This is a genomic window from Pseudomonas sp. TE3786, assembly GCF_054057335.1.
Genome location: NZ_JBSRZF010000002.1, coordinates 56,234 through 111,001, shown reverse-complemented (window position 1 = coordinate 111,001; position 54,768 = coordinate 56,234). Strand labels below are relative to the sequence as shown.

Annotated in this window: 57 protein-coding genes (2 of these 57 only partly in view); 33 read left to right on the top strand and 24 right to left on the bottom strand. The window is 62.0% G+C overall.

The annotated features are described in order from the left end of the window. Positions 1-14, top strand: the 3' portion of a protein-coding gene (locus ACVW0Y_RS02955; protein ID WP_457436314.1) for a Fic family protein. Its footprint begins 1,114 nt before the window's first position; the window shows 14 of its 1,128 coding nt (coding positions 1,115-1,128); its start codon lies off the left edge, out of view; its stop codon occupies positions 12-14. Between the two features lie 158 nt (positions 15-172). After that, positions 173-538, top strand: a complete 366-nt coding sequence (locus ACVW0Y_RS02950) for a hypothetical protein (protein ID WP_457435955.1) — start codon at positions 173-175, stop codon at positions 536-538. A gap of 69 nt (positions 539-607) precedes the next feature. Here ACVW0Y_RS02950 and ACVW0Y_RS02945 read toward each other — a convergent pair whose 3' ends face one another. Then, positions 608-982, bottom strand: coding sequence for a hypothetical protein (locus ACVW0Y_RS02945; RefSeq protein WP_457435953.1), 375 nt, complete (start codon positions 980-982; stop codon positions 608-610). Between the two features lie 181 nt (positions 983-1,163). Here ACVW0Y_RS02945 and trhP point away from each other — a divergent pair, with 181 nt between their 5' ends. From trhP to ACVW0Y_RS02905, 8 genes are all read left to right on the top strand, one after another. Then, on the top strand, positions 1,164-2,489 hold the full coding sequence (gene trhP, locus ACVW0Y_RS02940) for a prephenate-dependent tRNA uridine(34) hydroxylase TrhP (RefSeq protein ID WP_457435952.1): 1,326 nt from the start codon (positions 1,164-1,166) through the stop codon (positions 2,487-2,489). Between the two features lie 291 nt (positions 2,490-2,780). Next, a complete protein-coding gene (locus ACVW0Y_RS02935) occupies positions 2,781-4,052 on the top strand; it encodes a hypothetical protein (protein WP_457435950.1) in 1,272 nt (423 codons plus the stop codon). 166 nt (positions 4,053-4,218) lie between these two features. Then, a complete protein-coding gene (gene rfbB / locus ACVW0Y_RS02930) occupies positions 4,219-5,286 on the top strand; it encodes a dTDP-glucose 4,6-dehydratase (RefSeq protein WP_457435949.1) in 1,068 nt (355 codons plus the stop codon). Between the two features lie 7 nt (positions 5,287-5,293). Continuing rightward, on the top strand, positions 5,294-6,166 hold the full coding sequence (rfbA, locus tag ACVW0Y_RS02925; protein ID WP_457435948.1) for a glucose-1-phosphate thymidylyltransferase RfbA: 873 nt from the start codon (positions 5,294-5,296) through the stop codon (positions 6,164-6,166). Continuing rightward, a complete protein-coding gene (gene rfbC, locus ACVW0Y_RS02920; RefSeq protein ID WP_457435947.1) occupies positions 6,163-6,708 on the top strand; it encodes a dTDP-4-dehydrorhamnose 3,5-epimerase in 546 nt (181 codons plus the stop codon). The genes rfbA and rfbC overlap by 4 nt, the downstream gene beginning before the upstream one ends. Beyond that, positions 6,705-7,586: a dTDP-4-dehydrorhamnose reductase gene (gene rfbD, locus ACVW0Y_RS02915; protein WP_457435946.1), complete on the top strand. Its 882-nt coding sequence runs from the start codon at positions 6,705-6,707 to the stop codon at positions 7,584-7,586. The genes rfbC and rfbD overlap by 4 nt, the downstream gene beginning before the upstream one ends. Beyond that, positions 7,576-9,387 carry a sensor histidine kinase gene (locus ACVW0Y_RS02910; RefSeq protein WP_457435944.1) on the top strand — a complete coding sequence of 604 codons (1,812 nt, stop codon included), beginning with the start codon at positions 7,576-7,578 and terminating at the stop codon, positions 9,385-9,387. Before rfbD ends, ACVW0Y_RS02910 begins: the two co-directional genes overlap by 11 nt. Then, complete coding sequence (locus ACVW0Y_RS02905; RefSeq protein WP_457435942.1) at positions 9,384-10,760, top strand: sigma-54-dependent transcriptional regulator; 1,377 nt, start codon at positions 9,384-9,386, stop codon at positions 10,758-10,760. Before ACVW0Y_RS02910 ends, ACVW0Y_RS02905 begins: the two co-directional genes overlap by 4 nt. 204 nt (positions 10,761-10,964) lie before the next feature. Here ACVW0Y_RS02905 and ACVW0Y_RS02900 read toward each other — a convergent pair whose 3' ends face one another. After that, complete coding sequence (locus ACVW0Y_RS02900) at positions 10,965-11,216, bottom strand: DUF3077 domain-containing protein (RefSeq protein WP_457435940.1); 252 nt, start codon at positions 11,214-11,216, stop codon at positions 10,965-10,967. A 566-nt stretch (positions 11,217-11,782) separates the two neighbouring features. Between ACVW0Y_RS02900 and ACVW0Y_RS02895 the strand changes: the two genes are divergently transcribed. The 6 genes from ACVW0Y_RS02895 (at position 11,783) to ACVW0Y_RS02870 (ending at position 21,278) form a co-directional block, all read left to right on the top strand. Further along, positions 11,783-13,792 (top strand): autotransporter domain-containing protein, encoded by a 2,010-nt coding sequence (locus tag ACVW0Y_RS02895; RefSeq protein ID WP_457435939.1) that lies wholly within the window; start codon positions 11,783-11,785, stop codon positions 13,790-13,792. Positions 13,793-14,242: 450 nt separating this feature from the next. After that, positions 14,243-15,670 carry an arginine-ornithine antiporter gene (gene arcD, locus ACVW0Y_RS02890; RefSeq protein ID WP_457435938.1) on the top strand — a complete coding sequence of 476 codons (1,428 nt, stop codon included), beginning with the start codon at positions 14,243-14,245 and terminating at the stop codon, positions 15,668-15,670. A gap of 28 nt (positions 15,671-15,698) precedes the next feature. Beyond that, on the top strand, positions 15,699-16,949 hold the full coding sequence (gene arcA / locus ACVW0Y_RS02885) for an arginine deiminase (RefSeq protein WP_457435937.1): 1,251 nt from the start codon (positions 15,699-15,701) through the stop codon (positions 16,947-16,949). A 73-nt stretch (positions 16,950-17,022) separates the two neighbouring features. After that, entirely contained in the window at positions 17,023-18,033 is a 1,011-nt protein-coding gene (locus ACVW0Y_RS02880; RefSeq protein ID WP_457435935.1) for an ornithine carbamoyltransferase, read from the top strand. A 78-nt stretch (positions 18,034-18,111) separates the two neighbouring features. Further along, positions 18,112-19,041 carry a carbamate kinase gene (arcC, locus tag ACVW0Y_RS02875; RefSeq protein WP_457435934.1) on the top strand — a complete coding sequence of 310 codons (930 nt, stop codon included), beginning with the start codon at positions 18,112-18,114 and terminating at the stop codon, positions 19,039-19,041. A gap of 332 nt (positions 19,042-19,373) precedes the next feature. Then, a complete protein-coding gene (locus ACVW0Y_RS02870) occupies positions 19,374-21,278 on the top strand; it encodes a beta-ketoacyl synthase (RefSeq protein ID WP_457435933.1) in 1,905 nt (634 codons plus the stop codon). Between the two features lie 51 nt (positions 21,279-21,329). Here the strand turns inward: ACVW0Y_RS02870 and cysQ are convergent, their stop codons facing one another. Both cysQ and nudE read right to left on the bottom strand, forming a co-directional pair. After that, entirely contained in the window at positions 21,330-22,154 is an 825-nt protein-coding gene (cysQ, locus tag ACVW0Y_RS02865) for a 3'(2'),5'-bisphosphate nucleotidase CysQ (RefSeq protein WP_457435932.1), read from the bottom strand. Further along, the gene (nudE, locus tag ACVW0Y_RS02860; protein WP_457435931.1) at positions 22,151-22,729 is read right to left on the bottom strand and encodes an ADP compounds hydrolase NudE; all 579 of its coding nucleotides are present in this window, start codon (positions 22,727-22,729) and stop codon (positions 22,151-22,153) included. The genes cysQ and nudE overlap by 4 nt, the downstream gene beginning before the upstream one ends. 150 nt (positions 22,730-22,879) lie before the next feature. Between nudE and yrfG the strand changes: the two genes are divergently transcribed. The 4 genes from yrfG (at position 22,880) to ACVW0Y_RS02840 (ending at position 27,838) form a co-directional block, all read left to right on the top strand. Continuing rightward, positions 22,880-23,545: a GMP/IMP nucleotidase gene (gene yrfG / locus ACVW0Y_RS02855; protein WP_457435929.1), complete on the top strand. Its 666-nt coding sequence runs from the start codon at positions 22,880-22,882 to the stop codon at positions 23,543-23,545. 26 nt (positions 23,546-23,571) lie between these two features. Then, positions 23,572-24,459, top strand: coding sequence for a LysR family transcriptional regulator (locus tag ACVW0Y_RS02850; RefSeq protein ID WP_457435927.1), 888 nt, complete (start codon positions 23,572-23,574; stop codon positions 24,457-24,459). A gap of 209 nt (positions 24,460-24,668) precedes the next feature. Beyond that, positions 24,669-25,511, top strand: coding sequence for a formate dehydrogenase accessory sulfurtransferase FdhD (gene fdhD, locus ACVW0Y_RS02845; RefSeq protein WP_457435924.1), 843 nt, complete (start codon positions 24,669-24,671; stop codon positions 25,509-25,511). Continuing rightward, on the top strand, positions 25,508-27,838 hold the full coding sequence (locus tag ACVW0Y_RS02840; RefSeq protein WP_457435922.1) for an FdhF/YdeP family oxidoreductase: 2,331 nt from the start codon (positions 25,508-25,510) through the stop codon (positions 27,836-27,838). The genes fdhD and ACVW0Y_RS02840 overlap by 4 nt, the downstream gene beginning before the upstream one ends. Positions 27,839-27,980: 142 nt before the next feature. Here ACVW0Y_RS02840 and ACVW0Y_RS02835 read toward each other — a convergent pair whose 3' ends face one another. Together ACVW0Y_RS02835 and ACVW0Y_RS02830 are read right to left on the bottom strand one after the other, a co-directional pair. Continuing rightward, entirely contained in the window at positions 27,981-28,766 is a 786-nt protein-coding gene (locus ACVW0Y_RS02835; RefSeq protein WP_457435920.1) for a DUF4824 family protein, read from the bottom strand. Further along, on the bottom strand, positions 28,763-29,830 hold the full coding sequence (locus tag ACVW0Y_RS02830) for a DUF2157 domain-containing protein (protein WP_457435918.1): 1,068 nt from the start codon (positions 29,828-29,830) through the stop codon (positions 28,763-28,765). The genes ACVW0Y_RS02835 and ACVW0Y_RS02830 overlap by 4 nt, the downstream gene beginning before the upstream one ends. A 310-nt stretch (positions 29,831-30,140) precedes the next feature. Here ACVW0Y_RS02830 and ACVW0Y_RS02825 point away from each other — a divergent pair, with 310 nt between their 5' ends. After that, positions 30,141-30,608, top strand: a complete 468-nt coding sequence (locus tag ACVW0Y_RS02825; RefSeq protein ID WP_457435917.1) for a glycine zipper domain-containing protein — start codon at positions 30,141-30,143, stop codon at positions 30,606-30,608. A gap of 182 nt (positions 30,609-30,790) precedes the next feature. Here ACVW0Y_RS02825 and ACVW0Y_RS02820 read toward each other — a convergent pair whose 3' ends face one another. From ACVW0Y_RS02820 to ACVW0Y_RS02800, 5 genes are all read right to left on the bottom strand, one after another. Beyond that, positions 30,791-31,225 carry an acyl-CoA thioesterase gene (locus tag ACVW0Y_RS02820; protein ID WP_457435916.1) on the bottom strand — a complete coding sequence of 145 codons (435 nt, stop codon included), beginning with the start codon at positions 31,223-31,225 and terminating at the stop codon, positions 30,791-30,793. Positions 31,226-31,236: 11 nt separating this feature from the next. Further along, complete coding sequence (locus ACVW0Y_RS02815; RefSeq protein WP_457435915.1) at positions 31,237-32,400, bottom strand: iron-containing alcohol dehydrogenase; 1,164 nt, start codon at positions 32,398-32,400, stop codon at positions 31,237-31,239. 10 nt (positions 32,401-32,410) lie between these two features. Further along, a complete protein-coding gene (locus ACVW0Y_RS02810; RefSeq protein WP_457435913.1) occupies positions 32,411-33,379 on the bottom strand; it encodes an alpha/beta hydrolase family esterase in 969 nt (322 codons plus the stop codon). A 90-nt stretch (positions 33,380-33,469) separates the two neighbouring features. Further along, a complete protein-coding gene (locus ACVW0Y_RS02805; RefSeq protein ID WP_457435912.1) occupies positions 33,470-35,260 on the bottom strand; it encodes an acyl-CoA dehydrogenase C-terminal domain-containing protein in 1,791 nt (596 codons plus the stop codon). Continuing rightward, positions 35,257-36,498, bottom strand: a complete 1,242-nt coding sequence (locus ACVW0Y_RS02800) for a 3-hydroxyacyl-CoA dehydrogenase NAD-binding domain-containing protein (protein ID WP_457435911.1) — start codon at positions 36,496-36,498, stop codon at positions 35,257-35,259. The genes ACVW0Y_RS02805 and ACVW0Y_RS02800 overlap by 4 nt, the downstream gene beginning before the upstream one ends. A 120-nt stretch (positions 36,499-36,618) precedes the next feature. Here ACVW0Y_RS02800 and ACVW0Y_RS02795 point away from each other — a divergent pair, with 120 nt between their 5' ends. The 3 genes from ACVW0Y_RS02795 (at position 36,619) to ACVW0Y_RS02785 (ending at position 38,614) form a co-directional block, all read left to right on the top strand. Beyond that, positions 36,619-37,530: a LysR family transcriptional regulator gene (locus ACVW0Y_RS02795; RefSeq protein ID WP_457435909.1), complete on the top strand. Its 912-nt coding sequence runs from the start codon at positions 36,619-36,621 to the stop codon at positions 37,528-37,530. Positions 37,531-37,810: 280 nt separating this feature from the next. Next, on the top strand, positions 37,811-38,305 hold the full coding sequence (locus tag ACVW0Y_RS02790) for a hypothetical protein (RefSeq protein WP_457435907.1): 495 nt from the start codon (positions 37,811-37,813) through the stop codon (positions 38,303-38,305). A gap of 99 nt (positions 38,306-38,404) precedes the next feature. After that, a complete protein-coding gene (locus ACVW0Y_RS02785) occupies positions 38,405-38,614 on the top strand; it encodes a YgdI/YgdR family lipoprotein (protein WP_457435905.1) in 210 nt (69 codons plus the stop codon). A 62-nt stretch (positions 38,615-38,676) separates the two neighbouring features. On the opposite strand, the gene ACVW0Y_RS02780 is transcribed toward ACVW0Y_RS02785, so the two are convergent. From ACVW0Y_RS02780 to ACVW0Y_RS02765, 4 genes are all read right to left on the bottom strand, one after another. Next, positions 38,677-39,099: an HPF/RaiA family ribosome-associated protein gene (locus tag ACVW0Y_RS02780; RefSeq protein ID WP_457435903.1), complete on the bottom strand. Its 423-nt coding sequence runs from the start codon at positions 39,097-39,099 to the stop codon at positions 38,677-38,679. A gap of 208 nt (positions 39,100-39,307) precedes the next feature. Next, positions 39,308-40,852: a phosphoenolpyruvate carboxykinase gene (locus tag ACVW0Y_RS02775; protein ID WP_457435902.1), complete on the bottom strand. Its 1,545-nt coding sequence runs from the start codon at positions 40,850-40,852 to the stop codon at positions 39,308-39,310. 155 nt (positions 40,853-41,007) lie between these two features. Continuing rightward, positions 41,008-41,895 carry an Hsp33 family molecular chaperone HslO gene (gene hslO, locus ACVW0Y_RS02770; RefSeq protein ID WP_457435900.1) on the bottom strand — a complete coding sequence of 296 codons (888 nt, stop codon included), beginning with the start codon at positions 41,893-41,895 and terminating at the stop codon, positions 41,008-41,010. A 94-nt stretch (positions 41,896-41,989) separates the two neighbouring features. After that, positions 41,990-42,391 (bottom strand): RNA-binding S4 domain-containing protein, encoded by a 402-nt coding sequence (locus ACVW0Y_RS02765; protein ID WP_457435898.1) that lies wholly within the window; start codon positions 42,389-42,391, stop codon positions 41,990-41,992. 106 nt (positions 42,392-42,497) lie between these two features. Here ACVW0Y_RS02765 and rimB point away from each other — a divergent pair, with 106 nt between their 5' ends. Both rimB and rimK read left to right on the top strand, forming a co-directional pair. Beyond that, positions 42,498-42,980 carry a retropepsin-like aspartic endopeptidase RimB gene (gene rimB / locus ACVW0Y_RS02760; RefSeq protein WP_457435897.1) on the top strand — a complete coding sequence of 161 codons (483 nt, stop codon included), beginning with the start codon at positions 42,498-42,500 and terminating at the stop codon, positions 42,978-42,980. Then, complete coding sequence (gene rimK / locus ACVW0Y_RS02755; RefSeq protein WP_108096487.1) at positions 42,977-43,882, top strand: 30S ribosomal protein S6--L-glutamate ligase; 906 nt, start codon at positions 42,977-42,979, stop codon at positions 43,880-43,882. Before rimB ends, rimK begins: the two co-directional genes overlap by 4 nt. Positions 43,883-43,975: 93 nt before the next feature. Here the strand turns inward: rimK and ACVW0Y_RS02750 are convergent, their stop codons facing one another. Further along, the gene (locus tag ACVW0Y_RS02750) at positions 43,976-44,530 is read right to left on the bottom strand and encodes a methyltransferase family protein (RefSeq protein ID WP_457435895.1); all 555 of its coding nucleotides are present in this window, start codon (positions 44,528-44,530) and stop codon (positions 43,976-43,978) included. 108 nt (positions 44,531-44,638) lie between these two features. Between ACVW0Y_RS02750 and ACVW0Y_RS02745 the strand changes: the two genes are divergently transcribed. Genes ACVW0Y_RS02745 through ACVW0Y_RS02720 form a run of 6 tightly spaced genes read left to right on the top strand, consistent with a single transcriptional unit; the run spans position 44,639 to position 49,018 of the window. Further along, on the top strand, positions 44,639-45,046 hold the full coding sequence (locus ACVW0Y_RS02745; RefSeq protein WP_457435894.1) for a beta-hydroxyacyl-ACP dehydratase: 408 nt from the start codon (positions 44,639-44,641) through the stop codon (positions 45,044-45,046). Beyond that, positions 45,039-45,923, top strand: a complete 885-nt coding sequence (locus ACVW0Y_RS02740) for an ABC transporter ATP-binding protein (protein WP_457435893.1) — start codon at positions 45,039-45,041, stop codon at positions 45,921-45,923. The genes ACVW0Y_RS02745 and ACVW0Y_RS02740 overlap by 8 nt, the downstream gene beginning before the upstream one ends. After that, positions 45,920-47,107 carry an ABC transporter permease gene (locus ACVW0Y_RS02735; RefSeq protein WP_457435891.1) on the top strand — a complete coding sequence of 396 codons (1,188 nt, stop codon included), beginning with the start codon at positions 45,920-45,922 and terminating at the stop codon, positions 47,105-47,107. Before ACVW0Y_RS02740 ends, ACVW0Y_RS02735 begins: the two co-directional genes overlap by 4 nt. Next, positions 47,089-47,355 carry an acyl carrier protein gene (locus ACVW0Y_RS02730; protein WP_108096492.1) on the top strand — a complete coding sequence of 89 codons (267 nt, stop codon included), beginning with the start codon at positions 47,089-47,091 and terminating at the stop codon, positions 47,353-47,355. Before ACVW0Y_RS02735 ends, ACVW0Y_RS02730 begins: the two co-directional genes overlap by 19 nt. After that, entirely contained in the window at positions 47,352-48,464 is a 1,113-nt protein-coding gene (locus tag ACVW0Y_RS02725) for a beta-ketoacyl synthase N-terminal-like domain-containing protein (RefSeq protein ID WP_457435890.1), read from the top strand. Before ACVW0Y_RS02730 ends, ACVW0Y_RS02725 begins: the two co-directional genes overlap by 4 nt. Next, positions 48,461-49,018, top strand: a complete 558-nt coding sequence (locus ACVW0Y_RS02720; RefSeq protein WP_457435888.1) for a hypothetical protein — start codon at positions 48,461-48,463, stop codon at positions 49,016-49,018. The genes ACVW0Y_RS02725 and ACVW0Y_RS02720 overlap by 4 nt, the downstream gene beginning before the upstream one ends. A gap of 79 nt (positions 49,019-49,097) precedes the next feature. Here the strand turns inward: ACVW0Y_RS02720 and ACVW0Y_RS02715 are convergent, their stop codons facing one another. The 4 genes from ACVW0Y_RS02715 to ACVW0Y_RS02700 all read right to left on the bottom strand — a co-directional run bounded on the left by ACVW0Y_RS02715 (position 49,098) and on the right by ACVW0Y_RS02700 (position 52,637). Continuing rightward, complete coding sequence (locus ACVW0Y_RS02715) at positions 49,098-50,099, bottom strand: BtrH N-terminal domain-containing protein (protein WP_457435887.1); 1,002 nt, start codon at positions 50,097-50,099, stop codon at positions 49,098-49,100. Next, positions 50,096-50,506 (bottom strand): hypothetical protein, encoded by a 411-nt coding sequence (locus tag ACVW0Y_RS02710; protein ID WP_457435886.1) that lies wholly within the window; start codon positions 50,504-50,506, stop codon positions 50,096-50,098. The genes ACVW0Y_RS02715 and ACVW0Y_RS02710 overlap by 4 nt, the downstream gene beginning before the upstream one ends. After that, positions 50,496-51,653 carry a beta-ketoacyl-ACP synthase III gene (locus tag ACVW0Y_RS02705; RefSeq protein WP_457435885.1) on the bottom strand — a complete coding sequence of 386 codons (1,158 nt, stop codon included), beginning with the start codon at positions 51,651-51,653 and terminating at the stop codon, positions 50,496-50,498. Before ACVW0Y_RS02705 ends, ACVW0Y_RS02710 begins: the two co-directional genes overlap by 11 nt. Positions 51,654-51,719: 66 nt before the next feature. Beyond that, entirely contained in the window at positions 51,720-52,637 is a 918-nt protein-coding gene (locus ACVW0Y_RS02700) for a dialkylrecorsinol condensing enzyme (protein ID WP_457435884.1), read from the bottom strand. A gap of 65 nt (positions 52,638-52,702) precedes the next feature. Here ACVW0Y_RS02700 and ACVW0Y_RS02695 point away from each other — a divergent pair, with 65 nt between their 5' ends. Then, positions 52,703-53,119 (top strand): DUF2141 domain-containing protein, encoded by a 417-nt coding sequence (locus tag ACVW0Y_RS02695; protein WP_457435882.1) that lies wholly within the window; start codon positions 52,703-52,705, stop codon positions 53,117-53,119. 99 nt (positions 53,120-53,218) lie between these two features. On the opposite strand, the gene ACVW0Y_RS02690 is transcribed toward ACVW0Y_RS02695, so the two are convergent. The 4 genes from ACVW0Y_RS02690 to ACVW0Y_RS02675 all read right to left on the bottom strand — a co-directional run. Then, a complete protein-coding gene (locus ACVW0Y_RS02690; protein WP_457435881.1) occupies positions 53,219-53,776 on the bottom strand; it encodes a lipocalin family protein in 558 nt (185 codons plus the stop codon). A 12-nt stretch (positions 53,777-53,788) separates the two neighbouring features. Continuing rightward, positions 53,789-54,043 carry an outer membrane protein assembly factor BamE domain-containing protein gene (bamE, locus tag ACVW0Y_RS02685; RefSeq protein ID WP_457435880.1) on the bottom strand — a complete coding sequence of 85 codons (255 nt, stop codon included), beginning with the start codon at positions 54,041-54,043 and terminating at the stop codon, positions 53,789-53,791. Positions 54,044-54,108: 65 nt separating this feature from the next. Continuing rightward, the gene (locus tag ACVW0Y_RS02680) at positions 54,109-54,711 is read right to left on the bottom strand and encodes a DUF924 family protein (protein ID WP_457435879.1); all 603 of its coding nucleotides are present in this window, start codon (positions 54,709-54,711) and stop codon (positions 54,109-54,111) included. A 3-nt stretch (positions 54,712-54,714) separates the two neighbouring features. Beyond that, positions 54,715-54,768, bottom strand: the final stretch of a protein-coding gene (locus ACVW0Y_RS02675; RefSeq protein ID WP_457435878.1) for a class 1 fructose-bisphosphatase. Its footprint extends 957 nt past the window's final position; 54 of the gene's 1,011 nt are visible here — the last part of the coding sequence; the start codon falls outside the window, past its right edge — the gene reads right to left on this strand; its stop codon occupies positions 54,715-54,717.

Here is a 54,768-nt window from a genome sequence, read left to right as displayed (position 1 = left end):
TGAACGCGCATTGATCGGCCTCAGCCACCTCCCTAGTCCGACAGGATCATTTCGATATGACTTGAGCAGTTCCCGACTCACTCATAGCCAAGAGTCGCCTCCCCGAAGCATCACAGTAGTTATTGGCCATACTGAGGGGCAAACCCTTGGCTACCAGCCCGAAGGCCGCCCCATGAAACTGCTAATTGCCACACTGATGGTTGCTACAGCATTGCTCTCTGGATGCGCCCTTTATGCGAGTACGACCTTTCAACCGTACGAAACGAAAGACGGCACCTATGTAGGGCGGGGTGGCGCAAGGGAGACTATCGATGGCATCGATTTTTGGTCCAGCGGCGAACCACCTCGGAAATACAAAGTGATCGGGGTTATCACCGATAAGCGCGTAAACAATCCGATAACCATGGACGGCTTGAAAGGGGCCGTAGCGAGCAAGGCAAGGGAAGCTGGAGGCAATGCGGTCATCTGGGATGGCGAGTCTGTTCCTCAGGGTGACCATGCCAACTCTAAATTCGCCGTAATCAAATACCTTGATTAAACGTTTGCTCGCCAAGCCCTGTCAGTGAGGGCGCACATCGAGCACCAGAGGTGGCGCGTTCGCCCAAACTCATCCGCCGTTCTGGCGATTTTGCCCCAACAACTGATTGCAGTACTCATCCGTCACCTTTACCCGCTCCTGATCCCGCTGGGTGCGATCCTGGCCCATGGACAGCCGGCATTTGGCTTGTTCGCTAAGGTTCATGGCTTTGGGGAACGCTGCGGTGCCGGCTTGTTTGGGCAGGTCGGCGATTTCATCGCGCTGGTAGAGAATCCCGCCGCCACTGGCAGTGCGGGTGGCGGTGAAGCCAGGCGGAGCCGAGAGCACTTCAGCCTGGTCGGGCTTGTCCGCCAGCACCTCGCCTTGACTCAGCACCATAGCGGTGATGCCGCTGCTGATGACGCAGACCAGAACAAAAGGAATGACGATGGAGACAAATCGCATGGCTGCCCTCCTGGGCTGAGACGCCGGTACCAAGTACTAACAAGGCGACGGAATAAGCGCTCGACTTAAAGGAAGTTTCACCTTACGAACTTCACCTGCAGCGGCCATAGACCCAGGTCAATAGCGGCTCGGTCCTCACTCCTTAAAATCGCGCGCCCAAAACCAGTCAGGTGCCCCCACTATGCCCAGCCCTCTCGCCCCCGAACTGCTGTGCCCTGCCGGCACCTTGAAAGCCATGCGTTATGCCTTCGCCTATGGGGCCGATGCGGTGTATGCCGGGCAGCCGCGTTACAGCCTGCGGGTGCGCAACAACGAGTTCGACCATGCCCATCTGGCCCTCGGGATCACCGAGGCCCATGCCCAGGGCAAGCGCTTTTACGTCGTGGTCAACATTGCCCCGCACAACGCCAAGCTGCGCACCTTTCTCAAAGATCTGGCCCCCGTGGTGGCGATGGCACCGGATGCGCTGATCATGTCCGACCCCGGTTTGATCATGCTGGTGCGCGAGCACTTCCCGAACATGCCGATCCACCTCTCGGTGCAGGCCAATGCGGTGAACTGGGCCAGTGTGAAGTTCTGGCAGCAGCAGGGGCTTAGCCGGGTGATTCTGTCGCGCGAGCTGTCGCTGGAAGAAATCGAGGAAATCCGTCAGGCGGTGCCGGCGATGGAGCTCGAAGTGTTTGTCCACGGTGCCCTGTGCATGGCCTATTCCGGGCGCTGCCTGTTGTCCGGCTATATCAACCGGCGCGATCCAAATCAGGGCACCTGCACCAATGCGTGTCGCTGGCAGTACCAGGCCCACGAGGGGCAGGCGAATGAACTGGGGGAAATCGTTCGCCAGTGCGCCCCCACCCTCGGCCAAGGTGCCAGCACCGAGCGCCTGTTTCTGCTGGAGGACAACAGCCGGCCGGGCGAGCTGATGGAAGCCTTCGAGGACGAGCACGGCACCTACATCATGAATTCCAAAGACCTGCGCGCGGTGCAGCATGTGGAGCGTCTGGTGCAGATGGGCGTGCACTCGCTGAAGATCGAAGGCCGCACCAAAAGCCACTTCTATGTGGCCCGTACCGCCCAGGTATATCGCCAGGCCATCGACGATGCGGTGGCCGGCCGGCCCTTCGCCCCAGGGCTGTTCAGCGACCTCGAATCACTCGCCAATCGCGGCTACACCGAGGGCTTTTTGCGCCGCCATGTGCATGATGAATATCAGAATTATCAACACGGCAACTCCCGCGCCGAGCGCCAACAGTTCGTTGGCGAACTGACTGGACAATGGCGCGGCGAACTGGCCGAAGTGCGGGTGAAAAACCGTTTCGCCGTGGGCGATCGCTTGGAACTTATGACCCCCCAAGGCAATCACTCCTTCTCGCTGAACGCGCTGGAAAACCAGGCAGGCAATGCCATCGCCGTTGCACCGGGAGACGGCCATGTGCTGTATCTTCCGCTGCCGAATAAGGCCGATAGCCGCTACGCCTTGCTGATGCGCCACCTCGACGGCGCGGTCTGAAGGCTTGCAGCCTTTCTGCTGATTGCAGCTCGTCTGACCAGCCCATGGCCCCAGGCCAGTTGGCCGCAACGTTGCACAGCCAGAACCATCGTCAGAACAGCCAGTTGTCTCGAGACTGAAACGGTCATCGAGTTCAGGCAATTTTTAGCAATAAGTTTTATTGCAAAAGGCGTCTAAAACGCACCGTTCAGCAGATAGCCTGGCACTTTGCGACTAGCGTTTCGACAGGGCCATTCGCGCCAACTAGCGTTTTCTCAAGCGTTCTCGAAATTCAATGAAAGGGGGTAGACCATGAACCGACTCGTCAGCACTACAACCCTGCTGTTTCTGCTCGGAGCGGGAACCTTAAGTTCGCAGACGCAGGCAGCCGCGACGCTGGTGCGCTCGGCCGACTTTATCAATGCCACCGGGGTGAACCTGCACATCAGCCAGGGCTCTTCGAACTACGCGCAAATGCCCATGGTAATCAGCAATATGAACTACCTGGGCATCGTCAACGCCCGTGATAGCTACAACCCGTTCTGGGGCAGCCCGCCCTACAGCTACTACACCACCCTGGCCAAGGCCGGCGTGAAGTGGAACTACATCAGTGCGGTGGGCGGCACGAAGTCGCCCACTACCATCGCCACCTTCCTGGCCAATATCAGTACGGTGGAAAAAGCCGTTCCGGGTTCCACCCTGGCGGTGGAAGGCCCCAACGAGATCAACAACTTCCCCCTCACCTGGCAGCCGGACGGCACCAAGGGGCTGCCGGCCGCGTTGTCGTTCCAGAAAGAGCTGTACACGCAAACCAAGGCGTTGGAGCTGTTCAAGAATGCCAAGGTGTTCTACTTCACCGGCTACAACGCCGGCGGCATTCCCAAAGGTCCGGACCCTTCCACCACCCCGGGGCTGGCCGACTACAACAACCAGCACCCCTACCCGGCAGCCGGCCAGCCGCCCACCAAGTATGTGAAACGCACCGTGCTGGGTAATACGCCGGCGGGTGCCGGGCCGGCGGTGTATACCGAAACCGGCTATCAATCGCCGAAAACCAGCGCCCAGGCCAGCGCGGCCTGGCTGCTGAGCATTCTGGCCAACAGCGTGTATAACGAAATCTACCGCACCTATATCTATCAGCTGATGGACGAAGGCGACGGCTACGGCTTGTTCGCCAAAGCCGACAATGCGCCGACACCCGCGGCAGTGGCCTGGCACAACCTCAACACCATCCTGCTCGATTCCACACCCACCGCCTCGACCTTCGCTCCGACCAAACTCATCCCCTTTTCCGCCGTAGGCTTGCCGCCCACCGGCCGATTCCTCGCCGTGCAAAAGAGCAACTACGAAACCAATATCCTCGTCTGGGCTGAGCCGGACTCCTTCCCCGGCCCCTCGGCACCGGTCACCGTCAACCTGGGCTCCACCCAGGCCACAGTGAATATCTACGATCCGCTGATCGGCACCGAACCGGTTCAGGCCCTGCGCAACGTCAACGCGGTGCAGGTCAACCTCACCGACCACCCGATGATCATCCAGATACCGGCCTCCACCACCCTGCTGAAAAAAGCCAACCTGCTGTAACCCTGCAGCGCATTACCCCCCACGCCGGCGCAGGCAAACTGCGCCGGCGTTTTGCTAGCCGCCCCGCCGCTTGCGCCCTCAGCCCGGATGAAGCGGGCAATCAGACTTGCTTCTTCCGGGGGCTGCCGACAAGCTATGCGCCTGCGAACCCACAAGGCCACTTGGCATGCGAATTCTGATCACTGGCGGTGCGGGCTTTATTGGCTCGGCGCTGATTCGCCATCTGCTGCAAAACACCGAGCATCAGGTGCTCAACCTCGACAAACTGACCTACGCCGGCAACCTCGAATCCCTCGCCAGCGTTGCCGGGCACCCGCGCTACCGCTTTGCCCAGCTGGATATCGTCGACCAGCCTCAAGTGCGCGCGCTGCTCGATGAGTTCCAGCCCGAAGCGATCATGCACCTGGCGGCCGAGTCCCATGTCGACCGTTCCATCGACGGTCCATCGGCCTTTATCCAGACCAATATCGTCGGCACCTACGCCCTGCTCGAAGCCACCCGCGGCTACTGGCAGAGCCTGAGCGAAGCGGCCAAACAGGCTTTTCGTTTTCACCATATTTCCACCGACGAGGTGTACGGCGACCTGCATGGCGTCGACGACCTTTTCACCGAAACCACCCCCTACGCCCCCAGCTCGCCGTACTCGGCCAGCAAGGCCGCGTCCGACCACCTGGTCCGCGCCTGGCAGCGCACCTATGGCCTGCCGGTGCTGATCACCAACTGCTCGAACAACTACGGGCCGTATCACTTCCCGGAGAAGCTGATTCCGCTGGTGATCCTCAATGCCCTGGATGGCAAGCCGCTGCCGGTGTATGGCAACGGTGCGCAGATCCGCGACTGGCTGTTTGTCGAAGACCACGCCCGTGCCCTGCTCAAGGTAGTCACCGAAGGCACAGTGGGCGAAACCTACAATATCGGCGGCCACAACGAGCAGCAGAACATCGACGTGGTGCGTGGCATCTGCGCCCTGCTGGAAGAGCTGGCACCGAACAAACCGGCCGGCGTCGAGCGCTATGAACAGCTGATCACCTTCGTCAAAGACCGCCCCGGCCACGACCTGCGCTACGCCATCGACGCCAGCAAGATCGAACGCGAGCTAGGCTGGGTACCGGAAGAAACCTTCGCCACCGGCCTGCGCAAAACCGTGCACTGGTACTTGAACAACCTCGACTGGTGCCGTCATGTACAAGACGGCAGCTACCAACGCGAACGCCTGGGCGCCACTTCGGAGTAACACGCATATGAAAGGAATCATTCTCGCCGGCGGTTCCGGCACTCGCCTGCACCCCATCACCCTCGGGGTGTCCAAGCAGCTCCTGCCGATCTACGACAAGCCGATGGTGTACTACCCCATCTCGGTGCTGATGCTCGCCGGCATCAAGGACATCCTGCTGATCTCAACCCCCCACGACCTGCCGCAGTTCGAAAAAATGCTCGGCGACGGCAGCCAGTTCGGGGTCAACTTCAGCTACGCGGCGCAACCCGCTCCGGACGGCCTGGCTCAGGCCTTTCTGATTGGCGAAGAATTTATCGGCGATGACTCGGTGTGCCTGATCCTTGGCGACAACATCTTCCACGGCCAGCACTTCACCGAGCAGCTGCAAAGCGCCGCCAGCCATGCCAAAGGTGCCACCGTGTTCGGCTACTGGGTAAAAGACCCCGAGCGCTTTGGCGTGGTGGAGTACGACGCCGACGGCAAAGCCATTTCCATCGAAGAAAAACCGGCCAAACCGAAATCCAGCTACGCCGTCACCGGCCTGTATTTCTACGACAACGACGTGGTGCAGATCGCCAAGGCGGTGAAACCTTCGCCCCGAGGCGAGCTGGAAATCACCGACGTCAACAACGCCTACCTGCAACGCGGCGACCTGCGGGTGGAGCGCTTCGGCCGTGGTTTCGCCTGGCTCGACACCGGCACCCACGACAGCCTGCTGGAAGCCTCGCAATACGTGCAAACCATCGAACACCGCCAGGGCCTGAAAGTCGCCTGCCTGGAAGAAATTGCCTTCCAGAACGGCTGGATCGATCGCGAGCAGCTGCTGGTGCAGGCCAAAGCCTTCGGCAAGACCGGCTATGGTCAATACCTCTATCGCTTGGCAGGAGAGCAGGCGTGAAGGTTATCCCCACCCAGATCCCCGATGTACTGATCATCGAACCGAAAGTGTTTGGCGATGAGCGCGGCTTTTTCTACGAAAGCTTCAATGCCCAGGCCTTTAAAGCGGCCACCGGGGTCGACTGCCAGTTCGTCCAGGACAACCACTCGCGCTCCCAGCGCGGCGTGCTGCGCGGGCTGCACTACCAGATCCAGCAAGCCCAGGGAAAACTGGTGCGCGCCAGCGCCGGTGAAGTGCTGGATATCGCAGTCGATATCCGCCGCAGCTCGCCCACCTTTGGCCACTGGGTCGGCGTGCTGCTTTCGGCCGAAAACAAACGCCAGCTCTGGGTACCCGCAGGCTTTGCCCATGGCTTTGTGGTGCTCAGCGAAACTGCCGAGTTCCTGTACAAAACCACCGACTACTACGCCCCCGCCCACGAGCGCTGCATTCGCTGGGACGACCCGACCCTGGCCATCGACTGGCAGCTCGGCGAAGCGCCGCAGCTGTCGGGCAAAGACCAGGCCGGCGTCCTGTTCAACGACGCGGAAATGTTTCCATGACAGCGCCGCTGAAAGTGCTGATCACCGGCCGTAACGGCCAGGTTGCCCAGGCCTTGCTCAACAGCCTGCAGGGCCTGGGCGAGCTGATCTGCCATGGCCGCGCCGAGCTGGACCTGGCCAATGCCGAGGCCATCCGCGCCCAAGTGCGGGCCCTGCGCCCGAACCTGATCATCAACGCCGCCGCGTACACCGCCGTCGACCAGGCCGAAAGCGAAGCCGACCTGGCCTTCGCCATCAACGCCACAGCTCCCGGCGTGCTCGCCGAAGAAGCCAAGGCCCTGGGTGTGCCGCTGATTCACTACTCCACCGACTATGTGTTCGACGGCAGCAAAACCGCGCCCTATCAGGACGACGATCAGCCGCAACCGCTGGGCGTGTACGGGCACAGCAAACTGGCCGGCGAACAGGCGATTCGCACCGTCGCGGGCCAGCACCTGATTCTGCGCACTAGCTGGGTGTACTCCCGGTATGGCCGCAACTTTCTGCTGACCATGCAGCGCCTGCTGCAAGAGCGCGACGAACTGCGTGTGGTCAGCGATCAGATCGGCGCACCCACCTGGGCCGGCACCATCGCCAGTGCCACCCGCGCCCTGATCGAGCAATGGCAACACGGCCAGGCCGGCCCCTGGGGCACCTTTCACCTCACCGGCCAGGGCGAAACCTCCTGGTTCGGCTTTGCCAGCGCCATTGGCGAACACCTGAAGGCCGCCGGCAAACCCTGTGCACGCCTGGTGCCGATTGCCAGCAGCGACTACCCGACGCCGGCGCAGCGCCCGCTCAATTCGCGGCTCGACTGCGCGCGCCTGCAAGCGGCCTGGAGTATCCACCTGCCAGACTGGCAAGCGGCGCTCGCCGACTGCCTGCGCGATGCCCACTGACTCGCCCCTGCGGCGTCCCCGCTGGCGCAGCCTGCTGCTGCTGGCGGCGCTGCTGGCACCCTTGTTGTGGCCACTGCAACAGCTGGCCGAGCGTTACTACAGCGACGACCTGATCGAACAAAACCGCCAGACCCTCGACCTCTACGTCGCCAACCTGCTGGGTAGCCTGCGCCGCTACGAAGTGTTGCCGCCGATCCTCGGCGACCTGCCGGCCCTGCGCGGCGTGCTGGCCCACCCGCAGAACCTGGATGCCCAAGTGCGCGCCAACCAGCTGCTGGAAGAAGTGCGCGGCGAAACCGGTGCCGACTCCATCTATTTGATGGACGCCGATGGCACCACCCTGGCGGCCTCCAACTGGCGCCAGAGCGACAGCTTTGTCGGCCGCAACTTTGCCTTTCGCCCCTACTTCCGCGAAGCCATTACCGGGCACCTGGGGCGCTTCTTCGGCCTGGGCACCACCTCGGGCAAACGCGGCTACTACTTCGCCTCGGCCGTCAAAGAAGGCGACACCGTGATTGGTGCGCTGGTGGTCAAGGTGGACCTGGACACCACCGAAACCCTGTGGGGCAACACCCCGGAACAGCTGCTGGTTACCGACGGCAATGGCGTGGTCATCCTCACCTCGCGCGCCGACTGGCGTTTTCGCGCCAGCCGCCAATTAAGCGAGCAGGAACGCCGCGAAATCGCCGCCAACAAGCCCTACCCCACCCTTGAACCGCAGGCCCTGAAACTCAAGCGCAAGGCCTGGATCATCCAGAGCCGTAACCTGGCCGAAACCGGTTGGACGGTAAGCATCCTGGCCCCCGCCGAACAGGTGGCGCGGCCGGTGCAAACCGCCGTGGCCGTTGGCGGTGCCACCTTGCTGGTGCTGATTCTGCTGCTCGGTCTGATGATGCAGCGCCGCCGCCATTACCTGGAACGCATCGCCATCGACGCCCGCGCCCGCCGCGAGCTGGAAATTCGCGTACTGGACCGCACCCGCGATCTGGAAACCCTCAACACCCGCCTGAAAAACGAAGTACTGGAACGCGAACACGCCCAACAGGAACTGCTGCGCGCCCAGGACGAACTGGTGCAGGCCGGCAAACTGTCGGCCCTGGGCACCATGTCGGCAAGCATCAGCCACGAACTCAACCAGCCGCTGGCGGCGATCCGCAGCTACGCGGAAAACGCCAGCGTACTGCTCGACCACCAACGCACCGACGACGCCCGTGGCAACCTCAAGCTGATTGGTGAACTGACCGGGCGCATGTCCTCAATCATCGCCCACCTGCGCGCCTTCGCCCGCCGCGACCGCCACGCCCCGGAAAGCGTGGCCCTGCAACCGGCGCTCGACGATGCCCTGGCGCTGCTGGCCAAACGCCGCCGGGCCATGGATGTGGAACTGATCCGCGACCTGCCCGACGCCACCCTGTGGGTGCAGGCCGGCGAAACCCGCCTGCGCCAGGTGCTCGGCAACGTCTTGGCCAACGCCCTCGACGCCCTGGTGGAAAAAGCCCCGCCGCGGCGCATCTGGTTAAGCGCCATCAGCCATGAGCAAGGCGTGCTCTTGAGTATTCGCGACAACGGCCCGGGCTTTTCCGCCGAAGCCCTCACGCGCGCCCGTGAACCCTTCTTCACCACCAAGACCAGCGCCCAGGGCCTGGGCTTGGGCCTGGCCATCTGCGAAACCCTGATGCGCGCCCTGGATGGCGAACTGCGCCTGGCCAACCACCCCGAAGGCGGTGCCGTGCTCACCCTGTACCTGCGCGCCGCCGCGCCGGGCGTTACCCAACAACCCTCCGAGGACCTCAGCGCATGACCGACAGCACCTTCGACAGCCGTGCCCAGGTGCTGCTGATTGACGACGATCCGCACCTGCGCCAAGCCCTCAGCCAAACCCTCGACCTGGCCGGCCTGCAAGTCTGCAGCCTGGCCAGCGCCAAGGGCCTGGCCGGGCAGATCGGCCGCGACTGGCCGGGGGTGGTGGTCAGCGATATCCGCATGCCCGGCGTCGACGGCCTGGAACTGCTCAGCCAACTCCACGAACAAGACAGCGAACTGCCGGTGCTGCTGATCACCGGCCATGGCGACGTGCCCCTGGCCGTGCAAGCCATGCGCGCCGGTGCCTATGACTTTCTGGAAAAACCCTTCGCCAGCGACGACCTGCTCGACAGCGTGCGCCGCGCCCTGGCCGTGCGCCGCCTGGTGCTAGACAACCGCAGCCTGCGCCTGGCCCTGGCCGACCGCCAGGAACTCTCGGCACGCCTGGTCGGGCAGTCGCCGAGCATGCTGCGCCTGCGTGAACAGATCGGTGCCCTGGCGGCCATCAACGCCGACGTGCTGATCCTTGGCGAAACCGGCACCGGCAAAGAGGTGGTGGCCCGCGCCCTGCACGACCTGTCGAACCGCCGCAACGGCCCGTTTGTGGCGATCAACGCCGGTGCCCTGGCCGAATCGGTGGTGGAAAGCGAGCTGTTCGGTCACGAGCCGGGGGCCTTTACCGGCGCGCAAAAACGCCGCATCGGCAAATTCGAATTCGCCAACGGCGGCACCCTGTTCCTCGATGAAATCGAGAGCATGAGCCTGGACGTGCAAGTAAAACTGCTGCGCCTGCTGCAAGAGCGGGTGGTCGAGCGGTTGGGCGGCAATCAACTGATTGCCCTGGATATCCGCGTGATCGCCGCCAGCAAGGAAGACCTGCGCCAGAGCGCCGACCAGGGCCGCTTCCGCGCCGACCTGTATTACCGCCTGAACGTGGCACCGCTGCGTATTCCGCCACTGCGCGAACGCAACGAAGACGCCCTGCTGCTGTTCCAGCACTTTGCCGAAGCCGCCAGCGCCCGCCACCACTTGCCGGTGCGCGACCTGCAACCCGGGCAGCGCGCCACCCTGCTGTGCCACACCTGGCCAGGCAATGTGCGCGAACTGCAGAACGCCGCCGAGCGTTTTGCCCTGGGTTTGGAGTTGTCGCTGGAAGGCGCCAGCAGTGAGCAGCCGGGCATCGTCACCAGCACGGCTGGCGGTTTGAGTGAACAGGTGGAAGCGTTCGAACGCGCATTGATCGCCGCCGAACTGGCGCGCCCGCACAACTCCCTGCGCAGCCTCGCCGAAGCCCTCGGCCTGCCCCGCAAAACCCTGCACGACAAACTGCGCAAACATGGCTTGAGTGCCAATCAGGAAGATGGCGAGTAAGACGGCAAAGCGCCGTTTGCAGGAAATCGCAGCTGAACCCGAGCGCCGGCCGGCCGCATAACCCCGTAGGAGCGGCTTCAGCCGCGATGCTTTTGCTCTTGTAGGGTGGGTTGAGCGCAGCGAAGCCCAACTGGAAACCTGCAAGTAAGCAGGTTGGGCCGGCCCGTATTGGCTTCGCCGAACGCGGCCCGACCCAACCTACGGTTACGCCGCTTTCGCCTTGGCCCGCACCGCCACCAGACAGGCCGCCACCAGGGCATTGGCCATTTCCAGCAGGTATTGGGCGGTATTACGGCCAGCGTCGTTATCCAGGCTGTCGGTCATCAGCAGCCGGGTAACGCCATCCAGCAGGATCACGGTCTGTTCCAGCGCATCGGTCAGCGGCACCTCGGCATTTACCGAAAACACCGGTATATCGTCGGGTACACAGAAGGTTTGCGGTTGGGTGGTTTTCATCACAGCACCTCCCGATTCAGGACAGGAGGATGGGGGGTAAGAGTATTTGGGTACGTCATGTCATATCTCTCTATTGAAATGCAGAGAGCTGCCAGACATCGCCGTCAAACGAAGGGAGGCAGCTATACGCGGGTTGACGGACCGGGGAGAGATACGAAAACCCGGCGCACCCGAAGATGCCCCGCGTACAGCCGCCATAAAGAACAAACCAGCAGCCGAGTATCAATCCATAGGGCCGTCAAACCCGATCGCTGAACCATTCAGCGACGGCCTGGACTATGCCGCCCCAAGGAAAACCCCGACAAGCCAGCTCCCGCCGACAAGCCCGTAGGCAGCACGACGCACCGGGCGAGCATAGCCCGTAGGAATAATCACGCCAACGCCCACGCGCCACCCCGCTCGCCCGGCACCACCACTGGTTTGAAGCCCCGCACACCGCCGGTACGCAAAGACCTTTCCTACGCAATTGAAAGCACCAATCCCGCCAGCCAGCCGGAACCAAACGACATAAACCCCAGCACCACATTGCCGAAGCTTGCCGCTTCATTTTTCCCGCAGGTGGTGTCATGAAATCCCTTCCGTTTTCCCGCTCCCCCCTCGCCCAGGCGCTCTTCCCGTGGCACCTGATTCCCGCTGCTGTTCTCTCCACGCTCACCCTTCTCGCCGCCCAGCCCGCTGGGGCGGTGATGATGGATTTGGGTAATTTGCCGAACGGTACAGACACCGTGAATGCCACGGCCATCAGCGGCGATGGCCAGGTGGTGGTGGGGTTGGTCGGGACTCAACCGTTCCGCTGGACGGCTGACAAGGGGATGAGCACGTTACCGGCAGCGCTTGCCGGCGCGACTATCTACGCAACCAGCAGCGATGGGCGCTTTATCGTCGGTAGATTGGCCAACACCTCTTTTCGCTGGGATGCTACCAACGGGCTGCTCAAACCATCTCCTCAAAATGACGACGCTGCCACCGGTATCAGTGACGACGGTAGCGTGGTAGTGGGCTACACCTACGCCGCTAGCACTCAAGCCTATCGCTGGACCCAGGCGGGCGGCGTACAACTGTTAGGCACCCTGGGGGCCGCATACTCTAGGGCGCATGGCGTAAGTGGCGATGGCACTGTCGTCGTCGGTGATAGCGTGATCCGGGGTAGTTACTCCATTAAGCACGCCTTCCGCTGGGATTCCGCCAGCGGCACCATGACCGATCTCGGCGGCTTGCCGGGCTATACCGACAGCTCCGCCAAAGCCGCCAACCGCAATGGTTCGGTGGTCGTCGGCACCAGCACCTCGGCGACCGGCGACGAAGCCTTTCGCTGGAGTACCACCAAAGGTATGCAGGGTTTGGGCACCTTGGGCGGTACCTCCAGCAGTGCCAGCGATGTAAACGCCGATGGTTCGGTAGTGGTGGGTACCTCCACCCAGGCCGACAATGCCGCCCGCGCCTTCCGCTGGACTGCCGCTTCTGGCATGACCAACCTGGGCGTATTGAGCGGTGCCACCACCAGTGCCGCCACCGGCGTGAGCGACGATGGCCGCACCGTAGTCGGCACCAGCGGCGCTCGCGCCTTTATCTGGAAAGACGCCACGCCAATCGTGCCAGAGGCCGGCTTGCCGGATTCCTCCCCCTCTATCGGCGTGATGCAGGATCTGGTCTACCTGCAAAGCTCCTTGATCACCAGCGCCGACACCGTCAACCACCTGATCAGCAGCCAGAATCGTCGCCTGGGCGACCTCAACCAAAGCCACTGCCAACCCGGCGCGGCCCAACGCTACTGCCTGGGCCTGGACGCCACCGCCTACCGCGGCGAAGCCAGCAGCAATGGCAACCAGCACAACCTGCAATTCGCCGGCGGCATGCGCCTGAACGAGCACTACTCGGTAGGCGCCAGCGCCAGCCTCGGCGGTGCCGAGCTGGATGTGCAAAACGCCGAACAACGTAAGGCCTATGCCCTGGGCCTGTGGACCGCTTACCAGCAAAACCTCGACAACACCGGTTGGGGCGGCAGCGCCAGCGTGGCGGCCGGCACCAGCAACAACAGCTTCGAACGCGGCGTAGACCTCAGCGACGTACAACGCGCCCAAGCCAAGCTGGATATGCGCAGCAGCGCCGTGCGTATCGCCGCCAACTACGGCCTGCAGCTGGGCACTTCGCTGGTCACCCCGGAAATCGCCCTGAGCCATCTGCGCGGCGAACAGGACGGTTTTACCGAACGCAATGTGGCCTTTCCGCTGACCATCGACAGTTCGCGCAGCACCGACACCTACGCCACCCTCGGCGTACGCAGCGCCACCCCGGTCAACGCCAAAGGCACCCTGCACCTGAGCCTGGCGGTGGATACCTTGATTAACGAAGACACCCCGGCCATCGAAGGCAGCTCCAGCGTGCCTGGGCTAACTCGTTTTACCTACGCCAGCAGCCTGGATAAACGCCGCGTGGTGCCTACCGCCATGGCCGGTTATAGCCATGCCATCGATGCCAACTCCACCCTGGGTGGCGGCGTGCAAGTGGCCACTGCTCAGTACCAGGGCGAGCGGGCGGTGTTTGGCTTGGGGGTGCAGTATCGGTATGCGTTTTAACCTGAGCGTTTGATGTTTCCAGGAAATCGCGGCTGACCGGAGCGCCGGTTTAGCCGCGATGCTGTTAAAAAACGATTCAAAACTGCCCCTCAGCAGCCGCCGACTCCCGCAATTTATGACCCTTTCCACCCGCCTTTATACCTATTCGAAATTAACGCTATAGCCAGATAGCACCAGACTCAGCAGTAGCTTCTAGCCAGTCCTAAAGCCCCATACCGCCCGTCCTTGCGCATTCGGGAATCCCGTCTAGCTTTCATCTGGCAACGCCACAGCGGCGTATGCAAACGCTTAAGTTCGAGTGTTTAGAGCGCTATCGCCAGGTTCCGTCCCGTTCCACGTACCCAGAGACGCTCAACATGGACAGTTAGCAAGCTCTTGATTCAGGTCATCCATCTACCCGTCTAAGCGTGCGTAGATTCCTGTAACTACATAAAGCCAAGGATGCACACCATGTCCGAATCCGCTCACAAACTCCGTTTAGGTGCGTTGGTCGCGCTGGTCGTAGGGTCGATGATTGGCGGGGGGATTTTCTCCTTGCCGCAAAACATGGCCGCCAGTGCCGATGTCGGCGCCGTTCTCATCGGCTGGGCCATCACCGCCGTCGGCATGCTGACGCTGGCGTTTGTGTTCCAGACCCTGGCCAACCGCAAACCCAATCTCGATGGCGGTGTGTACGCCTACGCGAAAGCCGGTTTCGGCGACTACATGGGTTTCTCTTCCGCCTGGGGTTACTGGATCAGCGCCTGGCTGGGTAACGTCGGCTACTTCGTGCTGCTGTTCAGTACCCTGGGTTACTTCTTTCCGGTGTTTGGCGAGGGCAATACCCTGGCAGCCATCATCGGTGCCTCGGTGGTGCTGTGGGCGGTGCACTTTCTGGTGCTGCGCGGGGTAAAAGAAGCGGCGTTTATCAACCTGGTGACCACGGTGGCCAAGGTGGTGCCGCTGCTGCTGTTTATTCTGATCGCCTTCTTCGCGTTCAAACTGGACATCTTTACCGCCGATATCTGGGGCTTGAAAAACCCTGATCTGGGCAGCGTGATGGACCAGGTGCGCAATATGATGCTGGTCACCGTCTGGGTGTTTATCGGTATCGAAGGCGCGAGCATTTTCTCCGCCCGCGCCGAGAAACGTTCGGATGTCGGCAAGGCCACCATCATCGGTTTTATCAGCGTGCTGCTGATTCTGGTGCTGGTGAACGTGCTGTCCCTGGGGATCATGACCCAGCCGGAGCTGGCCAAGCTGCAGAACCCGTCCATGGCGGCCGTGCTGGAGCATGTGGTGGGCCACTGGGGCGCGGTGCTGATCAGCGTCGGGCTGATCATTTCGCTGGTTGGTGCCCTGCTGTCGTGGGTGCTGCTGTGTGCGGAAATTCTTTTCGCTGCCGCCAATGACCACACCATGCCGGCCTTCCTGCGCAAGGAAAACGCCAACCACGCGCCGGTGAATGCGCTGTGGCTGACCAACGCCATGGTGCAGATATTCCTGATCATCACCCTGTTCTCGGCCAGTACCTACCTGTCGCTGATCTACCTCGCCACCTCGATGATTCTGGTGCCATACCTGTGGTCGGCGGCCTATGCCCTGTTGCTGGCGGTGCGCGGTGAAACCTATGAGCAGGATGCCAAGGATCGCAACAAGGACCTGATCATCGCTGCTGTGGCCACCATCTATGCCGTATGGCTGCTGTATGCCGGTGGCACCAAGTACCTCCTGCTGTCGGCACTGCTGTATGCGCCCGGCGCCTTTCTGTTCGCCAAGGCCAAACGGGAAATTGGCCAACCCATTTTCACCCAGCTCGAAAAAGGCATTTTCGCTCTGGTGGTTATCGGTGCCCTGGTGGCGGCCTACGGCCTCTACGACGGCTTCCTGACCCTTTGATTTGTGACTGTTTGAAAGGAGAACTGCCATGTCCAAAGTAAAACTCGGTGTCCATTCCGAAGCGGGCAAACTGCACAAGGTGATGGTTTGCTCCCCGGGGCTGGCGCATCAGCGGCTGACCCCGAGCAACTGTGATGAGCTGCTGTTCGACGACGTGCTGTGGGTAAGCCAGGCCAAGCGCGACCATTTCGACTTCACCACCAAGATGCGCGAGCGTGGCGTCGAGGTGGTGGAGATGCACAACCTGCTGGCCGAAACCGTTGCCAACCCTGAGGCACGCAGCTGGATTCTGGATCGCAAGATCACCGCCAATCAGGTCGGTCTGGGCCTGGTCAATGAAGTTCGTTCCTGGCTGGAAAGCCTCGAGCCACGCGCGCTGGCCGAGTACCTGATCGGCGGCGTATCGGGTGGCGATCTGCCGGACAGTTTCGGCGGCAAAGCCATCGAAATGTTCCGCGGCTACCTGGGCGGTTCCAGCTTTATCCTGCCGCCGCTGCCAAACACCCAGTTCACCCGCGACAACACCTGCTGGATCTACGGCGGGGTCAGCCTCAACCCTATGTATTGGCCCGCACGCCGGCAGGAAACCCTGCTGGTGAGCGCTATCTATAAATTCCACCCGGACTTCCTCAACGCCGACTTCAAGGTCTGGTACGGCGACCCCGACAAGGACCACGGCGCGTCTTCCCTGGAAGGCGGCGACGTGATGCCGATCGGCAATGGCGTGGTGCTGGTGGGCATGGGCGAACGCACCACCCACCAGGCCATCGGCCAATTGGCGCAGTCGCTGTTCGCCAACAAGGCAGCGGAGCGGGTGATCGTTGCCGGCCTGCCGAAATCCCGTGCGGCTATGCACCTGGATACCGTGTTCAGCTTCTGCGACCGCGACCTGGTAACGGTGTTCGCCGAAGCCGTGGACGCCATCGTGCCCTTCAGCATCCGCCCCGATGGCAATCGTCCGGATGGCCTCGATGTGCGCCGCGAAGACCAGCACTTCATCAAGGTGGTGGCCGAAGCCCTGAAACTGAAAGAACTGCGCGTGGTGCCTACCGGCGGCAACACCTTCGAAGCCGAACGCGAACAGTGGGATGACGGTAACAACGTGGTGGCCCTGGAACCGGGGGTGGTGGTCGGTTACGACCGCAATACCTACACCAACACCCTGCTGCGCAAGGCCGGTGTCGAGGTGATCACCATCAGCGCCGGCGAACTGGGCCGGGGCCGTGGCGGTGGCCACTGCATGACCTGCCCGATCATTCGCGACCCTATCGATTACTGAGTTCCGCCTCCCTATGTGCCGCCGCCCTTTTGCGGCGGCACCGCAGATCAACGCTTGTACAGGAGTTTGAAAAATGGCGTTCAACATGCACAACCGCAACGTACTCAGCCTGATGCACCACACTCAGCGTGAGCTACGTTTCCTGCTCGACCTTTCCCGCGACCTGAAACGCGCCAAATACACTGGCACCGAGCAGCAGCACCTGAAGCGCAAAAACATCGCGCTGATCTTCGAAAAAACCTCTACCCGCACCCGCTGCGCCTTCGAAGTGGCGGCCTATGACCAGGGGGCCAGCGTTACCTATATCGACCCCTCGTCGTCGCAGATCGGCCACAAGGAAAGCATGAAGGACACCGCCCGCGTACTCGGCCGGATGTTCGATGCCATCGAGTACCGTGGCTATGGCCAGGAGATCGTTGAAGAGCTCGCCGAATACGCCGGGGTACCGGTGTTCAACGGCCTGACCGCCGAATTCCACCCCACCCAGATGATCGCCGACGTGCTGACCATGCGTGAGCACAGCGACAAGCCGCTGCATGACATCAGTTACGCCTACCTGGGCGACGCCCGTTACAACATGGGTAACTCGCTGCTGATGATCGGGGCCAAGCTGGGCATGGATGTGCGCATCGGTGCCCCGAAAGCGCTGTGGCCAAGCCCTGAGTTCGTTAAAGAGTGCCAAGGCTTTGCCGAGGAAAGCGGTGCCCGCATCACCCTCACCGAAGACCCGCTGGAAGCCGTCAAGGGCGTGGACTTTATCCACACCGACGTGTGGGTTTCCATGGGCGAGCCGGTGGAAGCCTGGGACGAGCGCATCAAGCAGCTGCTGCCCTATCAGGTGAACACCGAGATGATGAAAGCCTCGGGTAACCCACGGGTGAAATTCATGCACTGCCTGCCGGCGTTCCATAACAGCGAAACCAAGGTCGGCAAGGATATCGCCAGCCGTTATCCGCACCTGGCCAATGGCGTGGAAGTGACCGAAGACGTGTTCGAGTCGCCGGCCAACATTGCCTTCGAGCAGGCGGAAAACCGCATGCACACCATCAAGGCGATTCTGGTCGCGGCGATGGCCGATATCTGATCGCGCGCGGCGCGCCAGCCCTGGCTGCCGCGCCGCTCCTCCTGGTTATTTCAGGCTCTTTATCTAAGGAGAACGCTCATGCGCATTGTCGTCGCCCTGGGTGGTAACGCCCTGCTGCGCCGTGGCGAACCCATGACTGCGGACAACCAACGGGAAAACGTCCGCATCGCTGCCGAACAGATCGCCAAGATCGCCGCCGGTAACCAACTGGTCATCGCCCATGGCAATGGTCCGCAAGTGGGCCTGTTGGCCCTGCAAGCGGCTGCCTACACCTCGGTCAATCCCTATCCGCTGGATGTACTGGGGGCCGAAACCGAAGGCATGATCGGCTATATGATCGAACAGGAGCTGGGCAACCTGCTGCCCTTCGAAGTGCCCTTCGCCACCCTGCTCACTCAGGTGGAAGTGGACGCCAACGACCCGGCCTTCAGTAACCCGACCAAACCCATCGGCCCGGTGTATTCGAAAGAAGACGCCGAACGCCTGGCTGCCGAAAAAGGCTGGAGCATTGCCCCCGATGGCGACAAGTTCCGCCGCGTGGTAGCCAGCCCCCGGCCGAAACAGATCTTCGAGATCCGCCCGGTGAAGTGGCTGCTGGAGCACGGCACCATTGTGATTTGCGCCGGTGGTGGCGGTATTCCGACCCGCTACAACGCCGCCGGCAAACTTGAAGGCGTGGAAGCGGTGATCGACAAGGACCTGTGCTCGGCGCTGCTGGCCGAGCAACTGGATTCCGAGCTGCTGGTGATCGCCACCGACGTGGCGGCCACCTATGTGGACTGGGGCAAGCCCACGCAGAAAGCCATTGCCGAGGCTCACCCGGATGAACTGGAACGCCTGGGTTTTGCCGCCGGCTCCATGGGCCCGAAAGTACAGGCTGCCTGCGAGTTTGCGCGCAATACCGGTAAGGTCGCGGTAATTGGCTCGTTGGCGGATATCGAGGCCATTGTGCAAGGCAAGGCCGGGACCCGTGTGACCACTGCCAATCCGGGACTTAGTTACCGCTGATTCTCGCCTCCCACCGTCGTTCCTGCGTAGGCAGGAACCCAGAATGCTGAAGCGTTCGACGCTGTTCGTCCGACACGCGATTCTGGATTCCCGCCTGCGCGGGAATGACGGAGTATTTGGGCCGCTCCCCGTACTCCTGCAATAAACCCTACGCCCGCTATCACCTCCTGCGTACAGACGCTTGACGACCAACAACCTTGCCGTCGACAGTGACTCACAAGTCACAACCCGCGTCAGCATAGTCTCTCGATCACACGAGCCCACTTCGTGGGCCGCTCTTCATCATTTCTAGTGATCGGCTATTGGCCAAGTATTTTCAGGAGCGTGCGCTAGTGTCTCGACTTCCAGTCATCGTAGGGTTTGGTGGGTACAACGCCGCGGGCCGCAGCTCTTTTCACCATGGTTTCCGGCGTACCGTCATCGAGTCGATGGAGCCCGCCGCACGTCAGGAAACCCTGGTGGGCCTGGCGGTGATGATGAAGCTGGTCAGTCGGGTAGACGGTGCCTATCAGGACCACGCTGGCAAAACCCTGAGCAGCGCTGAAATCGAACAGCACTTTGCCGCGCAGATTCTGCAATCCACCCTGGTACGCCGCATCGAGAAACAACACCTGGACCCCGACGCCGTGCACTGGCAGAAGAGCCTGGAAGTCGACACCAACGCCGCTCAACCACTGACCTTCACCACCCAGCGCAAACAATTGCCCGAGCCGCTGCCGGCCAACTGGGCGGTGGAAGAGCTGCAAGACAAGCAGGTGCAAGTCACTATTCATGGCAGCTGCGAATTCAAGGTGGATAGCTACCGCGCCCTCAGCGTGAAATCTGCTGGCCAACTGCCGACCGGTTTTGAACCCAGCGAGCTGTACAACTCGCGCTTTCACCCGCGCGGCCTGCAGATGTCGGTGGTCGCCGCCACCGACGCCCTGCGCTCCACCGGCCTGGACTGGCAGACCATCGTCAGCCATGTGCAGCCCGATGAAGTGGCGGTGTTCTCCGGCAGCATCATGAGCCAGCTCGACGAAAACGGTTTTGGCGGCCTGATGCAGTCACGCCTCAAGGGCCAGCGGGTGTCCGCCAAACAGTTGCCGCTGGGCTTCAACAGCATGCCCACCGACTTTATCAACGCCTATGTGCTGGGCAGCGTCGGCACCACCGGCAGCGTCACCGGTGCCTGCGCGACCTTCCTCTATAACCTGCAAAAAGCCATCGACGTGATCAACGCCGGCCAGGTGCGGGTAGCCATTGTCGGTAACAGCGAAGCGCCGATTCTGTCCGAGTGCATCGAGGGTTACAGCGCCATGGGCGCGCTGGCCACCGAGGAAGGCCTGCGCCTGATCGAAGGTCGCGACGACGTCGACTTCCGCCGCGCCAGCCGCCCCTTTGGCGAGAACTGTGGTTTTACCCTGGCCGAGTCTGCCCAGTACGTGGTGCTGATGGACGACGCCCTGGCTCTGGAGCTGGGCGCCGATATCCATGGTGCGGTGGCCGATGTGTTCATCAATGCCGATGGCTTCAAGAAATCCATTTCCGCCCCGGGCCCGGGCAATTACCTGACCGTAGCCAAGGCCGTGGCCAGCGCGGTGCAGATTGTTGGCTTGGAAGGGGTGCAGAAACGCAGCTTTATTCATGCCCACGGCTCCAGCACCCCGGCCAACCGCGTGACCGAATCGGAACTGCTCGACCGTGTTGCCGCCGCATTCAATATCGACAGCTGGCCGGTGACGGCGGTGAAAGCCTTTGTCGGCCACTCCCTGGCCACGGCCAGCGGTGATCAGTTGATCTCGGCGCTGGGCACCTTCAAGTACGGCATCATCCCCGGCATCAAGACCATCGACGCGGTGGCCCCGGACGTGCACCAGCAGCACCTGGCCATCGCCACCCAGGACCGCCGCCTGGGGGCCGAGCAACTGGACGTGTGCTTTATCAACTCCAAAGGCTTTGGCGGCAATAACGCCAGCGGCGTGATCCTGGCCCCGCATGTGGCCGAACGCATGCTGAAAAAGCGCCATGGCGACGCCGCGTTTGCCGCCTACAGCGCCCGCCGCGAACAGACCCGCGCCAACGCCGAGGCGTACAACCAGCGCGCCCTGAATGGCCAGTTGGACATCATCTACAACTTCGGCCAGGACATGATCGAAGACCAGGCGATCGAAATCAGCGCCGAGCAGGTGCGTATTCCGGGCTTTAGTCAGCCGCTGGTGTACAAGAAGGATGAGCGGTTCAAGGACATGCTCTAAAAACCCTCACAATCCATAGGAGCGGCTAAAGCCGCTCCTATGGATTGGGGTTTAGCTCAGGCCGCGCGCCAAGCGCAACAAGTCGCCACGCCACGCCGCATTCGCCGGCAGCGCCAAAAAGAACGGATTCAGAAACGACTCACGCGCTTCATAGGTGAGCACCTCGCCCTGGATATCCAGCACCTCGCCACCAGCCCCTTCCAGCACCCCTTGCGCCGCGGCGGTATCCCACTGTGAGGTGGGTGCCAGGCGCGGGTAACAATCGGCAGCGCCTTCGGCCAGCAGGCAGAACTTCAGCGAGCTGCCGACACTGGCCAATTGCAGATCACCAAACAGCGCGGCCAGGCCGGCCAGCAGTTGTTCCTGCTCGGGGCTGGAGTGACGACGGCTGGCGACCACGGTAAAGGCTTGCTCCGGTGCCTGCCGAACGCGCACCGCCTGCGGCTCGCCATGGGCGTCGCAGCGCCAGGCACCAATGCCGGCACCGCCGTAGAAATAGCGGCCGGTGGTGGGCATGCCGACCACGCCAAACAGCACCTTGCCGTGCTCCACCAGGGCGACGTTGACGGTGAACTCGTCACTGCCGCTGATAAATTCCTTGGTGCCATCCAGCGGGTCGACCACCCACCAGCGCGTCCATTGGGCGCGTTCGCTAAGGGGGATATCGGCGGCCTCTTCGGACAGCACCGGAATGCTCGGGTCCAGGGCGGTGAGCCCGGCCAGCAGAATATGGTGCGCCGCCAGGTCGGCGGCAGTGACTGGCGAATCGTCGGCCTTGGCGGTCACCGCCACGCCACTGCGCCAGAACGGCAGGATCGCCGCGCCCGCTTCACGGGCCAGGGCCACCACCGGCTCGATCATGGGCAACAGACTCATGGACGCGGCACCGGGTTGAATTCGCCGCGCTGGGTCAGTACATCACGGGCCAGATACAACGCGGCCAGGGCACGACCTTCGCTGAACTGCGGATGCTGGGCCAGGCTCGACAGCTCGCGCAGGCTGAAGCGCTCGACGCGCATCGGCTCGGGCTCATCACCGGGCAGGGTTTCCGGATACAGGTCGCGGGCCAGCACCACCTGAATAACCTGGCTCATATAGCCGGGCGACAGACTCAGCTCGGTCAGGCGTTCCAGCTTGCGTGCGCCAAAACCCGCCTCTTCCTTGAGTTCGCGGTTGGCCGCATCGAGCACGTCTTCGCCGGGTTCGATCAGGCCCTTGGGGCAGGACAGCTGGTAGTCGTCGGTGCCGGCGCAGTATTCCTCCACCAGCAGCACATGTTCGTCGTCCACCAGCGCCACGATCATCACCGCGCCATAGCCGACGCCCTTGCCCACCAACCGTTCATAGGTGCGTTCCACGCCATTGGTGAAGCGCAGCTGCAGTTCCTCGACGCGAAACAGGCGGCTGCTCGCCACAATTTCGCGGTTGAGAACGGTGGGTTTCTGACGCATGGGACGGCTCCTTGGCATGACCTGGCGGGTTATCATAACGCGGGTTTCCGGATTATCGCCGCGCCAGATTGTGCTTGCCGGCTCAATCACGACCCTTTTCCCTTACCGGGTGTGTGAAAACGTCCCCGTCCATCTGCTGAGCTTCCTGTCATGTCCCAACTGCCCTGGTCTGCCATCGACACTGTTCTGCTGGACATGGACGGCACCTTGCTGGACCTGCATTTCGACAACCATTTCTGGCTCGAACACCTGCCCCAGCGCTACGCCGAGGTGCATGGTCTGAGCCGCGAGCAAGCCAATGCGCACATGCTGCCGCTGTTTCGCGACCATGCCGGGCAGTTGAACTGGTACTGCACCGATTTCTGGACCGCCCAGTTGAACCTGCCGATCCGCGAACTGAAGCGTGAAGTGGCGCACCTGATTTCCCTGCGCCCGGATGCCGACAAATTCCTGGTCGCCCTGCGCCAGGCCGGCAAACGCGTGGTGATGATCACCAATGCCCATCGCGACTCGCTGTCGCTGAAGATGGAGCGCATCGAGCTGGCACCCTACTTCGACCGCCTGATCAGTTCCCACGACTATGGTTTCCCCAAGGAAGACCAACGTTTCTGGGCCGCCCTGCAGAACGACTTCGCCTTCGCCCCCGAACGCAGCCTGTTTATCGACGACAGCCTGCCGATCCTGCGTAGCGCTCAGCAGTACGGCGTTGCCCACCTGCTGGCCGTGCGCGAGCCAGACAGCCGCAAAGGGCCGAAAGACACCGAAGAGTTTGTTGCGGTGGAAGATTACCGCCTGCTGATTGAAGGGTTGGTCTGAGGCCACCCGTGTGGAGTGATTAGTTAATGGACATCAAGCAGCTGAAGTTTCTTATCGCCCTCGACGAAACCCGGCACTTTGGCCAGGCGGCCGCGCGCTGCCATGTCACCCAGCCCACCCTGTCGATGCGCCTGCGCAGCCTGGAAGAAGAACTGCAGTTGCCCCTGGTATTACGTGGCCAGCGGTTCGAAGGTTTTACCGAATCCGGCGAGCGTGTTCTGGCCTGGGCGCGCAGCGTGCTGGCCGCCTATGACGGCCTGAATGCGGAGGCGGCGGCCTGCCGCGGCAGCCTGATCGGCACCCTGCGCCTGGGCGTGGTGCCGCTGTCCAGCTACGACCCGATGCCCTTGCTGCAGCGCCTGCACCAGCAACACCCGAGCCTGCGCTTCGAATTGTCGGCGCTGAGTTCCGAACAGATCCTTGAGCAACTGGCGAGCAATCGTCTCGATCTCGGCGTGTCCTACCTCGACCGCCTGAACGCCGAGCACTACGACAGCCTCAACCTGATGCAAACGCGCATGGGCCTGCTGTATGACCAGCGCTACTTCCGCTTCGAAGCGACCGAGCTGACCTGGGAAGCCCTGATCGACCTGCCCCTGGGCCTGCTTTCCAGCGGCATGCACTTTCGCCAATCGATCAACCACAACTTCCGCAGCCGTGGCCTGACGCCCGTGCCGCTGCTGGAAACCGATGTGGTGCATCAGCTGGTTCAGGCCGTACATGGTGGCCTGTGCTGCGCGATCATGCCGCTCTATGGCGGCCTCGATATGCTTACCCAACACCTCAAGTTGCAGCCCATCGAAGACGCCAAGACCCTCGCACCACTGGGCCTGATCATGCGCCGCAGCGCGCCGCGCTCGTCCTTGGCCGAAGCCTGTTTTCAGGAAGCCGGCGCAATGTTGCTGGAGTCCTGACCTCGTACCCGGAGGAGCGCCTTCAGCCGCGAAGCTCTTAAGCTCAGGAGCATCGCGGCTGGAGCCGCTCCTACGGGACAGTGGCTTTCGAGGCTGATCATCGACGCCATCTATCACCACATCAGCGCTAGCGATTAGACGGCCTCTGCCAACCGGCCTAATCTGTTCAAATAACGATCAACCGAACCTCGTGCAACTCGGTGACGACAATGAACGCCAAGCGCCAACCTCTCGCGGCGGCCTCCGCCTGTGCCCCTGCGTCCCCCCTTAGCGAAGCCAGCCATAGCTACAGCTTTTGTGAGCTGGAGCACAGTGTGGCTGCGCCTGCCGAGCTGGCCGAAGAAGTGGCGCTGGCCATTGCCTTCAATGGCATCAGCCAGGCGGTGATGCTGGTCTCACCCAATGATCTGGAAGATTTCGTTATCGGCTTCAGCCTGGGTAGCGGCATTGTCGAGTCCATCGACGAGATTTATGACCTCAAGCTCAGCGGCACCGGCTCGGCCCGTCAGGCCGAGGTGCAGATCAGCAGCCGCGCCTTCTGGAACCTCAAGCAACAGCGCCGGCAGATGACCGGCACCAGCGGCTGCGGCCTGTGTGGCGTAGAAGCGGTCGAACAGGCCCTGCCGCAGCTCACCCCGCTGAACGCCGCGCCGCTGCCGCCTGCCGCCTGGCTGGCCGGCCTGCGCCAACGCATCAACGACTTCCAGCCCCTCGGCCAACACTGCGGTGCCGTGCATGCCGCACTTTTTATGGATAACCAGGGCGAACTGCTGCTGGGCCGGGAAGACATCGGCCGGCACAACGCGCTGGATAAATTGATCGGTGCCCTCACCCGCCAGCAGATTTCCACCCACGGCGGCCTTGCCCTGGTCACCAGCCGCTGCAGCCTGGAGCTGATCCAGAAAGTACTGCGCGCCGGTATCACTACCCTGGTCAGCCTGTCGGCGCCTACCGGCCTGGCCGTGCAATGGGCCCGCCGTCACCACCTCAATCTGATCCACCTGCCGCACAAGAGTGCGCCGCGGGTCTATAGCCCGGAGTTCCCGCAATGAGTCATCAGGCCGACACCAACCCCAGCCAGCGCTATAAGCCGTACAAAGGCGCAGCGGGCGGCTGGGGGGCGCTGAAAAGCGTGGCGCACTTCTGGCTGGAGAGCGACAACGCCCTGAAGAACATCCGCACCCTGCTGAAAACCAACCAGCACGGCGGCTTCGACTGCCCCGGCTGCGCCTGGGGCGAATCGTCGGAAACCGGCATGGTCAAGTTCTGTGAGAACGGCGCGAAGGCGGTCAACTGGGAAGCCACCAAACGCCGGGTGGATGCGGCGTTCTTTGCCAAGCACAGCGTCAGCACCCTGCGCGAACAGAGCGACTACTGGCTGGAGTATCAGGGCCGCCTCACTGAGCCGATGGTCTATGACCCAGCCAGCGACCACTACAAAGCGATTTCCTGGGACGCCGCCTTCGAGCTGATCGCCCAGCACCTCAATGCCCTTGCCAGCCCCAACCAGGCCGAGTTCTATACCTCGGGTCGGGCCAGCAACGAGGCGGCCTTTCTCTATCAGCTGTTTGTGCGCGCCTTCGGCACCAACAACTTTCCCGACTGCTCGAACATGTGCCACGAAGCCAGCGGCGTAGCCCTGGGCCAGAGCGTCGGGGTGGGCAAGGGCACGGTCACCTTCGATGACTTCGAACATGCCGAAGCGATTTTCGTCATTGGCCAGAACCCCGGCACCAACCACCCACGCATGCTCGAGCCCCTGCGCGAAGCGGTGCAGCGTGGTGCCCAGGTGGTGTGCCTGAACCCGCTGAAAGAACGTGGCCTGGAACGTTTCCAGAACCCCCAGCACCCGATCGAAATGCTCAGCAACGGCGATCGCCCGACCAGCACCACCTTCTTCCGCCCGGCCCTCGGCGGCGATATGGCCGCCCTGCGCGGGATGGCCAAGTTTCTCCTCAAGTGGGACCGAGAAGCCCAGGCCAAGGGCAAATCGGAGGTCTTCGACCATGCCTTTATCGCCCAGCACACCACCCAGGTAGAGGCTTATCTGGAGGTAGTGGAAACCACGTCGTGGGAGCACATCATTGAACAGTCCGGCCTGAGCAAGGCCGAGATCGAGCAGATGGCGCGCATCTACCGCAATGCCGGGCGGGTGATCATGTGCTGGGCCATGGGCATCACCCAGCACCGCCATTCGGTGCCGACCATTCAGGAAATCGCCAACCTGATGCTGCTGCGCGGCAACATCGGTAAGCCCGGCGCCGGCCTGTGCCCAGTGCGTGGCCACAGCAACGTGCAAGGCGACCGCACCATGGGCATCAACGACCGGCCGCCGGCGTTTTTCCTCGATGCGCTGGAACGCCGTTTCGACTTCAAGGTGCCGCGTGAATTCGGCCACAACACCGTGGAAGCCATTCACGCCATGCTCGATGGCCAGGCCAAGGTGTTTATCGGCCTGGGCGGCAACTTCGCCCAAGCCACCCCGGACACGCCGCGCGCCCACCAGGCCCTGCAGAACTGCGACCTCACCGTGCAGATCAGCACCAAGCTCAACCGCAGCCACCTGACCCTGGGCAAACAGGCGCTGATTCTGCCGTGCCTGGGCCGCACCGATATCGACCGCCAGGCCAACGGCCCGCAGGCGGTGACCGTGGAAGACTCGTTCAGCATGGTGCATGCCTCCAACGGCCAGCTGCAGCCACTGAGCCCGCAGATGCGCTCGGAGCCGGCGATTGTCGCCGGCATCGCCGCCGCCACCCTGGGCAACAAACCGGTGAACTGGCACTGGCTGATCGAAGACTACGACCGCATCCGCGAGCTGATCGCCGACGTGGTGCCGGGTTTCCAGGGCTTCAACCAGCGCGCCCGCGATCCGGGTGGTTTCTACCTCGGCAATGCCGCCGGGCAACGGCGCTGGAACACCGCGTCGGGCCTGGCCAACTTCAAGGCCAACCTGTTGCCTGAACACCTGATCCACGAAGGCATTCGTGCCCGTGGCGAAGTGCCGGACCTGATTCTGCAAACCATGCGTTCCCACGACCAGTACAACACCACCATCTACGGCCTGGACGACCGCTATCGCGGCGTGAAAGGCCAGCGCGATGTGGTGTTCGCCAACGAAGCCGACATCATCCGCCTGGGCTACAAGCCCGGGCAGAAGGTGGATGTGTTGTCGTTATGGGGCGATGGCCGCGAGCGGCGGATCAGCGGCTTTACCCTGCTGGCCTTCGATATCCCCGCCGGCCAGGCCGCCGCCTACTACCCGGAAACCAACCCGCTGGTGCCGCTGGAAAGCGTCGGTGATGGCAGCTATACGCCGACCTCGAAATTCGTCGCCATCCGCCTGGAACCGGCACGGGATAACGGGCGGATTATCTAAACCACCGCAGCCTCTGTAGGAACGGCTTCAGCCGCGATGCTCTGAACATCAAAAGCATCGCGGCTAAAGTCGCTCCCACAGGCTATCGCACTCCATTGTGGGAGGGGCTTTAGCCGCGGGCTGTTGCGCTTAGCCGCAGAGATTAACGCTTTTGAGCGGCGACGATCCACGGCTCAAAGCGCTTGCCGAAGGCCAGCTCGACGCTGACCTTGCTGCGCTCATCGACGCTGTAGTCGTAGTAATTCCACGCGGCAAATACCTCGCGCCATTGGCTGCCGACGTTGAGGTCGGTGAGATCGACATACAAGGAGAACTCCGTGGTCGCTTCCAGGCCGATGGAGTCGGCGGCACCGTAGCGCAGGTCCGCGTGCGCCAGGGCATAACGCTGTCCGTCGGGATATCGCGCGCGTAATGCTTTGGCATCCAGCCCGGCATCGACCACATAGAGGCGACTTGCAAGCGCCACGCGCTCAACCTCCAGCTCGGCCGACTTCAACTGGTCTTGCGCCTCGTCATCGGGATGCGCGGCGACTGCCTGCCTGGCCGCGCTCAACGCCGCCTCAGCGGCTTGTTGCTGCGCATGGAACGCCGGGCCGTCGAGCTCCAACACCACCAGCCCGCTACGTTGGCGGCGCTCCCTCCAGCCCAACGACTGGCCGTCCTTACCCCAGACCTCGAAGCCCAGGGCCAGCAGCTTGTCCGCCGTGACCCAGCCATCTGCCACGCGGGCGTTGAGGCTCAAGACTTTGCTGCTGTCATCGCTGTCGTCCAGAAAGCCGCGGTAGCTCACCGACAGCTCCCGTTCGGACAAGCGCAACACGCTCTCCGGCTCGCCACTGCGGTTGTAATACACCCCGCCCAGCACCACGGCGTTGGTCAGCAGAATCAGCCCGGCACCCAGCCAGAAGGTACGTTGCAACGGCTTCATACGGCACCTCCCGACGCCTTGACGGCATAGCGGCGCAAGCGTTGCAGCAGCACCAGCAAGAGCACCGCAATCACGCCCAACGCCAGGAAGAACAGGTACTTGGGCAGCTCCTCCCACCACCAGTCGAACAGCTTGGTGTAGAGATACAGCACGCCGAACACCGTGCTCGTGTTGCTCACCTCACGCCATCCACACGCGATGCCCAGCCAAACCCCGAGCCCGGCCAGAACAAAACCCAGGTACTGGTACAGCGACTCAACCGTCGTGGCATCCAGAGCCAGGTAACTGCCCTCGCCCCAGAACGACAGCACCAGCACCGGCAAAAATACGAACAGCAAGGCGAATACCCGGTACAGCGCGGCAAAGCCGGCAAAGCGGCTGTGCTTGATCAGCAGCGGCACGCAGAACAACAGCACGGCCGAGGGAAAGAAGTTCTCCGGACGATTGCCCACCGACAGCCAGTAACCGCCACCAAAGGCACCGACCCGCGCCGCGATATAACCACCGACGCAGATCAACCCTGCCGCCAACAGCAGACGCAGGTTGCATTGGTAAGCCAGAAGAAAGGCCAGCATGCCCCAGGGAATCAGGGCCTTGTCCGAAGGGGTGATATTGAAGATCTGCCCGGCCAGGGACAGGTTCAGCACAAAGGCGACAAAGGCTAAAAGCGCCGCCAGTTTGGTGTAGTAGCCGCTGCGGTCATGGCCATGCAGCCACACCGTCAGAGCAAAGGTACCGAGGCTGGTGCCAAGCAGAATACCCGCCTGCTGGATTTCGCTGAACAGCCCCCAGAACTGGTGGAACAGAAAGAACAGACTGGCCGCCAGGGCCAAGGCCCCAAAAAACGAGGCGGCGCGCATGCCCAGCGAGAGCTGGCGGGAGCGCTCGTCGGCGTCGATATTCAGAGTGGTGGAAAAGTGCTGCAGCAGTTGCCGGTGATGCTCATCGACCTGCTGACGCTGCTCGGGCTCGAGGGTTAACACGTTCTCGGCCTGCAGCTGCTTGAGCTCCTGGCGAAACGCCTCGATCTGACCGAGCCGTTGCTGTGCCTGTTCGGCGTTCATGCCTACTCCTTGGCGGGGGGGGGAAAGTGCAGGCGAGTTTGGCAGAAAGACGCCGAACCGAACACCGCGTAGGAGCGGCTTCAGCCGCGATGCTTTTGGCCTTGAAAAGCATTGCGGCTGAAGCCGCTCCTACGGTTTTTTGGCGAGAATCAAGAAGCCTCAGACACAGCCAAAAAAGGAAAAGTTTCCTAGTTAAAACATATATTTACCAAACGTGAACGAAGTCGTACCAATCGTCGTTTAGCGCTTGTTTGCGTATCGCCACCGATACAGGATCGGCGCGTCTTTTCCTACATAGGTTCGTTCCTGCATGAAGTACTCGCGCATTTTCCTGCTGTCCCTTGGCCTGCTCGGCAGCCAGGCGTTCGCCGCCGAAGGCAATACCGAAGCCGGTATCGGCGGTGCATTGGGCGGTGTGTTGGGCTCGGTGGTGGGTGAACAGGTGGGTGGCTCCACCGGTGCCGCGATTGGTGCCGGTGTCGGCGGCGCAGCCGGTGGCGCAGTGGGTGCACGCAAGGGCAACAAGACCGAGGCAGCCATTGGTGGCGGTCTGGGCGCGGCGGGCGGCAATGTGATCGGCAACAAAATGGGCGGCAGCACTGGCGGCCTGATCGGTGCCGGCCTGGGCGGTGCCGCCGGTGGCGCGCTGGGCAACAACTATGGCGACGCCAGCCAGGCCGATGACGAGCACGAAAGCCATGGCGGCAAGCGCAATTACCGTCACGACAATGGCCATCACTACGGCCAGAAAAAACATAAGCATCGTCGTCACGACTAAACAAAAAAACCGCCCGATTGGGCGGTTTTTTATGGGGGCAGACAAAGGCTCGACAAGAAAATACGCGGCTGTGGGAGGGGCTTCAGCCGCGATCCGCCTGGCCTGAAACCGGTGCTGTTGAAGATCAACAACATCGCCGCTGAAGCCCCTTCCACCTAGCCCTCGGTAGCCAGGGAAATCAGTCAGCCCACCAGCAAATCACTCAGCGCCTTGCGCAAGCCATCCGGAATACTCACCGGGCGGTTGCTTTCGCGGTCGACAAATACGTGCACAAAGCGCCCCGCCGCACAGGCCTCGTCCTCGCCAGCTTTGAACACTGCCAGTTCGTATTGCACCGAGCTATTGCCCAACTTGCCAACCCGCAAGCCGATCTCGATGCGTTCCGGAAAGGCGATGGAGGCGAAGTAGTCGCAGGACGAGCTGACCACAAACCCCACCACCGCACCGCCATGGATATCCAGGCCGCCGACTTCGATCAGGTAGGTGTTCACCGCGCTGTCGAAGAAGCTGTAGTAGGTCACGTTGTTCACATGGCCGTAGACGTCGTTGTCATGCCAGCGCGTGGTGATCGGCTGGAAGTGCGCATAGTCGCTGCGCGGGTGTTGGCGGTCGGTCATCGGTGTACTCATCAGTAAGCGGCTTGGTAGATCGCCAGGGCATCGGCTTCGGTCACGGCGCGTGGGTTATTCACCAGCAGGCGTTGCTGCAGCATCGCGTCGCTGGCCAGTTGCGCGAGCATCGCTTGCGGCACGCCAGCATCACGCAAACGGCTGGGCAGACCATGGCGTTCATTGAGCGCCGACAGTTCGGCAATAAATTGCTCGGTCAGGCTCTGCGCATCGCCGGCCTGGAGCTTGTCGCCCAGCAGCAACGGTGCCAGTTCGGCATACAGCGCGCTGGCCGAGCTGGCATTGAAGCGCAGCACATGGGGCAGCACCAGCGCGTTACTCAGGCCATGGGGAATATGGAAGTGCCCACCCAGCGGATAGGCCAGGGCATGCACCGCCGCCACCGGCGCGTTGGCAAAGGCCTGGCCCGCGAGCAAGGCACCGAGCAGCATGGCTTGGCGGGCGCTGCGGTTCTGGCCGTTGTGCACCGCTTCGTGCAGGTTGGCGGCGAGCAGACGCAGGGCTTCGCGGGCGAGCAGATCGGACAGCGGATTTTTCTTCAGGGCGCTGGTGTAGGACTCGATGGCATGCACCATGGCGTCGATACCGGTAGCGGCGGTGACGGCCGGCGGCAGGCCGAGGGTCAGGTCGGCATCCAGCAGCGCCAGGTCGGGCAACAGCAGGGGCGAGACCACGCCCATCTTGGTGGTTTCGCCCGTGGTGATAATGGCGATCTGGGTGACTTCCGAGCCGGTGCCGGCGGTGGTCGGCACCTGGATCAGCGGCAGGCGCTGGCCCTTGGCATTGCCCACGCCGTAGATATCTTTCAGCTCCTGCTGACAGTCCGGGTGCGCCAGTAAAGCGACGAGCTTGGCGACGTCCATGGAGCTGCCGCCGCCAAAACCGATGACCAGTTGGGCGCGCAGCTGACGGGCCTGGGTCACCGCTTGCAGCACAATGGCTTCGGGTGGATCGGCCACCACCTGATCGAACACCGCCACGCTCAGGCCTTCATCGGCAAAGCCCGGCAGCACCTCGTTGAGCAGGCCGAACCTGGTGATACCCGGGTCGGTGACGATCAGCACCGAGCTGGCCCCGCGCTCACGGCACAGGGCGGCCAGGCGGCGAGCCGAGCCGGATTCGCAGATGATCTGCGCGGTGGTGGCAAAGCTGAACGGATGCATGGCGATCTCCTTAAGGTGAAGGCGGTGTAACAGCGCGAGGCTGGCGGGCGAAAAAGGCCCAGATGGCTTCGGGTGCGTTGAAGCCTTCGGTGTTATGCCCCAGCAAACGCGGGGCGCGGTAAATCGGTTGCGGCACCAGATGACCGCCGCCGGCCAGGGCATATAGCGCGACCTCGTGTTTCCCCGCCGCCTGCCACTGCTGCAAGCGTACGGTTGCACTCGGTTCCTGCTGCACATTGGCCTTAGCCGAGTAACCACTCAAGCCGGCGAAATAAGCCACGGTATCGGCCGAAGAGCGCACGGTGCCACGATTGCCCAGACCGAACAGGGTGACCTGGCCACCGTTGAACGGGTTGATCGGGTCGTCGGTGCCATTCACCACCAGCACCGACACCGCTTGCCCGCTGCTTTGGCAGGCGAGGTTATCGTTAGTCGGCAGACTAGCTGATACCGCCGCCACACCGGCGAGCAAGTCGGGCTGCTCCAGGGCCAAGCGGAAACCCAGGTGGCCGCCGCTGGAATAGCCGGTTAAAAAAGCCCGCGAACGGTCGATGTGTTGCTGCTCGGCGAAGCGCTGAATCAATGCGGCGATAAAGCCTTTGTCATCGACGTTTTGCCTGCGCGCCGGGTAGTCGGCGGCCTTGCGGCAGTCGTTCCAGTTGTTCTCGAAACCTTGTGGGTACACCACGACAAAACCCTGGGCGTCGGCCAGGCGCTCGAACTCGTAGCCGGTGTAGGTGCGGATGTCCTCCGTGGTTTGCAGCGAGCCGTGCAGCACGAACAGCAACGGCGGGTTGGCCGGCAGTTGTTTAGGCACGTAGTAGCTGTACTGGCGGTCCAGCGCACCAACCTGGATATGGTCGTGTTGCAGGCTGGCGCTCAGGGTCGGCGGATTAGGCCGGGGGGCGTAGGCGAAGTAGGCGTACAGACAGGCGAAAAGGCCCAGCAGCACGATCAATACGCAAAAGAGCTTTTTCATCCTGATCCTCTTTTTGTTGTTTTCAGGATTTATCGCGGCTGAAGCCGCTCCTACGGATTGCGCGTAGGAGCGGCTTCAGCCGCGATTTGGTCAGAAAGCGAAGTGCGCTTCCGGCAACGCCATCAGGCAATCCGCCCCACCCAGCAACATCTCCCGGTGACTGCTAGCCCGCGGCAGCACCCGGCGCATATAGAACCGCGCGCTGTGCAGTTTGGCGGTGTAGAAATCCACCTCGCCGGTGCCGGCATCCAGCGCATCCTGCGCCCGTGCTGCCGCTTGCAGCCATAGACCGGCCAGCAACACATACGAGCTGTATTGCAGGAAGTCCACCGAGCAGGCACCAATCTCTTGTGGGTCGCGGTTGCTGGCGGCCAGTACGTCGGCGGTCAGGTCGCGCCATTCGTGCAGACGCTCCTGCAGCGGCTGCACCAGATCGGCCAGTTCACTGCGCCCGGCTTGCGCGTCGCACAGCGCGGCGAATTCATCTTGCAGGGCATTGAGTTCGGCACCGCCATCGCCGAGCAGTTTGCGCCGGATAAAGTCCAGCGCCTGAATGCCGTTGGTGCCTTCGTAGATCTGCGTGATGCGGCTGTCGCGCATCAGCTGCTCCATGCCCCACTCGCGGATATAACCGTGGCCGCCGTAGATCTGCACACCGAGGCTGGCCACTTCCTGGCCCATGTCGGTGAAGAACGATTTGACGATGGGGATCAGCAGCGCCACGCGCTTGCTGGCCACTTTGCGTTCGGCCGGGTCCGGGTGACCGTGCTCGAGATCAAGCTGGCGCGCGGTGTAGGCCGACAGCATGCGGCTGCCTTCCACCAGGGTTTTCTGGGTCAGCAGCATGCGGCGCACATCAGGGTGCACGATGATCGGGTCGGCGGCTTTATCCGGCGCGGCCGGGCCGGTGAGGGCACGGGATTGCAGACGCTCACGGGCATAACTCAATGCGCCCTGGTAAGAGCGTTCGGCAATGCCCAGGCCTTGCAGGCCAACCTGGAAACGCGCGTCGTTCATCATGGTGAACATGCATGCCAGGCCCTGGTTGGCATTGCCGATCAGCCAGCCTTTGGCGCCGTCGAAGTTCATCACGCAGGTAGCGGCACCCTTGATGCCCATTTTGTGTTCGATGGCACCGCAGCTCAGGGTGTTTTTCTCACCCGGCGCGCCATTGGATTTGGCGATGTATTTGGGCACCAGCAACAGGCTGATGCCTTTTACGCCGGCCGGGGCATCGGGCAGACGGGCGAGCACCAGGTGGACGATGTTCTCGGACATGTCCTGCTCACCGCCGCTGATAAAAATCTTGCTGCCGGTCACCGCATAACTGCCGTCGGCTTGCGGCTCGGCCTTGCTGCGCAGCAGGGCCAGGTCGGTGCCGGCCTGCGGTTCGGTGAGGCACATGGTGCCGGTCCAGCTGCCGCTAACCATCTTGCCCAGATACGCGCTCTTCAGTTCTTCGCTACCGTGCTTGTACAGCGCCAGCACGGCACCTTCGGTCAGGCCGGAATACACGCGAAACGACAGGCTGGCGGCCATCAGCATTTCATGGAAGCTGGCGGCGACCATCTGTGGAAAACCCTGGCCGCCGTATTGGGTCGGGCCGGTCATGCTGGCCCAGCCGTTATCCACATATTGCTGGTAGGCATCGCGGAAACCGGTAGGTGTGGTGACCTTGCCATCGACCAGGGTCACGCCCTCTTCGTCGCTGCTGCGGTTGAGCGGTGCCACCACTTCACCGGTGTAACGCGCGGCTTCTTCCAGCACGCCATCCACCAGTTCGCGGTCCAGGCCGTTGTCGAGCAGCGCGCAGTGGGCACCGACGTCGAACATTTCGTGTAGCACAAAGCGCATATCGCGCAGGGGGGCTTGGTAGCTCATAGCGAACCCTCTTTGACGTCGGCGAAGCGTTTGCCGCTGGCCGCCAGTTGTTCGATCAGCGCCGCTGGCTGCCAGTGGTTGCCGAGGTGGCTTTGCAGGGTGCGCAGGCGCGCGAGAATGTCGTCCACGCCCTGGCTGTCGGCCCAGCTCATGGGGCCGTCTTTCTCTTTCGGGAAGCCGTAGCCGTTGAGGTAGACCAGGTCGACGTCATGGCTGTTGGCGGCGATGTTTTCTTCGAGGATTTTCGCCCCTTCATTGACCAACGCCAGCAGGCAGCGCTCGAGGATTTCTTCCTGGCCAATCGAGCGGCGCTTGAAGCCCAACTGCTCGGACACCTGCAGCACCAGCGCGTCCACTTCCGGATCATGCTCGGCCTGGCGGCTGCCTTCGGCGTAGCGGTAGTAACCCATGCGCGCCTTCTGGCCGAAGCGGCCGAGGGCGCACAGGCGATTATCGACCTGCACGGCCGGCTCGTCCTGGCCCTTGCCGGCCAGTTCACGGGCACGCCATTCCAGGTCGATGCCAACCACGTCGTACATGCGGAACGGGCCCATGGCAAAACCGAAGCCTTGCAGCGCGGCGTCAACCTGATGCGGATAAGCGCCTTCAAGCAGCAGCATGCGCGCCTCTTTCACATAGGTATGCAGCATACGGTTGCCGATAAAACCGTCGCAGTTGCCGGCCACCACGCTGACCTTGCCGATGCGTTTGCCCAGGGCCACGGCGGCATCCAGCACGGCCTTGGCGGTTTTCTCGCCGCGTACGATTTCCAGCAGTTTCATGATGTGCGCAGGGCTGAAGAAGTGCAGGCCGAGGACCACCTCTGGACGTTTGGTAACCTTGGCGATGGCGTCGATATCCAGGGCCGAGGTGTTGCTGGCGAGGATCGCGCCCTGTTTTACGGTTTCATCCAGGGTGCGGAAAATCTGCTGCTTGAGTTCGAGGTTTTCGTAGACCGCTTCGATCACCAGATCGGCATCGGCCAGGGCTGCGTAGTCGTTTACCGGCGTCACGCAGGCCAGGCGGGCAATGGAGTCTTCAACACTGATGCGGCCAAGTTTGACGTTATGTGCGTTGGTGTCGGCGACCACAGCCATGGCCTGTTCCAGCATCTGCGCATTGTTGTCCAGCCACAGCACCTGAATACCGGCATTGGCCAGGCTCATGACAATGCCCCGGCCCATGGTGCCGGCGCCGATTACGGCGGCGCGTTGAATATCGAAGCTGCTTTGGGTCATCTCGGACTCCTTTTATTAGAGGGCTGGCCAACAAGCGGGCAAAACGCAAAAACGCCCAACACCATAAGTAAAGCGCTACTATTTTTGAAATTTAGTCTTGTGATATTTGGCATTCACCCAATGAATATATCCACCTTCGACCTCAACCTGCTGCGGGTGCTCGACGCCTTGCTGCGCGAATGCAATGTATCGCGGGCCGCGGAGCGCCTGTCGTTGAGCCAGCCGGCAGTGAGCAATGCACTCAATCGCCTGCGGATATTGCTCGACGATCCGCTGCTGGTGCGCGTCGGCCGCGCCATGCAACCGACCCCGCGGGCGCAGGCACTGGCCGGGCCGATTCACGCGGCCTTGCAGCAGATCGAGCAGAGCCTGAGCGCCGGCGAGGTGTTTGATCCGGCGCACAGCAAGCAGCATTTCAAGATAGCCGTGACCGACTATGTGGAGCTGATCTGTATGCCGCGCCTGATCGAGCAGCTTAGTCGGCTGGCACCAGGCATTTGCATCGAGATCCATCACCTGAGCCCGACTCTGCCCAGCGATGCCCTGGACAAAGGCGAGCTGGATCTGGTGCTCGGTCGCTTCGAAGAGATTCCTGCGCGCTTCGCACGCCGTCACTGGATGAGCGAAACCCTGCAGCTGGCGGTCCGCGATGGGCATCCGTTGCTGGCGGCGGAACAGCTGCTGGACCTGCCGCGCTTTCTCGCCCTGCATCATCTCTGGGTGCATGGCGGGCAAACCCGCGGCATGGTCGATCAATGGCTGGGGGATCAGGGCCTGAGCCGCACCATCACCTACACCACGCCGAACTATCTGCAGGCCGCGCATATCGTCGCCAGCAGCGATCTGGCGGCGGTATTGCCCAGTCAGCTGGCGCAGCATTTCGCTACCCTGCTGCCGCTAAAGCTGTGGCCGCTGCCGATGCCGCTGGGGCCCTTTCACCTGGAAATCGTCCACCTCGGTCAACGTCTGCGCGACCCGGCACTGCAGTGGTTGGTGGAGCAGATTGTGCTGATTGGTCAGCCCGAGGCTTGAGAAATAGCTACGTTCGTCGGCTTTTCCCCATGACCGCGCCTGGCAGCGCGCGGCATAAGGCAAAACGCGTTGTTGCAACCGCCCGGCAGGCGATTCGCCACAGCCCTTTGCCCATGGTCAATCAAGCGTAGCGGCGGCGAATTTCAACCAGGCCGGGTCAGCGGCGAGGGCAAAAAGTTCTAGATCATCTGCTTCCGGTGGCTATGCCGCATCCGCCTAAGAAGCCCCGGTGTACGCCCTTACACTGTCACTCCCGGGCCATAAAACCAGGGAGAACCTTATGCCCTTAGCCATCGACAGCCTAAACAACGCCTACTACACCAGCACGCCGTTAGTGCAGAACAACCTGCAAACCAACGCCACGCAGGCCAGCACCAGCACCTCCCTGGCGGAGCGGCTGGCGGCCAACAACGAAGCGGCCCTCGCCCGTCAGCAAACCCTGCAGGAAGAGCGTGAGCTGCGCGCCCAGGAACAGCGTGAGACGCAGCAGGAGCGTCAGACTGAACTGCGTGAAGAGGCTCAGCAGCGGATTCAGGACTTGCAGGACCAGCTGGCTCAAGCGCGGCTGGACGCCTTCAACCAGCAGCAGGACGACCTGAACAACCCGTTCTCAGCGGAGAACCTGGCGCGCCAGCAGCTGGGTGTAGAGAGCAATCCACAGAGCTTCGGGCCTGATCCCAACCAAGTGACCACCCGGGTCGCCACCCAGGCGATTGCGGTTTATCAGGAAACCCAGGCGGGGCCGGATCTGCTTAATCGGGGTCTGGTGGCCTAATCTCGTTCCCGTAGGATCGTGTTTGTACGCGAAAAAACATTGACCCTTTTAGCCATCCACCCGGTCAACTTCTGTAGGTATACCTAGAGGAGAACGACTATGAAAAAGTGGATATTCGCTGCCTGCTGTTTGCTGACCCTGGCGGGTTGCTCCAGCGATTACATCATCAACACCACCGACGGCCAGATGATCAATTCCCAAGGCAAGCCAGAGCTTGATGAAGAGACTGGCCTGCTGGAATACGAGGATGCCGAGGGCAACTCGCAACAGATTCCGCAAACCCAGGTGAAACAGTTGATCGAGCGCTGATACCGATCAGGCTGGATAAAAAAACCGCCCTCGAGGGGCGGTTTTTTTATGCCTGGCAGCGATCAGTCTTTGCCGCGGGCGTATTGGTTGGCGAGGAAGTCTTCCTGCAACAGAGCATCGGTGTCCTCTCCGGTGCTTTCGCTCAATTCGTTGGGAATATGTCCGGTGGACAGGGTTTTCGCGTCCAGACGGCCCATCAGGTGCTCCAGGGCATGGCGCATTTTTTCTGCCGCGCCTTCAACGGCGAGGTCGAGGGATTCGGCTTTGTGGGTGACGGACAGCGGCTGGTGGCCTTTAGGGCGGGCCTCGATCTGGCAGCGCTTGTCTTCGGCACCGGCCTTGGCGCCGTTTTCGTCGCTGAGGTGAATTTCCAGACGGGTGAGAAAATCGTCGAAGCGTTCCAGACGATCACTGACGGCGGCACCCACCCACTCCTGAAGACGGGCACTGCCTTGCATATCGTTGCTGTTGACTTGAACTTGCATAGCTACCTCGTTTACGACGGTTGTAGGTGTTGGAGACAGGTATACAGGCAAGGTTCAGGTAAAGCATTGATCTATATCTGCCCGGATGTTTCTGACGGATAGCCTCCCGTTGGGCTTCGCTGCGCTCAACCCAACCTACGCGCATCGGTGGAGATCGATCGGCCATAAAAAAGCCGCCCGAGGGCGGCTTTTTTAAAACATCGGGCTCTTACAACTGAGGACCGGCGTTTTTGATGGCGTCAGAAACGTCGAACTTCTTGAAGTTCTCAACGAACTGTTGCGCCAGACCTTTGGCCGCTTCGTCGTAAGCGTTGCCATCAGCCCAGGTGTTGCGTGGGTTGAGCAGCTTGGTTTCAACGCCAGGTACCGACTTCGGTACGCTGAGGTTGATGATCGGCAGGTGCTCGGTTTCGGTACCGATCAACGCGCCGCTCTGGATTGCTGCAATCACGCCACGGGTGGTGGGGATGTTGAAGCGGTTGCCAACGCCGTAGCCGCCGCCAGTCCAACCGGTGTTGACCAGGTAGACCTTGGAGCCGAAGCCACGGATACGCTTGATCAAAAGCTCAGCGTATTCACCAGCCGGACGCGGGAAGAACGGAGCGCCGAAGCAGGTGGAGAAGGTCGACTTGATGCCGCCGCCGGAACCCATTTCGGTGGAACCGACCAGCGCGGTATAGCCGGACAGGAAGTGGTAGGCCGCTTGCTCTTCGTTGAGGATCGACACTGGTGGCAGCACGCCGGTCAGGTCGCAGGTCAGGAAGATCACCGCGTTCGGCTCGCCACCGAGGTTTTTCTCCGAGCGCTTGTCGACCAGTTCGATCGGGTAAGCGGCGCGGCTGTTCTGGGTCAGGCTGTCGTCGGCGTAGTTCGGCAGACGGGTAACCGGGTCGAGCACCACGTTTTCCAGAACGGCACCGAACTGAATGGCTTTCCAGATAACCGGCTCGTTCTTCTGCGACAGGTCGATGCACTTGGCGTAGCAGCCGCCTTCGATGTTGAACACGCTGCCCACGCCCCAACCGTGCTCGTCGTCACCGATCAGGTAACGGCTTTCATCGGCCGACAGGGTGGTTTTACCGGTGCCCGACAGACCGAAGAACAGGGTCACGTCGCCTTCTTCGCCGATGTTGGCGGCGCAGTGCATTGGCAGCACGTCGACGGCCGGCAGCAGGAAGTTCTGCACGGAGAACATGGCTTTCTTCATTTCGCCGGCGTAACGCATGCCAGCGATCAGCACTTTCTTGGCGGCGAAGTTGAGGATCACGCAACCGTCGGAGTTGGTGCCGTCACGCTCAGGTACGCATTCGAAACCTGGAACGTTGAGCACTTGCCATTCGGTTTTGCTGCTCGGGTTGTAGGCAGTCGGTTCGATGAACAGGCAACGGCCGAACAGGTTGTGCCAAGCAGTGGTGGTGGTCATTTTGACCGGCAGGTAGTGGGCAGGGTCTGCGCCTACATGCACGTGGGAGACGAAGCGGTCGGTAGTGCCGGCGAAGGCTTCTACGCGGTCCCACAGGGCGTCGAACTTGTCAGCAGGGAACTTGCGGTTGATCGGGCCCCAGGCAATAGCAGCCGAGGTGCCTGGCTCGTCAACGATGAAACGGTCGACTGGCGAACGGCCAGTGCGGTGGCCAGTGCGGACAACCAGCGAGCCGTTGGCGGCAAGTTCGCCTTCGCCACGACGGATGGCCTCTTCGACCAGTTGTGCGGCGCTAATGTCGGTGTAAACGGCGTTATTGGCTTGCGTCATATGGGGTCCCCGTCGGCCTCGAGCCGAGCCTCCAAACGTTTTGTAGTAACGATCAAAAAACTACTACATATAAAAAAGTGGCCGGATTATGCCAGAAAGCACAATTCAGGTGCAGCCTCTGATCAGTTTCACTGGGCGCTGAACGCCCTGCATTATCAGTGCCGGGTATCGGAGGGGGATTTCACCCCACCACCGGCGAACAATTGCGCGACATCGGCGGCATCGAATGCATACCGCTCGTTGCAGAACTGGCAGTCGATAACGATGCTGCCACCGCTTTCCACCAGCAGCGCTTCTGCATCCGGCTCACCCAGGCTGACCAGCGCGTTGGCCGAACGGTCCCGCGAGCAGCTGCATTTGAATTGCAGTGGCTGCGGATCGAACAGGCGCAGGTTTTCCTCGTGGTAGAGGCGGTGCAGCAGGGTCTGGTTGTCCAGGCCCAGCTGCTCTTCGGCACTCAGGGTGTCGGCCAGCACGGTGACGTGCTGCCAACTGGCGGCGCGTTCTTCTGCGTCGGTGATGCGCTCGGCTGGCAGCTGCTGCAACAGCAGACCACGGGCACGGCGGCCATCGGCGTTGAGCCAGAAGCGCGTCGGCAATTGCTCAGATGTCGCGAAGTAGTCAGACAGGCATTCCGACAGATTGATTCCGTCGAGGCCGACAATCCCTTGATAACGCTGACCTTTAGTGGGGTCGACGATCAGGGTCAGTACGCCTTCAGGCATCAGTTCACGCAAGCCGGCGTCCGCCGTCACTTGCTCTTCGTGGTAGCGGGCGATGCCGCGAATTTCGCGGTTGCTCGAGCATTCCACCATCAGCAGCGGCACGGCACCGGAGCTGCGCGCCTGCAGAATCAGCAGGCCATCGAACTTCATGGTACCGACCAGCAGCGCCGCAGCGGCCAGCAGTTCGCCGAGCAGTTGCGCTACGGGTTCCGGGTAGGGGTGTTTGGCCAGCACATGGGCATAGCTCTCACCGAGGGACACCAGCTCGCCGCGCACATCGCTGTCGTCGAACATAAAGCGTTGGGAAAAATCAGACATAGCGGATTCGCAACCTTTGCCAGGGCCGGCGATTTTATGCGCAAAGCCGGTAAGCGACCAAGCGAGTCTTCTCTATCACCGACGCGGGTGCCGTCTATAAGCCACGGTCACCACGGAACTGGAATAGCTGACGGCGCTGCTTCTTGCTTGGCCGGCCATCGGTTTCCACGCCAATACTGCCGGCCTTGCGCTGAGCGGCAGCGGCTTCGCGGCGGACGATGCTGTCTTCGGTCTCGCTATACAGCAGCTGCGCTTCGGGTGCACCACGGCGCACGGCGGACAATGCCTGCACCAGCACCGTGCGTTCGTCGAAGCCAATGCGGATCTGCAGCTCATCGCCGACCTTGGGTTCTTTGCCGGGCTTGCAGCGCTCGCCGCGACAATGCACCTTGCCACCTTCTATAGCTTCCTTGGCCTGGGCACGGGTCTTGAAGAAGCGTGCAGCCCATAGCCATTTATCCAAGCGTACTTTGTTGTCTTCGTCGTGGTCTTTCATGAACGGCCTTACGGTTTCGTGACGGCTCTACTCTAACCAATGATCCACGGGTGCGGTTGTCATACTGCGCAGCTAGAATCCCTTCACCTTTTGCGGAATGCCGCTTTTGAAGACATTCGACCAACTCACCGTTATCGGTCTGAAAGAATGGATTGCCCTGCCCGACCTCGGTGTGGCCGGCCTGCGCGCCAAGATCGACACCGGCGCCAGCACCTCCAGCCTGCATGCCACCGACATCGTTCCGTTCGAACGCAATGGCCAGCCTTGGGTGCGCTTCACCGCCCACCTCGGCACCCTGGTGCAACTGCGCCATCGTCACTGCGAAGCACCGCTGGTGGCAGTTAAAACCATCAAGAGCTCCAACGGTCACACCCAAAGCCGTTACGTGATTCGCACCAGCCTGGCCCTGGGTGACCGGGTGTGGCAGGTGGAATTCACCCTCGCCTGCCGCAGGGCCATGCGCTATCGCTTGCTGCTCGGTTCCAAAGCCCTGGTCGATGGCCAATTGGTGGTCAACCCGGGCCTCAGCTATATCCAGGACAAACCCTCTTTTCCGGCCTCCTCTACCTCTGCCACAGGTGCTGCATGAAGATTGCTGTGCTGTCGCGTAACCCGCGTCTGTATTCCACCCGTCGCCTGGTTGAAGCCGGCGAGGCGCGTGGCCATGAAATGGTAGTGATCGACACCCTGCGCGCCTATATGAACATCGCCAGTCACAAGCCGCAGATCCACTACCGCGGCAAGCCGCTGGAGGGCTTCGACGCGGTGATTCCGCGGATCGGTGCCTCGGTGACCTTCTATGGCTGCGCGGTGCTGCGCCAGTTCGAGATGATGGGTGTGTTTCCCCTCAACGAGTCCGTGGCCATCGCCCGCTCGCGGGACAAACTGCGCTCGCTGCAACTGCTTTCGCGCCGCGGCATCGGCCTGCCGGTGACCGGCTTTGCCCACTCGCCGGATGACATTCCCGACCTGATCCAGATGGTCAACGGTGCCCCTTTGGTGATCAAGGTGCTGGAAGGCACCCAGGGCATCGGTGTAGTGCTGTGCGAAACCGAGAAAGCGGCGGAGTCGGTGATCGAGGCTTTTATGGGCCTGAAGCAGAACATCATGGTGCAGGAATACATCAAGGAAGCCGGCGGTGCCGATATTCGCTGCTTTGTGGTGGGCGACAAGGTGATCGCTTCGATGAAACGTCAGGCCAAACCCGGCGAATTCCGCTCCAACCTGCACCGCGGTGGTACCGCCAGCCTGATCAAGATCACCCCGGAAGAACGCATGACCGCGATTCGCGCCGCCAAGGTGATGGGGTTGTCGGTGGCCGGTGTGGATATCCTGCGTTCCAACCATGGCCCACTGGTGATGGAGGTGAACTCCTCACCGGGCCTGGAAGGCATTGAAGTGACCACCGGCAAGGACGTCGGCAGCATCATCATTCAGCACCTGGAAAAGAACGGCGGGCCGAATATGGTGCGCACCAAGGGCAAGGGTTGAGCTGACGTATTTCCCGCAGGAGCGGCTTCAGCCGCGATGCTCTTGATCTAAAAGCATCGCGGCTGAAGCCGCTCCTACGGATATACGTGGCGATCAGAACACGTACGGCACAAACATCTTGGTGCGCTGCATATAGTCGCGGTACGCCTGGCCAAAAAACTCGGTGCATTCGGCTTCATCTCGCTTGGCCGCCAGGTACAGAAACCCACTCGCCCCCAGCGCGAGCAACCCGGTCAGCACGCCCGGCTGTTTGAAAAAAATGCCCCAGTTCAGCAGCTGCAGCGAGCAGAACAGCGGGTGGCGAATCAGTGAATAGATGCCGTCGGTGACCAGTTGCGAGGTGCGCTCGAAGGCATATAGCTCTTCATCAGTACGCTGTTCCGCACTCGGCCGGCCATCACGACGCAGCTGGTAGATGCCCAGAAACAGCACCACCAGCGACAGAAACAATAGCGTCCACGACACCTCCTGACTCCACGAGTAACGGTCGTCGAACCACACCGGTGCATTCAGCACCAGCAGCGCCAGCATCAGCTCCCAGGCCCAGAAGCGGTAAAACCCATGGGACTGCGGATGGCTTATGGCCCGCCAGGAGATCCCCACCAGCACGCCTGATCCCAGCACGAACGCCAGCCACTGTTGCCACATACCCTTCTCCTTTTATCGACCCTGCGACTTGCGCCCACCTCAGGCGCTGCGCCGCTTGCGGGCCCTCTGTTACACTGCCGGCCTTCGAAAATTCCTACCCGGCAGGCAATGGATCGCACCGAACTGCACACGCTGCTGCCCCACCAGGGCAATGCCCTCTGGCTGGATTGCCTGCTCGGCCATGATGCCCAGCGCATTCAGGGCTTGAGCGCGTGGCAGTATCTTGCCGCTTTCGGTGCCGATGCTTCGCCCTGTCTACTGTTCGAAGCGGCCGCCCAGCTATGTGCCGCGCATGGTGCCCTATACGGCGACGACAGTGCCATTGAAATGGCCCTGGTCGGCAAGCTCTCACAACTGCAGCTGCACCATGACCCTGATGAGCGCGAAGGCCCACTGCTGGTCGAGGCCACCCAGCAAGCACTGAGCCCTGCCGGTGCCCTGTATGCCTTCAGCATCCACGCCCACAACCACCTGCTACTGGACGGCAAATTGCTGCTGGTGCTGGTCCGTGCTTGAACTGCGCAACCTCGGCTACCGCTACCCGGGCAGCGAACGGGCGGCCTTGCAGAACATCAATCTGCAGCTGCATGCCGGCCAATGCCTGGGCCTGCTGGGTAGCAACGGTGCCGGCAAAACCACCCTACTGTCTCTGCTCAGCAATGTGCTGGCACCCCAACAAGGCCAGCTTATCTGGCATGGACCGCGCAGCCTGGCGCTGGTGCCACAGCAATTGGCGTTCTATGCCGGCCTGAAGGTGGGCGAAAACCTCGAGCTGTTTGCCGACCTCTATCGCCTGCGCGGTAGCGAGCGCCGTGAACGCCTGCAGTTGTGCATCGACTGCACGGGCCTCGCGGACAAGCTGCAGCGGCGCGCCGACAGCCTGTCCGGTGGCGAGCAGCGCCGATTGAATTTCGCCATCGGTCTGCTGCAACCGGCGCAGCTCTACCTGTTCGACGAAGCCACAGTCGGTGTCGATGCGCAGAGCCGGCAATTGCTGCTGGCCGCTGTCGAGCAACTGACCGCCAGCGGCAAGGCAGTGATCTACACCAGCCACTATCTGGAAGAAGTCGAACGGGTGGCCCAGCGCATTCTGCTGCTGCATGAAGGCCAGGTGCGCCTGGACCTCGATACCAGCCAGCTGCTTGGTGCCGATCATGGCTTGTTGCTGGAATGGCCCGAGCAACCACCAGCCGGTTTGGCCGCCGTGCTCACGCGCCTGGAACTGAGTGCCGAATTGCTCCCACGGGGCCTGCGTATCGCCGCGCTGGATGGCAGGCAGCTGGCGGTGATCAGCGACTTTGTCGCCAGCCAATCACCGCTGCCCACCCTGATGCGTTTCGGCCGTCCCTCGCTGGAGCAGCTGTACCTGCGCCTCAACGGAGGCCAGCTATGAGGCTCACCGCCCTGATGCGCAAAGAGGCGCTGCTGCTGGTGCGCGACCCCCATGCCCTGGCGGTGCTGTTTATCATGCCGGCGCTGTTTCTGCTGCTGATGGCCGGGGCCATGTCCAGCTATATGCAGGACCGTTTGCCGCCCTTGCAGTTGAGTCTGGAAGTGCCGCAGCAGAGTGAAGCCAGCGAGTTTTTCCGCACCGCGCTGCAAGCGCAACTGCCCGATAGCCCGATTGGCAGTGAGGCCCGCGTCGGCTTGGCCAGCGTGCGCCTGGCCGCGGATTTCTTCGACACGCTACTGACTACTCCGCATCAAGGTCCGAGCCTCAGTTTCCCGGCACAGTTCGATCGCCTGTCGCGCCAGCGCTTGCACAGCGCCGTCAGCATCGCCCTGGCGCAGACCCGCCTGCTCGCCTACCTGCAAGACAGCGGCGCGCTGGACCCACAGCTAAGCGCTGCCGAACGCCTGGAACTGATTCAGCAGCGCACCCAAAGCCAGATCGACGAGCAGCAGCAACTGGCCAATGGCGACCTCAGCAGCCAGGCCAATGCCACGCAGATGAGCGTGCCGGCCTGGCTGATCTTCGGCATGTTTTTCGTCGTGCTACCGATGGCTGGCGGTTTTCAGCGCGAGCAGCAGAGCGGCACGCTGCTGCGCCTGCGCTGCCTGGGGCTGAGCCTGCGCACCCTGGTGCTGAGCAAGGTGCTGCCGTATATGGCGCTCAACCTGCTGCAGTTTGTCTTGCTGCTGACGCTCGGGGTTTATGGTTTGCCGGCCCTGGGCCTGGAGCCGTTGAACTTGCCGGGCAGTCCCTTGGCCTATCTGCTGCTGGCGCTCAGCATTGCCCTGACCACCAGTTGCCTCGGCCTGCTGCTCGCCGCCCTGGCACGCAGTGCCGAACAGGCGCTGCTGCTTGGCGGCGGAATCAATATTCTGCTGGCGGCCATCGGCGGCATCATGGTGCCCAAGAGCGTGATGCCGGCGGCCATGGCCCAACTGGCCGAAGTGTCTCCCATGAGCTGGGCGCTGGACGCCTTTCTCACCCTGCTGGTGGGCCACGGCTCACTGGCCGACATCGCCCCCTACTGCCTGCGCCTGCTGCTGCTTGCCGCCGTGCTGGGTTCGTTGGGGTTGTTCCTGTTCAAGCAGCGAGTGCAGCACACGCAATGGACCACACACTATTAGAACAACAGCTCAAACAGCTGCTGATCCGCGAATGCGACAAGGAAGACGATATCGACTGGCAAAGCATCGCCGACGATGAGCCGCTGTTCGGCCCGAAAAGCCGCATCCAGATGGACAGCCTCGACGCCCTGCAGGTGTCCCTGGCCTTGCAACAGCATTACAACGTGCGCATCGAAGGTGCCAAAGACGGCCGGCGTATTCTCAACACCATCGCCACCATCGCCGCCTATATCAGGCAGTCGCAGTGACCCCGGTGTACCTGCAACGCGGTGCCCTGCAGTGCGCCCTGGGCGACAATCTGCTCGCCGCCAGTCAGGCGCTGAGCCAGGGGCAACAGGCCCAAGGGCGCGAATTTCTGCTGCATGAACTGCAGCAGCCGCGCACATACCTGAACGTGCCCGGTGACGAGCAAACTCTCGACCAGCGCCTGGATCGCCTGCTCGGCGAAACGCTTGGCGCTGAGCACGGCACCCTCGACGATTGCCTGCTGATCGTCGCCAGCACCAGCCTGGATATCACCGACCTGGAAACCCTGGCCAGCGCCCAGGGACAGTTTCTGCCCAGCGACTCCACGCCCCTGGATCTGCTCGCCGAACAGCTGCGCCGGCGCTGGGGTTTTGCCGACGCCTTCACCCTTAACACCGCCTGCACCAGCGCGGCCAATGCCTTGCTGTATGGCGCGCGCCTGTTGAACAACGGGCAGTTTTCCCGAGCCTTGGTGCTGGCCTTCGAAACCCCCAGCGCGCTGGCCATGCAGGGATTTGGTGCCCTTGACCTGCTGAGCCCCAGCGGCAATTACCGGCCGTTTCACCCCGAACGTGACGGCCTGGTACTGGGCGAAACCTATGCCGCCGCCCTGCTCTGCCGGCAGCCTGGCGAAGCGCCCTTGGCACGCCTGCTCGGCGGTTTCAGCGCCTGCGACACCAGCAGCCTGACCACCACCCGCGAAGATGGCAGCCATATCCACTGGGTGATGCAACAAGCGCTCAACAGTGCGCAACGCAGTGCCGACGACGTCGCCCTGGTCAAGCTGCACGGCACCGCCACCCAGGCCAACGACCATGCCGAAAGCAATGGCATGCGCAGCCTGTATAGCGAGCGGATGCCCGCCTTGTGCGTACTCAAACCCTGGCTCGGCCACACCCTCGGTGCCTGCGGCCTGAGCGAAACCTTGCTGCTGATGCACGCCCTGCAACAGGGCCAGTTGCCGGGCCTGGACTATGCCGGCGCGGCCAGCCTGCCCCTGAGCGGCGAGCCCATCACCTTGAGTAACGACGCGCTGTTGTTGGCCAACTTCTTCGGCTTTGGCGGCAATAACGCCAGTCTGGTGTTGCAGTACGTGGGAGGTGCGCAATGAACGTGATTGCCGCCAGTGAAATCCGTGGCTCGGCCAGCACCAGCGACAAAGACTTGAAAGCGGCGCTGAGCCAATGGCTGAGCAATCCGCCACGGCGTATTGACCGCCTGATTTTTCAGGCACTGCTTGGCGCTGCCGCATTGAAAGAACACGTGCGCAGCGACTGCGGCCTGTACCTCGCCTCTCGCCACCCCGCACGGCCGACCATGATCGCCCTGCTGGAGGCGGTGTGCGTGCAGCACAAACAACCCAAGCCCTTCGAGTTTGTGAATAGCGTCAGCAATGCCGCCGGCTTTCATGTGGCGCAGCAGTTGGGGCTGGAAGGGCCGAACCTGTTTATCGGCGCAGGGCCACGGGTGTGGTCGCAGTTGCTCGGCCTGGCGCGGCTGGATTTGCAGGCTCAGGTGATCAGCCAGGCGTTGCTGCTGGTGGTGGATGAGCCGGGGGATTTTTGTGTGCAGGGGGTGTTGGTCGAGGGCCATGAACGCTTGACGGCGGCCAGCTTTGCCGAGCTGAGCGTAGGCATTTCCGTTAAAACCCTGGACCTTCTGTAGATCAAAAGCATCGCGGCTGAAGCCGCTCCTACGGAGCACCGCGAGTACTCGTAGGAGCGGCTTCAGCCGCGATTGCTCCTCAGCCTTTACGCTTGGCCCAAGCGCCCAACTCTTTCATCAACGCCCGCTCCTGCAACGCAATCCCCCGCAACGATTGTGCAATCGGCGCGAAGTTCGGCGCTTCGGTTTTACTCCGGCTGGCCCGCACGCAGGCCGAGGCAAACTGCCGCCAGTTGTCGCCGATGGCGGTGAGCTGCATCGACGCTTCCTGCAGCGTGCTGTCGCCGAGTCTCTCTCCTGCTTCCTGCAAAAAGCTCGCGTACATAAAGCGAAAGCCTGCGCCGCCAGTGCCGATTTCTTCCTGCATGCGCACGATATGGGTGAGGTACAGGCGGTTGTACTTCACCTGACTCGGGTCCAGCTGTTCAACTTTGCTGGCCAGGTGCTGAATGCCGCGAATGCCGATCCACGGCAGCGGCATGCCATCGAGAATGCGCGTGGTGGACAGCACGCTCTGGCGGATCAACTTGCTCCAGTCCTGCTCCAGCGGCACATCGTCCAGCCAGTACATCAGGCCCTTGGCGGCCAGAGCGCCTTTGGCGAAGCGGGCTTTTTGCAGGTCTTCGCTGGCGCAGCGCACCGGCTCTTCGAACACCGGATCGCTGATCAGGTAGTCGTTGCCTTCACGGCCATAGGCCAACAGATTGTGGGCGTTGAAGTGAAAACGCATCTCCGGGGGAAAGTACGGCAGCCAGAACACCGAACTCTGCAGGCCAGCCAGGCGACCGCTGTCCAGCGCCGCGTCGAGGGCCAGGCGGCCCTGCTCGGGTTTGCCGAAGGTTTGCGTGTGCAGCTTGGCCCCCAGGCGTTTGCTCAGGGTTTTGATCAGGTGCTTGGGCGGCATGCGGTAGGCAATCAGCGGCATGCCGCTGAGTTTGACGATCGGCAGGTAGGCGAAGGCCAACCCCGAGGCCAGGCCAAACGCCATGGGTTCGCTCATGGGCAGACCGGCATGGGTCAGCAGACTGGCCATCACGCCGCTTTCGCAGTGGGCGCTCTGCCGGTGTTGGAAACTGCTCATGCCTTTTCCTTGTGCTGATAGTGAGTCAGGTCGGCCAGCGGCAAACCGAAAGCGTCGGCATAACGGCCGAGAATCGCGGGCGAAAGACGCTGATACACCGCCGGGCGAAAGTGCCGACGGATGCGCCATTGAAACAGTCCGGTGATCTGCGCCAACGCCGGCTCATCCAGACGGTAGCGGTACATCAGAAACTTCAGCGGCGACAGCTCGCCACGTTGCCAGGCGGCATTGGCTGCGGCGGCCAGGTCTTCAAGTTCTTGCACCGCCAGCTGCGTGGCATAGGCCTCAGGTTCCCAGCCATCGCTTTGCGAACCCTGGTAATGGCCGGCGGCATCTACGGCGTAAACCAGTTTGCTGTGACCGCCGTAGGTGGAGCTGTGGTCTTGCGGCACCTCATCAAGCTTCATTGCCAACCACCGTCAGATGCATAAAGGCACTGGAGAAACGCCCGCTCTCGGGCACGTAGCACAGCAGGCGCTGACCGCTGTGCAGGCGGCCGCCATTGAAGAGTTCTTCGAGCATGATAAAGATCGACGCAGCGCCGGTATTGCCCTTGCTGGTGAGGTTGGTGAACCAACGTTCCTGGGGAATCGGCAGGTCGGCGTTGCGCAGGCCAACGGCCAGGCGCTCGCGGAAGAATTCCGAGGAATAATGCGGCAGAAACAGGTCGATATCGTCGGCGTGCAAGGTGCGCTTGGACATGATCCGTTGCAGCGCCTGCTCCACGGTGTATTTGACGATATTGTCGTTAAGCAGTTTGACGTTCTGCTTGATCGCCATCACCGAACGGCGGCTGCGCTCCTCAGCGTCGTAGCGGCTCCAGCCGACCAACTGGCCGTCTTCCATATCGGCCCCGGCGTACATGCAGGCGGGCATCTGATCGGCGAAGGAATAGATATCCAGCCAGTCGATGCGCAGGCTCAGGCCTTTGGCGTTGGCCTGTTGTTGCAGCAGCACGGCGCCGGCACCGTCGGAGAGCATCCAGCGCAGAAAGTCTTTTTCAAAGGCGATTTCCGGATGGCTTTCCAACTCGTCGACGCGGCTTTCATATTCGGCGTTGAAGTTCTTCGCCTGCATCAGCACCGAGGCCACTTCCGAACCGCAAGCTACCGCGTGCTGGCTTTCGCCGCTGGCGACGCTGAGCCAGGCGTATTTCAGCGCGCTCATACCGCACAGGCAGATGCCGGCGGTGGACACCACTTCGCACGGTGGATTGCCCAGCTCGCCATGCACCATCACCGCGTGGTTGGGCATCACCTGATCGGGGGACGAGCTGCTGGCCACCAGGCAGTCGAGCTGGTCGAGCTCAAAGCCGTCGCCGGCCAGGCCGCGAATGGCTTCGGCGCTGACCTGGGCGTTAGTCATGCTCGGCTCGCCGCTGGCGGGGTCGATCACATAGTGGCGGCTTTGAATGCCGTTGCTGCGCAGCACCAGTTTGCGCGCCCGCGAGGGGCGTGCACCGACCAGGCCCAGGCGCGCTTCCATGCTGTCGTTGTCGACCGCGTCATGGGGCAGAAAGGCGCTGATGCGGTTGATGTATACGGGTTGAACCACGGTACTTCCTTTTTCGGTGCTGCCTCGAGTCACTGCAGAGCGCGCAGCGCAACGCCGGCGCGCTCATCACTCACCGGACGGACCGGCAAAGTAGGCTTTCTGCCGCTGGATACGGGCTTTGAACAGCGGTGCCAGCAGCTTCTTCAGAACGGCGCCGAGCGGCACCACGGTAATGATCAGGCACAGCAGAAACGCCACATACACCACCAGCCCCAGGCCGCGGCGCAGGCTTTGCTGCGGGCCGATAAACGCCAGCAGACGGCTCCACATCTGGAAACTGCGATTACCGACGGTTTCGCTGCCGATCAGTTTTTCGTCCACGCGTACCGCGCCCAGGCCTTGCAGCATGGGTTCGCGCAACGGGGTGTTGTCGGCGCAGAGGCGCTGGGCAATGGCTTCGCCAAAACGGCTGGAGGCGGCAATCTCAGCTTCGTCGATACCGGCGCGCGGCACCCAGCTGTAGGGCTTCTGCCGGCCGGTGAACATCCACAACGGGGTGGAAAGAAAACTGGCGGCGGTGCCGCAGGCGTCGGTGAGAGCCACGTTGTCGAGCAGACGTGCGCCCAGCTGGCTCAGGCGGGTTTTGAGTTTTTCCTGGGCCATCAGCCACATATTGCGGCAGCCGATCACCGTCACCACCGGCGTATCGCGCAACAGACGCGCGGCTTCTGGCGAGGCGAGAAAGCTGGTGATCGGCAACGAAGGCGTGAGGAACCACACCTGGTAGGCCAGAATGATCAGGTCGTAACGTTTGTCAGGATCGACCGCCAAGGGTTTCAGCGGCTGCGGGCGCATCAGCACGGTCTCCGGGAATATCCGGAAAAAGCTGAGAAAGGGCCAGGGAAAGGGGTAAGGTTGCGCAGGTTCGACGCGGAGGAAATCCACCTGGATATCATCGCGCTGCAGTAGCGGGCCGCACACGGCATTGACCAGCCGGCTCAACTGCCCTGTCTGTGAATAGTGAACCACCAACACCTGACGCATAACGCGCGCAATCCTTGCAACAAAGTGCCGGAATTATGCCACACAGAATTCATACGTCCGTAACCATGCTGGGCAGATCTGCCGGCTTGTTGCTGTTACTCGTCGGGGCGCAGGCCGTGGCGGGCGACATTGTGGTCAAGATTGATGGCGTTCAGGCCGAGGGCGAAGTGGCCCTGGCGCTGGTGTTTGCCGATCAACAAGCGTGGCCTGCCACGGTGCTGCGCCAAGTGCACAGCCGCGAGCCCACGGTGCGTCTGCGCAACTTGCCGCCGGGGCGTTATGCGTTGCAGCTGTATCAGGACAGCAATGGCAATGGCCAGCTGGATGTAAGCCCGCGCGGGGTGCCGTTGGAGCCGGTGGGGTTTTCCAACAACCCCGCCCTGCTCACGGGGAAGCCGGCACCGTTGAAGTGCGGGTTTGAGCATGGGGCGGGCGATACCGAGGTGCAGATCACGCTGCAATCGCCCAAGGCCAAACGCTAGCCGGATAACTCTTCGTAGGAGCGGCTTCAGCCGCGATGCTTTTGCTTCAAGAGCATCGCGACTGAAGCCGCTCCTACGGATTGCCTACAACAAGACGCGTTATTTCTTGATCAACCCATCCGGCGTCCGCCAGATCAGCTTGCCGGTTTCATAGCCTTGGCCTTTGGCGACATCCAGCAGTTTCTCGCGCATGGCGGGTTTCAGCTCCGGAGTGCGCGACAGCAGCCACAGGTACTCGTGGTTCGGGCTGCCGACCAGGGCGGCGGTGTAGTCGTCATCCAGGTACAGCACCCAGTATTCACCCTTCGTCACCCCAGGCAGCACGTCGCTGACCCAGTTATCGAAGGTCACCCAGAGCTTGTCGGTCTTGCCCTTCTCTTGCGGCACCGCCTCGCCTTTGGCTTCCTGCCATTTGCCCTCAAGGGTGCGGCAACGGTTGAGCACACCGACCTTGCCATCGGCCTGCAAGGTGTAATGGGCCTCGGACTGCGCGCAGTCGCGCTGGAAGAACATCGGCAGACGCGCCGCCTCGTACCAGGAGCCTTGGTAACGTTCGAGGTCGACCTTGTCCACAGTTTTCGGTGGCACCGGGCCGGTGCCGGAGTTGCTGCAGCCGACCAGTAAGGCGGCCGCGCATAGCGACAGAAGCAAACGCATAAAACGTCTCCCTTATTTCAAGCCATGGCCCGCGAACACCACCACTTTGTCGCCGGCGTATTGAATGCTGATGTAACGCTCTTTATCGCCCCAGGTGCAGCTCGACAGGCCGAGGGCACCGGAGCAGTCGCTGGGCGTACCGAGCAGGTTTTCCACTTCGGCCTTGTTCATGCCGACCTGGATTTTCGAGTAGTTGTCCTGATTGACCTTGCTGCAGGCGGTGATCAACACGCAAACCGACAGCAAAAGGAAGCGACGCAGGGTCATGAATAAGCTCCAGGGAATGGTGAGAACAGCGTGGCGCAGGCGGCCAGCAACTGCCTGCTTGGACGTCAGAAGCCGGAACCGGGTTCCTTTAGGTAGGAAATTTCCTCGACCGTACTGCCGCGGCCAAGTGCCTGATTGCGATGGGGAAAACGCCCGAAGCGAGCAATTACCCGTTGGTGGCGTTCAGCGTAGTCGAGGTAATCGAGGAAGTACGGGCGATCTTCGTCGCTGATCTGCTCAAGCAAGCTGCCAAACAGTTCGATGGCCAGATTCTGGCTGTCGAGGTTCTCGGCATGCTCCAGCACCAGGTACACAAAAACTTGTTCGAGGGGTGCCAGGGCCTGCTCCCAGCCGGCGGCAAGGCCACGGGCGACCAGCTGTTGGGCGCGTATGTCGCCGGAATAGGCGAAGGGGCTGTCGCGGTAAATCATGCGGGGCAGCTGGTCGAGCAAGAGGATCAGCGCCAGCCAACCCTCTGCGGTTTCACTCCAGGCTTCCAGTTCGCCCGCCAACGCCTGCCGCACCAAAGGTGCGAAGTGTTCACGGGCGTAGTCGTCCTGGCTGTCACGCTTGCCGAACCACAGGGTGTTCTGCGTGCTTGCCACCTCGACCGCCGTCTCGCCTGGACCAAACCACCAGTCCAGCAACGGCTGCCAAGGGGCGCTCATGGCTTAGCCCTGGTGGTAGGCAGTAACGCGCTCGACTTCTTCCTTCGAGCCCAGGTA

Excerpts from the sequence above, each read along its gene's own strand:
- ACVW0Y_RS02680 (WP_457435879.1), bottom strand. The coding sequence starts at position 54,711 with ATGAGCGCCCCTTGGCAGCCGTTGCTGGACTGGTGGTTTGGTCCAGGC.
- ACVW0Y_RS02830 (WP_457435918.1), bottom strand. The coding sequence starts at position 29,830 with ATGAACGCCGAACAGGCACAGCAACGGCTCGGTCAGATCGAGGCGTTT.
- rimK (WP_108096487.1), top strand. The coding sequence starts at position 42,977 with ATGAAGATTGCTGTGCTGTCGCGTAACCCGCGTCTGTATTCCACCCGT.
- ACVW0Y_RS02750 (WP_457435895.1), bottom strand. The coding sequence starts at position 44,530 with ATGTGGCAACAGTGGCTGGCGTTCGTGCTGGGATCAGGCGTGCTGGTG.
- trhP (WP_457435952.1), top strand. The coding sequence starts at position 1,164 with ATGCCCAGCCCTCTCGCCCCCGAACTGCTGTGCCCTGCCGGCACCTTG.
- ACVW0Y_RS02910 (WP_457435944.1), top strand. The coding sequence starts at position 7,576 with ATGCCCACTGACTCGCCCCTGCGGCGTCCCCGCTGGCGCAGCCTGCTG.
- ACVW0Y_RS02690 (WP_457435881.1), bottom strand. The coding sequence starts at position 53,776 with ATGCGTTTGCTTCTGTCGCTATGCGCGGCCGCCTTACTGGTCGGCTGC.
- cysQ (WP_457435932.1), bottom strand. The coding sequence starts at position 22,154 with ATGAGTCTGTTGCCCATGATCGAGCCGGTGGTGGCCCTGGCCCGTGAA.
- ACVW0Y_RS02700 (WP_457435884.1), bottom strand. The coding sequence starts at position 52,637 with ATGCGTCAGGTGTTGGTGGTTCACTATTCACAGACAGGGCAGTTGAGC.
- hslO (WP_457435900.1), bottom strand. The coding sequence starts at position 41,895 with ATGTCTGATTTTTCCCAACGCTTTATGTTCGACGACAGCGATGTGCGC.
- ACVW0Y_RS02935 (WP_457435950.1), top strand. The coding sequence starts at position 2,781 with ATGAACCGACTCGTCAGCACTACAACCCTGCTGTTTCTGCTCGGAGCG.
- ACVW0Y_RS02905 (WP_457435942.1), top strand. The coding sequence starts at position 9,384 with ATGACCGACAGCACCTTCGACAGCCGTGCCCAGGTGCTGCTGATTGAC.
- ACVW0Y_RS02780 (WP_457435903.1), bottom strand. The coding sequence starts at position 39,099 with ATGCAAGTTCAAGTCAACAGCAACGATATGCAAGGCAGTGCCCGTCTT.
- rfbD (WP_457435946.1), top strand. The coding sequence starts at position 6,705 with ATGACAGCGCCGCTGAAAGTGCTGATCACCGGCCGTAACGGCCAGGTT.
- ACVW0Y_RS02835 (WP_457435920.1), bottom strand. The coding sequence starts at position 28,766 with ATGAAGCCGTTGCAACGTACCTTCTGGCTGGGTGCCGGGCTGATTCTG.
- ACVW0Y_RS02715 (WP_457435887.1), bottom strand. The coding sequence starts at position 50,099 with ATGAGCAGTTTCCAACACCGGCAGAGCGCCCACTGCGAAAGCGGCGTG.
- ACVW0Y_RS02735 (WP_457435891.1), top strand. The coding sequence starts at position 45,920 with ATGAGGCTCACCGCCCTGATGCGCAAAGAGGCGCTGCTGCTGGTGCGC.
- ACVW0Y_RS02800 (WP_457435911.1), bottom strand. The coding sequence starts at position 36,498 with ATGACCCAAAGCAGCTTCGATATTCAACGCGCCGCCGTAATCGGCGCC.
- ACVW0Y_RS02810 (WP_457435913.1), bottom strand. The coding sequence starts at position 33,379 with ATGAAAAAGCTCTTTTGCGTATTGATCGTGCTGCTGGGCCTTTTCGCC.
- ACVW0Y_RS02790 (WP_457435907.1), top strand. The coding sequence starts at position 37,811 with ATGCCCTTAGCCATCGACAGCCTAAACAACGCCTACTACACCAGCACG.
- ACVW0Y_RS02880 (WP_457435935.1), top strand. The coding sequence starts at position 17,023 with ATGGCGTTCAACATGCACAACCGCAACGTACTCAGCCTGATGCACCAC.
- ACVW0Y_RS02785 (WP_457435905.1), top strand. The coding sequence starts at position 38,405 with ATGAAAAAGTGGATATTCGCTGCCTGCTGTTTGCTGACCCTGGCGGGT.
- rfbA (WP_457435948.1), top strand. The coding sequence starts at position 5,294 with ATGAAAGGAATCATTCTCGCCGGCGGTTCCGGCACTCGCCTGCACCCC.
- ACVW0Y_RS02900 (WP_457435940.1), bottom strand. The coding sequence starts at position 11,216 with ATGAAAACCACCCAACCGCAAACCTTCTGTGTACCCGACGATATACCG.
- nudE (WP_457435931.1), bottom strand. The coding sequence starts at position 22,729 with ATGCGTCAGAAACCCACCGTTCTCAACCGCGAAATTGTGGCGAGCAGC.
- ACVW0Y_RS02820 (WP_457435916.1), bottom strand. The coding sequence starts at position 31,225 with ATGACCGACCGCCAACACCCGCGCAGCGACTATGCGCACTTCCAGCCG.
- ACVW0Y_RS02745 (WP_457435894.1), top strand. The coding sequence starts at position 44,639 with ATGGATCGCACCGAACTGCACACGCTGCTGCCCCACCAGGGCAATGCC.
- bamE (WP_457435880.1), bottom strand. The coding sequence starts at position 54,043 with ATGACCCTGCGTCGCTTCCTTTTGCTGTCGGTTTGCGTGTTGATCACC.
- arcA (WP_457435937.1), top strand. The coding sequence starts at position 15,699 with ATGTCCAAAGTAAAACTCGGTGTCCATTCCGAAGCGGGCAAACTGCAC.
- ACVW0Y_RS02895 (WP_457435939.1), top strand. The coding sequence starts at position 11,783 with ATGAAATCCCTTCCGTTTTCCCGCTCCCCCCTCGCCCAGGCGCTCTTC.
- ACVW0Y_RS02840 (WP_457435922.1), top strand. The coding sequence starts at position 25,508 with ATGAGTCATCAGGCCGACACCAACCCCAGCCAGCGCTATAAGCCGTAC.
- ACVW0Y_RS02825 (WP_457435917.1), top strand. The coding sequence starts at position 30,141 with ATGAAGTACTCGCGCATTTTCCTGCTGTCCCTTGGCCTGCTCGGCAGC.
- ACVW0Y_RS02815 (WP_457435915.1), bottom strand. The coding sequence starts at position 32,400 with ATGCATCCGTTCAGCTTTGCCACCACCGCGCAGATCATCTGCGAATCC.
- fdhD (WP_457435924.1), top strand. The coding sequence starts at position 24,669 with ATGAACGCCAAGCGCCAACCTCTCGCGGCGGCCTCCGCCTGTGCCCCT.
- ACVW0Y_RS02695 (WP_457435882.1), top strand. The coding sequence starts at position 52,703 with ATGCTGGGCAGATCTGCCGGCTTGTTGCTGTTACTCGTCGGGGCGCAG.
- yrfG (WP_457435929.1), top strand. The coding sequence starts at position 22,880 with ATGTCCCAACTGCCCTGGTCTGCCATCGACACTGTTCTGCTGGACATG.
- ACVW0Y_RS02765 (WP_457435898.1), bottom strand. The coding sequence starts at position 42,391 with ATGAAAGACCACGACGAAGACAACAAAGTACGCTTGGATAAATGGCTA.
- ACVW0Y_RS02730 (WP_108096492.1), top strand. The coding sequence starts at position 47,089 with ATGGACCACACACTATTAGAACAACAGCTCAAACAGCTGCTGATCCGC.
- arcC (WP_457435934.1), top strand. The coding sequence starts at position 18,112 with ATGCGCATTGTCGTCGCCCTGGGTGGTAACGCCCTGCTGCGCCGTGGC.
- ACVW0Y_RS02720 (WP_457435888.1), top strand. The coding sequence starts at position 48,461 with ATGAACGTGATTGCCGCCAGTGAAATCCGTGGCTCGGCCAGCACCAGC.
- rfbB (WP_457435949.1), top strand. The coding sequence starts at position 4,219 with ATGCGAATTCTGATCACTGGCGGTGCGGGCTTTATTGGCTCGGCGCTG.
- ACVW0Y_RS02850 (WP_457435927.1), top strand. The coding sequence starts at position 23,572 with ATGGACATCAAGCAGCTGAAGTTTCTTATCGCCCTCGACGAAACCCGG.
- arcD (WP_457435938.1), top strand. The coding sequence starts at position 14,243 with ATGTCCGAATCCGCTCACAAACTCCGTTTAGGTGCGTTGGTCGCGCTG.
- ACVW0Y_RS02950 (WP_457435955.1), top strand. The coding sequence starts at position 173 with ATGAAACTGCTAATTGCCACACTGATGGTTGCTACAGCATTGCTCTCT.
- ACVW0Y_RS02795 (WP_457435909.1), top strand. The coding sequence starts at position 36,619 with ATGAATATATCCACCTTCGACCTCAACCTGCTGCGGGTGCTCGACGCC.
- ACVW0Y_RS02710 (WP_457435886.1), bottom strand. The coding sequence starts at position 50,506 with ATGAAGCTTGATGAGGTGCCGCAAGACCACAGCTCCACCTACGGCGGT.
- ACVW0Y_RS02805 (WP_457435912.1), bottom strand. The coding sequence starts at position 35,260 with ATGAGCTACCAAGCCCCCCTGCGCGATATGCGCTTTGTGCTACACGAA.
- ACVW0Y_RS02775 (WP_457435902.1), bottom strand. The coding sequence starts at position 40,852 with ATGACGCAAGCCAATAACGCCGTTTACACCGACATTAGCGCCGCACAA.
- ACVW0Y_RS02945 (WP_457435953.1), bottom strand. The coding sequence starts at position 982 with ATGCGATTTGTCTCCATCGTCATTCCTTTTGTTCTGGTCTGCGTCATC.